53 protein-coding genes, 3 pseudogenes and 1 CRISPR repeat array (2 of these 57 only partly in view) are annotated in these 55,453 nt (G+C 66.0%); of the genes and pseudogenes, 35 read left to right on the plus strand and 21 right to left on the minus strand.

All coding sequences use genetic code 11. The features are described from left to right. Positions 1-6, plus strand: the final stretch of a protein-coding gene (locus ACTTAG_RS11600; protein WP_444462474.1) for a tryptophanase. It extends 1,359 nt beyond the left edge of the window; the window shows 6 of its 1,365 coding nt (coding positions 1,360-1,365); its start codon lies off the left edge, out of view; its stop codon occupies positions 4-6. Between the two features lie 288 nt (positions 7-294). Here the strand turns inward: ACTTAG_RS11600 and ACTTAG_RS11605 are convergent, their stop codons facing one another. Together ACTTAG_RS11605 and ACTTAG_RS11610 are read right to left on the minus strand one after the other, a co-directional pair. After that, positions 295-897: a superoxide dismutase gene (locus tag ACTTAG_RS11605; protein WP_444462475.1), complete on the minus strand. Its 603-nt coding sequence runs from the start codon at positions 895-897 to the stop codon at positions 295-297. Between the two features lie 111 nt (positions 898-1,008). Continuing rightward, positions 1,009-1,185 (minus strand): hypothetical protein, encoded by a 177-nt coding sequence (locus tag ACTTAG_RS11610; protein WP_444462476.1) that lies wholly within the window; start codon positions 1,183-1,185, stop codon positions 1,009-1,011. Between ACTTAG_RS11610 and ACTTAG_RS11615 the strand changes: the two genes are divergently transcribed. After that, a complete protein-coding gene (locus tag ACTTAG_RS11615) occupies positions 1,184-3,034 on the plus strand; it encodes a calcium-binding protein (protein ID WP_444462477.1) in 1,851 nt (616 codons plus the stop codon). The two genes, ACTTAG_RS11610 and ACTTAG_RS11615, sit on opposite strands and share 2 nt — an antisense overlap. A 50-nt stretch (positions 3,035-3,084) precedes the next feature. On the opposite strand, the gene ACTTAG_RS11620 is transcribed toward ACTTAG_RS11615, so the two are convergent. The 5 genes from ACTTAG_RS11620 to ACTTAG_RS11640 all read right to left on the minus strand — a co-directional run bounded on the left by ACTTAG_RS11620 (position 3,085) and on the right by ACTTAG_RS11640 (position 8,532). Then, positions 3,085-3,639: a sarcosine oxidase subunit gamma gene (locus tag ACTTAG_RS11620; RefSeq protein WP_444462478.1), complete on the minus strand. Its 555-nt coding sequence runs from the start codon at positions 3,637-3,639 to the stop codon at positions 3,085-3,087. Further along, a complete protein-coding gene (locus ACTTAG_RS11625) occupies positions 3,632-6,586 on the minus strand; it encodes a sarcosine oxidase subunit alpha family protein (protein ID WP_444462479.1) in 2,955 nt (984 codons plus the stop codon). The genes ACTTAG_RS11620 and ACTTAG_RS11625 overlap by 8 nt, the downstream gene beginning before the upstream one ends. Continuing rightward, complete coding sequence (locus tag ACTTAG_RS11630) at positions 6,583-6,906, minus strand: sarcosine oxidase subunit delta (protein WP_444462480.1); 324 nt, start codon at positions 6,904-6,906, stop codon at positions 6,583-6,585. The genes ACTTAG_RS11625 and ACTTAG_RS11630 overlap by 4 nt, the downstream gene beginning before the upstream one ends. An 88-nt stretch (positions 6,907-6,994) precedes the next feature. Next, positions 6,995-7,288 carry a hypothetical protein gene (locus tag ACTTAG_RS11635; RefSeq protein ID WP_444462481.1) on the minus strand — a complete coding sequence of 98 codons (294 nt, stop codon included), beginning with the start codon at positions 7,286-7,288 and terminating at the stop codon, positions 6,995-6,997. After that, positions 7,288-8,532 (minus strand): sarcosine oxidase subunit beta family protein, encoded by a 1,245-nt coding sequence (locus ACTTAG_RS11640; RefSeq protein ID WP_444462482.1) that lies wholly within the window; start codon positions 8,530-8,532, stop codon positions 7,288-7,290. Before ACTTAG_RS11640 ends, ACTTAG_RS11635 begins: the two co-directional genes overlap by 1 nt. 238 nt (positions 8,533-8,770) lie before the next feature. Between ACTTAG_RS11640 and ccmI the strand changes: the two genes are divergently transcribed. The 4 genes from ccmI (at position 8,771) to ACTTAG_RS11660 (ending at position 12,019) form a co-directional block, all read left to right on the plus strand. Further along, positions 8,771-10,042 carry a c-type cytochrome biogenesis protein CcmI gene (ccmI, locus tag ACTTAG_RS11645; protein WP_444462483.1) on the plus strand — a complete coding sequence of 424 codons (1,272 nt, stop codon included), beginning with the start codon at positions 8,771-8,773 and terminating at the stop codon, positions 10,040-10,042. Beyond that, a complete protein-coding gene (ruvX, locus tag ACTTAG_RS11650) occupies positions 10,039-10,518 on the plus strand; it encodes a Holliday junction resolvase RuvX (protein ID WP_444462484.1) in 480 nt (159 codons plus the stop codon). Before ccmI ends, ruvX begins: the two co-directional genes overlap by 4 nt. Beyond that, a complete protein-coding gene (locus tag ACTTAG_RS11655; RefSeq protein ID WP_444462485.1) occupies positions 10,511-10,762 on the plus strand; it encodes a DUF1289 domain-containing protein in 252 nt (83 codons plus the stop codon). Before ruvX ends, ACTTAG_RS11655 begins: the two co-directional genes overlap by 8 nt. A gap of 261 nt (positions 10,763-11,023) precedes the next feature. Next, on the plus strand, positions 11,024-12,019 hold the full coding sequence (locus tag ACTTAG_RS11660) for a Hint domain-containing protein (RefSeq protein ID WP_444462486.1): 996 nt from the start codon (positions 11,024-11,026) through the stop codon (positions 12,017-12,019). Between the two features lies 1 nt (position 12,020). Here the strand turns inward: ACTTAG_RS11660 and ACTTAG_RS11665 are convergent, their stop codons facing one another. Then, positions 12,021-12,239 (minus strand): hypothetical protein, encoded by a 219-nt coding sequence (locus ACTTAG_RS11665; protein WP_444462487.1) that lies wholly within the window; start codon positions 12,237-12,239, stop codon positions 12,021-12,023. Positions 12,240-12,444: 205 nt separating this feature from the next. Here ACTTAG_RS11665 and ACTTAG_RS11670 point away from each other — a divergent pair, with 205 nt between their 5' ends. Continuing rightward, positions 12,445-14,040, plus strand: a complete 1,596-nt coding sequence (locus ACTTAG_RS11670; RefSeq protein ID WP_444462488.1) for a peptide chain release factor 3 — start codon at positions 12,445-12,447, stop codon at positions 14,038-14,040. A gap of 58 nt (positions 14,041-14,098) precedes the next feature. On the opposite strand, the gene ACTTAG_RS11675 is transcribed toward ACTTAG_RS11670, so the two are convergent. Genes ACTTAG_RS11675 through ACTTAG_RS11695 form a run of 5 tightly spaced genes read right to left on the minus strand, consistent with a single transcriptional unit; the run spans position 14,099 to position 19,939 of the window. Beyond that, positions 14,099-14,899 carry a heme ABC transporter ATP-binding protein gene (locus ACTTAG_RS11675; protein WP_444462489.1) on the minus strand — a complete coding sequence of 267 codons (801 nt, stop codon included), beginning with the start codon at positions 14,897-14,899 and terminating at the stop codon, positions 14,099-14,101. A gap of 3 nt (positions 14,900-14,902) precedes the next feature. Beyond that, positions 14,903-15,976 (minus strand): FecCD family ABC transporter permease, encoded by a 1,074-nt coding sequence (locus tag ACTTAG_RS11680; RefSeq protein ID WP_444462490.1) that lies wholly within the window; start codon positions 15,974-15,976, stop codon positions 14,903-14,905. 1 nt (position 15,977) lies between these two features. Further along, a complete protein-coding gene (locus ACTTAG_RS11685) occupies positions 15,978-16,841 on the minus strand; it encodes a heme/hemin ABC transporter substrate-binding protein (RefSeq protein WP_444462491.1) in 864 nt (287 codons plus the stop codon). Then, complete coding sequence (locus ACTTAG_RS11690; RefSeq protein ID WP_444462492.1) at positions 16,838-17,902, minus strand: hemin-degrading factor; 1,065 nt, start codon at positions 17,900-17,902, stop codon at positions 16,838-16,840. The genes ACTTAG_RS11685 and ACTTAG_RS11690 overlap by 4 nt, the downstream gene beginning before the upstream one ends. A 33-nt stretch (positions 17,903-17,935) precedes the next feature. Next, positions 17,936-19,939 (minus strand): TonB-dependent receptor domain-containing protein, encoded by a 2,004-nt coding sequence (locus tag ACTTAG_RS11695; protein WP_444462493.1) that lies wholly within the window; start codon positions 19,937-19,939, stop codon positions 17,936-17,938. A gap of 154 nt (positions 19,940-20,093) precedes the next feature. Between ACTTAG_RS11695 and ACTTAG_RS11700 the strand changes: the two genes are divergently transcribed. The 3 genes from ACTTAG_RS11700 (at position 20,094) to hutX (ending at position 22,554) form a co-directional block, all read left to right on the plus strand. Beyond that, on the plus strand, positions 20,094-20,417 hold the full coding sequence (locus tag ACTTAG_RS11700) for an antibiotic biosynthesis monooxygenase family protein (RefSeq protein ID WP_444462494.1): 324 nt from the start codon (positions 20,094-20,096) through the stop codon (positions 20,415-20,417). Positions 20,418-20,653: 236 nt separating this feature from the next. Beyond that, the gene (gene hutW / locus ACTTAG_RS11705) at positions 20,654-22,045 is read left to right on the plus strand and encodes a heme anaerobic degradation radical SAM methyltransferase ChuW/HutW (protein WP_444462495.1); all 1,392 of its coding nucleotides are present in this window, start codon (positions 20,654-20,656) and stop codon (positions 22,043-22,045) included. 11 nt (positions 22,046-22,056) lie between these two features. Further along, entirely contained in the window at positions 22,057-22,554 is a 498-nt protein-coding gene (gene hutX, locus ACTTAG_RS11710) for a heme utilization cystosolic carrier protein HutX (protein ID WP_444462496.1), read from the plus strand. A gap of 40 nt (positions 22,555-22,594) precedes the next feature. Here hutX and ACTTAG_RS11715 read toward each other — a convergent pair whose 3' ends face one another. Both ACTTAG_RS11715 and ACTTAG_RS11720 read right to left on the minus strand, forming a co-directional pair. Continuing rightward, positions 22,595-23,050 (minus strand): helix-turn-helix transcriptional regulator, encoded by a 456-nt coding sequence (locus ACTTAG_RS11715; RefSeq protein ID WP_444462497.1) that lies wholly within the window; start codon positions 23,048-23,050, stop codon positions 22,595-22,597. Beyond that, a complete protein-coding gene (locus tag ACTTAG_RS11720; protein ID WP_444462498.1) occupies positions 23,029-23,301 on the minus strand; it encodes a hypothetical protein in 273 nt (90 codons plus the stop codon). Before ACTTAG_RS11720 ends, ACTTAG_RS11715 begins: the two co-directional genes overlap by 22 nt. A gap of 406 nt (positions 23,302-23,707) precedes the next feature. On the opposite strand from ACTTAG_RS11720, the gene ACTTAG_RS11725 reads away from it, so the two are divergent. Together ACTTAG_RS11725 and ACTTAG_RS11730 are read left to right on the plus strand one after the other, a co-directional pair. Continuing rightward, positions 23,708-25,819 carry a TonB-dependent siderophore receptor gene (locus tag ACTTAG_RS11725; RefSeq protein ID WP_444462499.1) on the plus strand — a complete coding sequence of 704 codons (2,112 nt, stop codon included), beginning with the start codon at positions 23,708-23,710 and terminating at the stop codon, positions 25,817-25,819. Further along, positions 25,819-26,703 (plus strand): alpha/beta hydrolase-fold protein, encoded by an 885-nt coding sequence (locus ACTTAG_RS11730; protein WP_444462500.1) that lies wholly within the window; start codon positions 25,819-25,821, stop codon positions 26,701-26,703. The genes ACTTAG_RS11725 and ACTTAG_RS11730 overlap by 1 nt, the downstream gene beginning before the upstream one ends. Here the strand turns inward: ACTTAG_RS11730 and ACTTAG_RS11735 are convergent. Then, positions 26,654-26,962, minus strand: coding sequence for a DUF2218 domain-containing protein (locus ACTTAG_RS11735; RefSeq protein WP_444462501.1), 309 nt, complete (start codon positions 26,960-26,962; stop codon positions 26,654-26,656). The two genes, ACTTAG_RS11730 and ACTTAG_RS11735, sit on opposite strands and share 50 nt — an antisense overlap. A 110-nt stretch (positions 26,963-27,072) precedes the next feature. Here ACTTAG_RS11735 and ACTTAG_RS11740 point away from each other — a divergent pair, with 110 nt between their 5' ends. From ACTTAG_RS11740 to ACTTAG_RS11820, 17 genes and pseudogenes are all read left to right on the plus strand, one after another. Continuing rightward, complete coding sequence (locus ACTTAG_RS11740) at positions 27,073-27,957, plus strand: siderophore ABC transporter substrate-binding protein (protein WP_444462502.1); 885 nt, start codon at positions 27,073-27,075, stop codon at positions 27,955-27,957. A 6-nt stretch (positions 27,958-27,963) separates the two neighbouring features. Further along, positions 27,964-28,902 (plus strand): ABC transporter permease, encoded by a 939-nt coding sequence (locus tag ACTTAG_RS11745; protein ID WP_444462503.1) that lies wholly within the window; start codon positions 27,964-27,966, stop codon positions 28,900-28,902. Next, positions 28,892-29,839: an iron chelate uptake ABC transporter family permease subunit gene (locus ACTTAG_RS11750; RefSeq protein WP_444462504.1), complete on the plus strand. Its 948-nt coding sequence runs from the start codon at positions 28,892-28,894 to the stop codon at positions 29,837-29,839. The genes ACTTAG_RS11745 and ACTTAG_RS11750 overlap by 11 nt, the downstream gene beginning before the upstream one ends. Continuing rightward, entirely contained in the window at positions 29,836-30,594 is a 759-nt protein-coding gene (locus tag ACTTAG_RS11755) for an iron ABC transporter ATP-binding protein (RefSeq protein ID WP_444462505.1), read from the plus strand. The genes ACTTAG_RS11750 and ACTTAG_RS11755 overlap by 4 nt, the downstream gene beginning before the upstream one ends. A gap of 117 nt (positions 30,595-30,711) precedes the next feature. Continuing rightward, complete coding sequence (gene cas3, locus ACTTAG_RS11760) at positions 30,712-32,952, plus strand: CRISPR-associated helicase Cas3' (protein WP_444462506.1); 2,241 nt, start codon at positions 30,712-30,714, stop codon at positions 32,950-32,952. A 92-nt stretch (positions 32,953-33,044) separates the two neighbouring features. Further along, positions 33,045-33,743: a type I-C CRISPR-associated protein Cas5c gene (gene cas5c, locus ACTTAG_RS11765; protein WP_444462507.1), complete on the plus strand. Its 699-nt coding sequence runs from the start codon at positions 33,045-33,047 to the stop codon at positions 33,741-33,743. Between the two features lie 2 nt (positions 33,744-33,745). Further along, positions 33,746-34,774: pseudogene (gene cas8c / locus ACTTAG_RS11770) on the plus strand (type I-C CRISPR-associated protein Cas8c/Csd1); the annotation flags it as partial. A gap of 67 nt (positions 34,775-34,841) precedes the next feature. Continuing rightward, a complete protein-coding gene (cas8c, locus tag ACTTAG_RS11775; protein ID WP_444462508.1) occupies positions 34,842-35,507 on the plus strand; it encodes a type I-C CRISPR-associated protein Cas8c/Csd1 in 666 nt (221 codons plus the stop codon). Beyond that, positions 35,504-36,469: a type I-C CRISPR-associated protein Cas7/Csd2 gene (gene cas7c / locus ACTTAG_RS11780; protein WP_444462509.1), complete on the plus strand. Its 966-nt coding sequence runs from the start codon at positions 35,504-35,506 to the stop codon at positions 36,467-36,469. The genes cas8c (ACTTAG_RS11775) and cas7c overlap by 4 nt, the downstream gene beginning before the upstream one ends. Then, complete coding sequence (gene cas4, locus ACTTAG_RS11785) at positions 36,469-37,119, plus strand: CRISPR-associated protein Cas4 (protein ID WP_444462510.1); 651 nt, start codon at positions 36,469-36,471, stop codon at positions 37,117-37,119. The genes cas7c and cas4 overlap by 1 nt, the downstream gene beginning before the upstream one ends. Further along, complete coding sequence (gene cas1c / locus ACTTAG_RS11790; RefSeq protein WP_444462511.1) at positions 37,116-38,150, plus strand: type I-C CRISPR-associated endonuclease Cas1c; 1,035 nt, start codon at positions 37,116-37,118, stop codon at positions 38,148-38,150. Before cas4 ends, cas1c begins: the two co-directional genes overlap by 4 nt. A gap of 1 nt (position 38,151) precedes the next feature. Beyond that, positions 38,152-38,442, plus strand: a complete 291-nt coding sequence (gene cas2 / locus ACTTAG_RS11795; protein ID WP_444462512.1) for a CRISPR-associated endonuclease Cas2 — start codon at positions 38,152-38,154, stop codon at positions 38,440-38,442. Between the two features lie 180 nt (positions 38,443-38,622). Next, a CRISPR array of direct repeats spans positions 38,623-40,519; the repeat unit is 32 nt; unit sequence GTCGCCCCCTTCGCGGGGGCGTGGGTCGAAAC. 21 nt (positions 40,520-40,540) lie between these two features. Next, a pseudogene (locus ACTTAG_RS11800) lies at positions 40,541-40,723 on the plus strand (integrase); the annotation flags it as partial. 90 nt (positions 40,724-40,813) lie between these two features. Then, positions 40,814-41,065: a type II toxin-antitoxin system RelE family toxin gene (locus ACTTAG_RS11805; RefSeq protein WP_108130263.1), complete on the plus strand. Its 252-nt coding sequence runs from the start codon at positions 40,814-40,816 to the stop codon at positions 41,063-41,065. 11 nt (positions 41,066-41,076) lie between these two features. After that, complete coding sequence (locus ACTTAG_RS11810; protein ID WP_444462513.1) at positions 41,077-41,421, plus strand: helix-turn-helix transcriptional regulator; 345 nt, start codon at positions 41,077-41,079, stop codon at positions 41,419-41,421. 240 nt (positions 41,422-41,661) lie between these two features. Further along, positions 41,662-43,078, plus strand: a pseudogene (locus ACTTAG_RS11815) (transposase). Positions 43,079-43,306: 228 nt separating this feature from the next. Continuing rightward, positions 43,307-44,905, plus strand: coding sequence for a phage minor head protein (locus ACTTAG_RS11820; RefSeq protein WP_444462514.1), 1,599 nt, complete (start codon positions 43,307-43,309; stop codon positions 44,903-44,905). Positions 44,906-44,936: 31 nt separating this feature from the next. Here the strand turns inward: ACTTAG_RS11820 and ACTTAG_RS11825 are convergent, their stop codons facing one another. From ACTTAG_RS11825 to ACTTAG_RS11845, 5 genes are all read right to left on the minus strand, one after another. Next, a complete protein-coding gene (locus tag ACTTAG_RS11825; protein ID WP_444462515.1) occupies positions 44,937-46,577 on the minus strand; it encodes a nucleotidyltransferase domain-containing protein in 1,641 nt (546 codons plus the stop codon). A gap of 446 nt (positions 46,578-47,023) precedes the next feature. Beyond that, positions 47,024-47,605, minus strand: coding sequence for a hypothetical protein (locus ACTTAG_RS11830; RefSeq protein WP_444462516.1), 582 nt, complete (start codon positions 47,603-47,605; stop codon positions 47,024-47,026). Between the two features lies 1 nt (position 47,606). Then, entirely contained in the window at positions 47,607-48,167 is a 561-nt protein-coding gene (locus ACTTAG_RS11835; protein WP_444462517.1) for a TniQ family protein, read from the minus strand. A 221-nt stretch (positions 48,168-48,388) separates the two neighbouring features. Continuing rightward, entirely contained in the window at positions 48,389-49,261 is an 873-nt protein-coding gene (locus ACTTAG_RS11840) for a hypothetical protein (protein WP_444462518.1), read from the minus strand. A gap of 65 nt (positions 49,262-49,326) precedes the next feature. Next, positions 49,327-50,544 (minus strand): hypothetical protein, encoded by a 1,218-nt coding sequence (locus tag ACTTAG_RS11845; protein WP_444462519.1) that lies wholly within the window; start codon positions 50,542-50,544, stop codon positions 49,327-49,329. A gap of 126 nt (positions 50,545-50,670) precedes the next feature. On the opposite strand from ACTTAG_RS11845, the gene miaB reads away from it, so the two are divergent. From miaB to ACTTAG_RS11875, 6 genes are all read left to right on the plus strand, one after another. Beyond that, positions 50,671-51,990 (plus strand): tRNA (N6-isopentenyl adenosine(37)-C2)-methylthiotransferase MiaB, encoded by a 1,320-nt coding sequence (miaB, locus tag ACTTAG_RS11850; RefSeq protein ID WP_444462520.1) that lies wholly within the window; start codon positions 50,671-50,673, stop codon positions 51,988-51,990. A 221-nt stretch (positions 51,991-52,211) separates the two neighbouring features. Beyond that, the gene (locus ACTTAG_RS11855) at positions 52,212-52,769 is read left to right on the plus strand and encodes an OmpA family protein (RefSeq protein WP_444462521.1); all 558 of its coding nucleotides are present in this window, start codon (positions 52,212-52,214) and stop codon (positions 52,767-52,769) included. An 11-nt stretch (positions 52,770-52,780) separates the two neighbouring features. Continuing rightward, positions 52,781-53,083, plus strand: a complete 303-nt coding sequence (locus ACTTAG_RS11860; RefSeq protein WP_444462522.1) for a hypothetical protein — start codon at positions 52,781-52,783, stop codon at positions 53,081-53,083. Between the two features lie 187 nt (positions 53,084-53,270). Continuing rightward, positions 53,271-54,290 (plus strand): PhoH family protein, encoded by a 1,020-nt coding sequence (locus ACTTAG_RS11865; protein ID WP_444462523.1) that lies wholly within the window; start codon positions 53,271-53,273, stop codon positions 54,288-54,290. Continuing rightward, positions 54,271-54,783: an rRNA maturation RNase YbeY gene (gene ybeY, locus ACTTAG_RS11870; protein ID WP_444462524.1), complete on the plus strand. Its 513-nt coding sequence runs from the start codon at positions 54,271-54,273 to the stop codon at positions 54,781-54,783. The genes ACTTAG_RS11865 and ybeY overlap by 20 nt, the downstream gene beginning before the upstream one ends. Before the next feature lie 29 nt (positions 54,784-54,812). Continuing rightward, a protein-coding gene (locus tag ACTTAG_RS11875) for a transporter associated domain-containing protein (protein WP_444462525.1) crosses the window boundary here: on the plus strand, positions 54,813-55,453 show its 5' portion. Its footprint extends 262 nt past the window's final position; the window shows 641 of its 903 coding nt (coding positions 1-641); its start codon is at positions 54,813-54,815; its stop codon lies beyond the right edge, outside the window.

Genomic DNA, 55,453 nt, shown 5'->3' on the forward strand with positions numbered 1-55,453 from the left:
CTCTGAGGGGCGACCGCATTGGCCGAGGCCATCGCCGAGGCCACGCGACGCAGATGCCCCGGGGCCGCCGGGGGCCCAAAGGCCCTCGGCCAGCGCCCGCCCCGCCCATGGCGGGCGCTTCTCGCCCGCCGGGGCTGGGCGCCGGCCTCTGATGCGCTTGCGGAAACGGTCCTGGCCGCACCGGGGTCGCAGCGGGCGGGAAAAGGCGATGCCTTTTCTGATCCGCCCGAAACCGCGGGTCGCAAAACAAAACCGGCCCCCGCAGGGGCCGGTTTCTTCATCCGTCAATCAGCCTCACAGACGCGAGGCGACGTTTTCCCAGTTCACCAGCTTGTCGAGGAAGTTCGTGAGGTAAACCGGGCGCTTGTTGCGGAAGTCGATGTAATAGCTGTGCTCCCAGACATCGCAGCCCAGAAGCGCGGTCTGCCCGAAGCACAGCGGATTGACGCCGTTTTCCGTCTTGGTGATCTTCAGAGCGCCGTCGGTGTCCTTCACCAGCCAGGCCCAGCCCGAGCCGAATTGCGCAGCCCCCGCGGCGGCGAAATCCTCCTTGAACTTCGCGACCGAACCGAAGCTTTCCACCAGCGCCTTTTCCAGATCGCCCGGCATCTTCTTGTCTTCGCCCGGTCCCATCATTTCCCAGAACTGCGCATGGTTCCAGTGCTGCGAGGCGTTGTTGAAGATCCCCGATTGCGCCACGGCGCCCGCGCAATAGGTGCCCTTGATGATCTCCTCGACCGATTTGCCTTCCCACTCGGTGCCCGCGATCAGCTTGTTGCCGTTGTCGACATAGGCCTTGTGGTGCAGGTCGTGGTGATATTCGAGCGTCTCCTTCGACATGCCAAGCGCGGCCAGGGCATCATGCGCATAGGGAAGGGCGGGAAGTTCGAAAGCCATTTGAGCGATCCTTTTTTCGGGTTCTGTTGCGACCAATTGAAGCACTGAAGGCGCCAAGGTCAAGGGTTGACGGGCAAATTTCCCGCACAGCCCCCCTGCCCGATCCGCACATCAGGGCTTCTTGGCCGCCTCCTTGCGCGCCTCGGCGGCGGCCTTCATCCGCGCGATCAGATCGTCCTTCGCCGCGCCCTTGCCAAAGGGGTTCTTCGCCGAACCCTTGGCATTGTGCTCGGAATGACGCGGGTTGTTCTTGTCGGGCCGCGCGCCCCCGGATTTCGAATAGTCCATGCTGGATCTCCCGCTTTGCCCCTTCATCGCGCAAAGCCAACCAAGTGACAACGTCCAAAAGCGGCGTCGCGCAGCATCGGCGCGTCCCCTTGTCATCGGTTGCATTTTAACGCTTATTCAAGGCAGTCGCCACGCATTTGACACAACCTTCGGCAGTATCAGCGCTGTTGCGTTTTTAAGGGAGCCTCTCATGGCAGGAAATATTACGGGCTTCGTTTTTCGGGATCGGAACCACAATCTGGTCCGGGATCCGGGCGAAGGCATCGCGGACGTCACGGTTCACGTCGGCACACACAGCACCACAACCAATGCCAGAGGCACCTTTTCGATCCCCAACGTCGCCTTTGCGATGCAGGACTTGATCATTGAATACGGCGACGTCCGTGTCGCAGCTCGGGTGCAGATTTCCGACGGCGATGCGGTGATTTCGCTGATTAACGACAGCCTTCTGCGCAGTTCTGCGACAACCGAGCTGGGCAGCGGCATTCAACGCGCGGAGTTGACCGGCTCGGCCGATGTCAATCTTTTCCCGCAGTCAGGTGGCCCAATCCTCTGGCACCGGCTGACCGGAAACGACGGCGACAATGCGATATGGGGCTACTACGGCAACGATACGTTGTTTGGCGGAGACGGCAATGACAGCCTGTATGGCGGATATGATAACGACCGTCTGTTCGGCGGGGCAGGCGATGACGTGCTTTACGGCGAAGGTGATAACGACACGCTCTCGGGCGGAGCTGGCGACGATCAGATTGATGGAGGCGGCGACGATGACCTGCTGAACGGAGAGGACGGCAACGACCTGCTCGATGGCGGTCTCGGCCTCAACACCTTGCACGGTGGAAACGGGAACGACACTCTCGAGGCCCACGGGGGAGGTGGCCGTCTTTTCGGCGATCACGGAGATGATCTGCTGCATGCGGACGCAGCCTATGTCGTGAACGGCGGCACTGGCCGTGACACTGCGGTGTATGAATTTAGTACCATCGACTACTACATTGATCTCCGACAGACCACCGAACAGTCCACGGGGGCTGGCCGCCAGATTTTGACTGGCATCGAAAACGTGAGCGTCGCTGGCGGCAACGACACGATTATCGGGAACAGCGCCGGAAATCTCCTAGTGGGAGGAAACGACCACAACAATCAGGGCTATTGGGGCGACTCTCTGGATGGGGGCGCAGGCAACGATACCCTCCGCGGTGAAGGGGGCTACGACATGCTCATCGGCGGCTCAGGCAATGATGTTATCGATGGCGGGGCGCACGAAGATAACCTGATCGGCGGGAGGGGCAACGACACGATTGACGGGGGAGCAGACACCGATCTGGCCCAGTTCATCGTCAATCGCGCCGTCTCGGTCAATCTCGCGGCGGGCACGGTGACCTCGGCCGTGCTCGGATCGGACACGATCAGGAATGTCGAGAATATCGAAACCGGATCGGGCGCGGACAGTCTGATCGGCGATGACGGCGGCAACCTGTTCCGCTCGGGCGGCGGCAACGACACGCTGAACGGCGGTGGCGGGAACGACACGCTCGTTGGCGGTGCCGGGCGTGACCTGTTGATCGGCGGTGCGGGAAACGATCAGTTCATCTTCGAGGCAGGTGGCGGCATCGATACGGTTCGGGATTTCACCCACCAAGGTTTCCTTAAGACCAACGACGTCCTTGTTTTCACGGCCGACCTTGCCAGCGGAGCGCAAGATGGCGACGACGTGATCCGGATGTACGCACACGCCACGGAGGACAACAAGTCTACAGAGTTTGTTTTTGACGACGGCACCACCGTGCTTCTGCAAAACATCGCTCTGGATACGCTCGACGCAGGGAGCGTGTTGGTCATCTGATCTTCAATCGAAGCGTGGCGGTCCGTCCCCGGACCGCCACGCCCTCTGTCTTAGAACAGCTCGCCGCCCTGCCGCGAGGAGACCTCGAGCAGCCCCATCACATAACCCGCGACCGAGCGGAAGCAGACAAGGCTCAGCTCCTCGGGGCCCGAGCGCCAGATCGCGGCGGCGACCTGCGCGGCGCGGGTGCGGCGCATCTCGCCGGGTTTGAGCGCGGCGAAATCGACCGGGCAGAGCTTCATCAGCACCTGATCGGCCTTCGCCCCCGCAATGGTGAAGCGCGCCCGCGCGTCCGAGACATTCGTCACCAGCGCATGTTCGGTGTGCAGCGAATGCGCGAGCCCCGCCGCAACGCCGGGCGCATCCTCATAGGAACAGAGCACCAACAGCTCGTCGGGGCTCATCCAGGCGGTGAAGCGGCCCTTCTCGCCCGCGACGATCTCGCGCGGCCCGGGCAGTTTCAGCCCCTGCCCGGCCAGCGCGATCCGCGTCGCCGTCAGCGACAGATCGGCGCGCAGCGTCACCATGCCCGACAGCCCCGCCTCGGTCACGGTGGCGAAACCGACATGGCTTTCGCCGTTCAGTGCAGAAACCGCTTCAGACATCGGCTTTCTCCCCTGCCTTGTCGTAGAACACCGGATCGACGATCCGCGCCTGAATGACCTTGCCCGCATCGGCCGGGAATTCGAGCACCTCGCCCATGCGCGCGGGGCCATGCTTGACCAGCCCCATGGCGATGCCCTTCTTCAGCATCGGCGAATAATAGGTCGAGGTCACGCGGCCCTGCACCTTGCGCTGGCCGTTCTCGTTCACGCCCTCGTCGATGGCATAGACGCCATCGGGCAGAACCGAACCGTCGAGCGTTTCAAGGCCAACGAGCGTCCAGCGGTCCGGGTCGGTCATGTGCTTGCGCTCCTGCGCGCGCTTGCCCAGATAATCCGCCTTCTTCTTGCTGATCGCCCAGCCAAGGCCCAGATCCTGCGGAATGACGGTGCCGTCGGTCTCGTCGCCGATCATGATGAAGCCCTTTTCGGCCCGCATCACATGCAAAGCTTCGGTGCCGTAAGGCATGACGCCGAATTCCGCGCCCGCCGCGTGCAGCGCCTCCCAGAACGCCAGCCCCATGTTCGCGGGGACCGCGATTTCATAGGACAACTCGCCCGAGAACGAGATCCGGAACACCCGCGCCGGGAAGCCGCCCAAAGTGCCTTCCTGATAGGTCATGAAGGGCAGCGCCTCTTTCGAGACATCCATCCCGCCCAGCTTTTCCAGCAATTTCCGCGCCTTCGGGCCGACAACCGCGACCTGTGCATATTGCTCGGTCAGGTTGGCGGTATAGACTTTCCAGTCCCACCATTCGCATTGCAGCCAGTCTTCCATGTGACCATGGATCCGGTCCGCGCCGCCCGAGGTGGTGTGGCACAGCCACGTATCCTCGGACAGACGCACGACGACGCCATCATCGATCAGGAAACCGTTGTCCGAGCACATCAGCCCGTAGCGGCACTTGCCCACCGGCAGCGTGGACATGAGGTTGGTATACATCATGTCAAGGAAGCGGCCCGCATCCGGCCCCTTGACCACGATCTTGCCCAGCGTCGAGGCATCAAGCAGCCCGACATTCGTCCGGGTGTTGACGATCTCGCGGTTGACCGACTCGCGGTGCTTTTCGCCCTTGCGCGGGTAAGTGTAGGGGCGGCGCCAGAGGCCCACCGGCTCCCAATGCGCGCCCTTGGCTTCGTGCCAGTCGTGCATCGGCGTCTTGCGCAGGGGCTGGAAGATCTCGCCCCGCGCCTCGCCCGCGATCGCGCCAAAGGAAATCGGCGTGTAGGGCGGGCGGAAGGTGGTGGTGCCGGTCTGCGGAATTTCCTGCCCCAACGCTTCCGACAGGATCGCCAGACCGTTGATGTTGCTCAGCTTGCCCTGATCGGTGGCCATGCCCAAGGTGGTGTAGCGCTTGGTATGTTCGACCGAGGCGTAACCTTCGCGCGCGGCCAGCTGCACGTCGGACACTTTCACATCGTTCTGATAGTCAAGGAAGGCCTTGAATTTCAACGCTTCCGAGGCCTTGGCGGGCATCACCCAGACCGGCATCAGCGGCGTTTCGGCTTCGACAGTGCCGACCATCCCGGCCTCGGCGCAGATCGCGTCCAGCGTCAGATGGCCGTTCGCGGCGCCGATGGCCACGGCAATCGGCTGGCCCTTGTCCCCGGTCGGCGGCTTCGTGGCATCGGGGCGGAACATCACCGCCGCCGCGTCCCAAAGCACCTTGCCGCCCGCATGGGAATAAAGATGCACGACCGGCGACCAGCCGCCCGACATCGCGACGCAATCGCAGTCGATCACCTCGACCGCGCCGCCCTCGCCCGCGTGGCTGGCGATCTCGACCGCCTTCACGGCTTTCGATCCCTTGACCTTGGCCACGGCCCGGCCCTCCAGCACCTTGACGCCACGCTCGCGCACCGCCGCGACAAGCGCGCCCATCGGCGCCGGGCGGGCGTCGACGACCGCCGCCACGTCAAGCCCCGCATCGAGCGCGCAAAGCGCGGTGCGATAGGCGTCGTCGTTGTTCGTCACGATGACCAAGCGTTTGCCCGGCGCCACGGCCCAGTTCACGATGTAATCGCGCACGGCAGAGGCGAGCATCACGCCCGGAACGTCATTGCCCGCAAAGGCCAGCGGCCGCTCGATCGCGCCGGTCGCGACCTGGGTGATCCCGGCGCGGGTGCGCCACAGACGATGGCGCGGGCGGCCGTCGCCCGGGGTGTGATCGGCGACGCGCTCATACAGGATCGCATAGCCATGGTCATGCAGCCCCGCCACCATCGTGCGGGTCATCAGGCGGACATTTTCCATCGCGCCAAGGGCTTGCAGGGCGTTCTTGATCCAGACCTCGGGGGTCTGGCCGTCGATCAGACCGCCATCGACGGGGGCGCGGCCGCCCCAATGCGCGGTCTGTTCGGCCAGGATCACCCGCTTGCCCTCGCGGCCCGCCTTCAGCGCCGCGGCAAGACCGGCGACGCCACCGCCCGCAACCAGCACGTCGCAATAGGCATAGGCCTGTTCGTAGCGATCCGGGTCGGGCTTTTTCGGCGCCTTGCCCAGACCCGCGGCGCGGCGGATGATCGGCTCGAAAATGCCGTGCCAGGCTTCAAGCGAATGCATGAAGGTCTTGTAGTAAAAGCCCGCGGGCATCAGCTTGTAGGCGAAATCGTTCACCGCGCCGATGTCGAAGCCAAGGCTTGGCCAGTGGTTTTGCGAGGTGGCCCAGGCGCCCTCGAACAGTTCCGTGGTGGTGGCGCGCTGGTCGGGCTCGTGGCGGTTGCCGCGGCCCAGATTGACCAGCACGTTCGGCTCCTCGGCGCCCGAGGCGACAAGGCCGCGCGGGCGGTGGTATTTGAACGAGCGCCCCAGCAGCGTGCGGCCGGAGCCCAAGAGCGCCGAGGCGAGCGTGTCACCGGCAAAGCCCTTGGCCTTGGCGCGGTTGAACTTGAACGAAAGCGGTTTCGAGCGGTCGATCAGACGGCCGCCCGACGACAGACGATGGCTCATTTCCAGCCCTCCCAGCCCGGTCGTTTCTGTTTGATTTTGGCGATCAGCTCGGCGGGCGGTTCGGAGGTCTGCGCCGGATAGGTGCCGAAAACCTCCCAGGTGGCGGTGCAGCGCGCGGCCAAAAACCACTTGCCGCAGCCATAGGCATGGCGCCAGCGCTCGAAATGCACGCCCTTGGGGTTTTTCCGAGCGAACATGTAGGTTTCGAAATCGGCATCCGAGGAGCCCGGGCCGAAGCGCTTCAGATGCGCCTCGCCGCCGGGGGCCAGTTCGGTTTCCTCGACGGTGACGCCGCAGCAGGGGCAGGTCAGTGTCAGCATGTCAGCAGGCCTTTGGCTGGGCAGGCGCCGGGGGCTTCGCGCCCCCGGACCCCCGCGGGATATTTGGACCAAGGTGAAAGGGGCGCGGTCAGCATGTGCAAACCCAGGTGTCGTCGCGCGACAGGGTGAGATCGAGCGCGTCGGAGGCGACGAAGGCGGCGACGACCTCGGACCAGGCGCGGCCGGTGGCCCCGGGCATGTCCGGGTAGTCGCAGGCGAGATAGTCGACCAGATGCGCCGGTTGGTCGGGTGTCAGGTTCGTCTTGTAATCCGGGTAATGGTCCTGCACCGCGCGCCAATCGGCGAAGGGGCGTTTCGAGAGCACCATGGCGCTGTCCAGAAAGACCAGCGTCAGTGCCGGGGAAGAGGCGGGCGCGGTCATCAATGCGCCACCCCCGCCGCCACGCTTTCGTCGATGAACTGGCCTTCCTTGAAGCGGTGCAGGCCGAATTCGGCGGCGAGCGGCGAGTAGCCCTTGGCCACCAGTTCCGCCATCGCAAAGCCCGAGCCCGGGATCGCCTTGAAGCCGCCGGTGCCCCAGCCGCAGTTGACGAAGATGCCCTCGACGGGCGTTTTCGACAGGATCGGCGAGCGGTCGCCCGTCATGTCGACGATGCCGCCCCATTGCCGCAGCATCTTCAGCCGCGAGATCACCGGGAAGGTCTCGATCAGGGCGCGGGTGGTTTCCTCGACATGGTGCCAGGAGCCGCGCTGCGAATAGTTGTTGAAGCCGTCGGTGCCACCGCCGATCACCAACTCGCCCTTGTCGGATTGCGACATGTAGCCGTGCACAAGGTTCGCCATCACCACGACGTCGATGGTGGGCTTGATCGGTTCGGACACCCAGGCCTGCAGCGCCATCGATTCGATCGGCAGACGGAAGCCCGCCATGCCCGCGAGCACGCTCGAATGACCGGCGACGACGATGGCCAGCTTGCCGCAGTCGATCGACCCGCGGGTGGTGTCGACGCCGACGACCTTGCCCTCGGCCGTGCGCACGCCGGTGACTTCGGTGTTCTGCAGCAGATCCATGCCCATGTCGGAACACGCCCGCGCATAGCCCCAGGCCACGGCGTCATGCCGCGCGGTGCCGCCCTTTTCCTGATAAAGCGCGCCCAGAACCGGATAACGCGGGCCCGCGATGTTCAGGATCGGGACGAGCTTCTTGACTTCCTTCGGCTCGATCCAGCGGGTTTCGACATTTTGCAGGTTGTTCGCGTAAACCGTGCGCTTGTAGCCGCGCATTTCATGTTCCGACTGCGCCAGCATCAAGAGCCCGCGGGGCGAGAACATGACGTTGTAGTTCAGATCCTGGCTCAGCCCTTCATAAAGCGAGCGCGCCTTTTCATAGATCGCGGCTGACGGGTCCTGCAGGTAATTCGAGCGGATGATCGTGGTGTTGCGCCCGGTGTTGCCCCCGCCGAGCCAGCCCTTTTCGATGATCGCCACATTCTTGATGCCATGCACCTTGCCCAGATAATAGGCCGTGGCCAACCCGTGGCCGCCCGCGCCGACGACAATCACATCGTAGCGTTTCTTCGGCTCGGGCGAGGCCCAGGCCTTTTCCCAACCGCTGTGGTAGCGCAGCGCCTCGCGCGCCACGGCGAAGATCGAATAGCGTCTCATCGGCCCTCTCTCGCTTCGGGTTGGGGGTGCCACAGGCTGCGCGCGCCCCGAGTCTGGCTGTTTCACCTTAGATGAACCGGGCCAAGCGCCGAAAGCCCCCCCCATGCGGCAATCGGCAGCAAAAAGCGACATCGTGCCCGACAGGCCCAACACGGAGCCGTGAAGGGCCGCCTTGCGCGGTTGTGTCTGTTCAAAAGGGGGGCAAAAGCCTTATGGGAGATGCAGGATAGGAGACCGCATGCTGTTCTGGATCATCTGCGCGACGCTTGTTGCCGCCATCGCCTTTGCCCTTGCCCTGACGCTGATCCGCCCGCGCGGCGCATCCCTGCCCGCCGCGGCGCAGGATCTGCAGGTTTACCGCGCCCAACTGGCCGAGGTGGAGCGCGACCTTGCCCGCGGCGTGCTGGGCGCCGAGGAGGCGGCGCGCACGCGGGTGGAAATCTCGCGCCGGCTGCTGGAGGCGGACCGGGCGGCGCAGGCGGAACCGGCCGCGGCCGAGGCGCCGCGCGGCGGCACGCTGGTGGCGGCAGCGCTGACGGTCGCGGCGCTTTCGGCAACCTTCGTGATCTATGACCGGCTCGGCGCGGCGGGGCTGCCCGATGCGCCGCTGGCCAAGCGCCTGGCCGAGGCCGACACGCTTTACAAGGCCCGCCCCGATCAGGCGGCGGCGGAACAGACGGCCGCGGCCGATCGCAAGGCGGTCGAAGCGGCGGCCACAGCCGCAGGCCGCCCGGTTCCCGCGCCCGATCCGAAATTTCTCGAATTGATGGAGCGGCTGCGCAAGGCGGTGGCCGAGCGGCCGAACGACCCGCAGGGGTTGGCGCTTCTGGCGGAAAACGAGATGGCTTTGGGCAATTCCCGCGCCGGATGGGAGGCGCAGCGGCGGCTGATCGCGCTCAAGGGCGATCAGGCCAGCGCCGCCGATCACACCCGGCTGGGCGAATATCTGACCATTGCCGCGGGCGGGCTGGTGACGGCCGAGGCCGAGGCGGCCTTTGCCCGGGCGCTGGAGCTTGACCCGCAAGACGGGCTGGCGCTCTTTTATATCGGCATGATGATGGGGCAGAACGACCGCCCCGACCGCGCCTTCCGGCTGTGGGATGCGGCGCTGCGGGTCTCGCCGCCAGACGCGCCCTGGGTGGGGGTGATCGCGCGCGACATCGAGGCGCTGGCCTTTCTGGCGGGCGAGCAGGAATACACGCCGCCGCTGCCCGTGCCCCCGGGCCCCACGGCCGAGCAGATGCAGGCGGCCGAGGACATGACCCCGGAAGACCGGCAGGCGATGATCCGCGGCATGGTGGACAATCTGAACGCGCGGCTGGCCAACGAGGGCGGCTCCTCCGAGGAGTGGGCGCGGCTGATTTCCGCGCTGCTGGTGCTGGGCGAAACCGAGCGCGCCGCGGCGATCACCGCCGAGGCGCGCACGAAATTCACCGGCCGCGCCGAGGATCTGGCGCGGATCGAGGCGGCCGCGGCGAAATCGCCCGACCAGCCCGGGGCCGCGCCATGATCTGCGCCGATATTCCCGCCTTTGCGGGCCTGCTGCCGCGGGTGGGGGCGCTCGCCGGGCTGGATCTGGGCACGAAGACGATCGGGGTCTCGGTCTCGGACACGTTGCGCGGCATCGCCACGCCCTTGCGCACGATCCGGCGCGAGAAATTCACCCTTGATGCGGCGGAGCTTCTGAAGATCGTCGCCGAGCGCCAGATCGTCGGGCTGGTGCTGGGGCTGCCGGTGAACATGGACGGGACCGAGGGGCCGCGGGCGCAATCGACACGGGCTTTCGCGCGCAACCTTGAAAAACTGACGCCGACGCCCATAACCTTCTGGGACGAGCGGCTTTCGACCGTGGCCGCCGAACGGGCCATGCTCGAGGCCGATCTGTCGCGCAAGCGCCGGGCCGAACTGGTCGATCACGTCGCGGCGGGGTTCATTCTGCAAGGCGCGCTCGACCGCCTTGCGCATCTGGGGCGCGGGCATGGCTGAGAACAGGCCGGAAAACACCGACGGGATCTGGAAACGGGCGGAAATCGACACGCCCTGCGTGAAGATCTGCCAGATCCACCCGACCGAGCGGCTTTGCATCGGCTGTCTGCGCACTCTGGATGAAATCGGCCGCTGGTCGCGGATGAACCCCGAAGAGCGCCGCGCGGTGATGGCCGATCTGCCCGCCCGCGCCCCGCGTCTGGCCCAGCGCCGCGGCGGGCGCGCGGCGCGACAGGCGGAATAAGGGGGGGGGGGCGCTGCCCCCCGTCCGCAAGCGGACTCCCCCCGGGATATTTGCACCAAGGTGAAAGCAGCACCCCGGGTTTCGTTTCACCTTGGCCGAAATATCCCGGGGGGTGAATGGCCGACAGGCCAGAGGGGGGCAGCGCCCCCCTGCCCCCCGTCCAGCCCCAGCGGCGCCTTGACGTGCGGGGGGCGCGGGCATTAACCGAATTTGCAACAGATGCTGCGATCCTCGCCCAACCCTTCGTGCCCCGGACCCGCCATGACCGCCCCGCGTTCCCTGCCGCCTCAGGTCGTCCATGTCTATGAGGCCGATCTGATCTGGGTGACCTCGGGCGCCAATCAGGGCGACGGGCTTGATCTGGCCGCGCTGTGCCAGCCCGGCGATGTCTATCAGCTGGAACGCGATGCCCGGCCCCTGCGGCTGCTGATCGCCGCCGATCCCGACACCGGGCAGCGCATCTGCGCGGGCTCCGAACTGGGCGCCGCGGGGGACCGAATCGCCCTGATGGCGCGGCATGTGTTCATCGCCCCCGATGGCGACACGGTCGACATGCTGTTGATCCGGCACGAGGAAACGCAGATCCTTTATGCCCTGCCGCTGTCGCCGATCGCGCCGCGGGTCGATTACACGCTGCTGGAAGCCACCGACGATCCGGGCGATGTGCGGCTTTCCGACCTTGTCTGCATCGCCTTCACCACCGGAACGCTGATCACCATGGCGGGGGGCGCGCAGCGCCCGATCGAGACGCTGGCGCCGGGCGACCGGGTGCTCACGCGCGACAGCGGACCGCAGCCGGTGCGGCTGGTGGCGCGGGCGACGCTGCGGGCGCTTGGCTCTTTCGCGCCGGTGGTGATTTCGGCGGGCACGCTTGGTAATGAAAGCGATCTCGTCGTCGCGCCGCATCACCGGGTGTTCCTCTATCGGCGCGGCGAAAAGCGGCTGGGCGACACCGCCGAAATCCTTGTTCAGGCCAAGCATCTGGTCGATGGCGAACATGTCTGGCGCCGCGAGGGCGGCTATGTCGATTATTTCGCGCTGGTCTTCGACCGCCACGAGATCGTCTATGCCGAAGGCGTGCCGGTCGAAAGCCTGCAGGTGTCCGAGGCGACGCTGAACCTGATGCCCGAGGAATTGTCCTCTGAAATCAAGGCCCGCCTGCCCGATCTGAGCCACACGCCGCATTTCGGCACCGAGGCCGGGCGCGAGATGCTCGACCGGGTCGGGCGCGCGGCGCTGTTTCGCAAGAAGGACTGAGCTAGCCCGCGGCGCGACCGCAGCTGCAGCGGTCTTCCGGGCGCGCATGCGGATCGGTGCAATCGGCACAATCCCAAGCCCCTTCGCCCTCGTGACGGCAGAGCTTCAAGTCCAGGTGTTTTTCACGGTCCCTGGCGGTGAACAGCGGCACCCCGCAATAGGGGCACAGAACCGTTTCGCGCACATTCAAGGACCCGGCAGCGGGATCGACCCTTGCCATGGCAGCCTCCTGTCCCGATCGGGGTCGGGCGCGTAAACGACCCCTGTCCGCCGAAAACAGGCCCCCCCACGAAACCCGCCCGGCGCTTCGCAGAGATTGGAACGATTCTACGCAACCCGCCATGATCCGGATCAATTTGCCGCAGCCCAGGCGCGAAAAATCCGTCCGTCTTGCCCGCCATCCCGCCTTGCGGTAAAGGCCGCGCATGAGCAACCGTGCCCCCCTCCCGCCCGAAATCGCCCGCCGCCGGACCTTTGCGATCATCTCGCACCCCGACGCCGGGAAAACGACGCTGACGGAAAAATTCCTGCTGTTCGGGGGCGCGATCCAGATGGCGGGGCAAGTCCGCGCCAAGGGCGAGGCGCGGCGCACGCGCTCGGACTTCATGAAGCTGGAACAGGAACGGGGCATCTCGGTTTCGGCCTCGGCGATGAGCTTCGATTTCCGTCAGTATCGCTTCAATCTGGTCGACACCCCCGGCCACTCGGACTTTTCCGAGGACACCTATCGCACGCTGACCGCGGTTGACGCCGCGATCATGGTGATCGACGGGGCGAAGGGGGTGGAAAGCCAGACCCGCAAGCTGTTCGAGGTCTGCCGGCTGCGCGATCTGCCGATCCTGACCTTTTGCAACAAGATGGACCGCGAAAGCCGCGACACCTTCGAGATCATCGACGAGATTCAGGAAAATCTGGCGATCGACGTGGCCCCGGCGTCCTGGCCGATCGGGATGGGGCGCGACTTCGTCGGCTGCTACGACATCCTGCACGACCGGCTTGAGTTGATGGACCGCGCCGACCGCAACCGCGTCGCCGAAAGCATCAAGATCGACGGGCTCGACGATCCGAAGCTGGCCGATCATGTGCCCGCCGATCTGCTGGCCAAGCTGCGCGAGGAAGTGGCGATGGCGCGCGAGCTGCTGCCCGCTTTTGATCGGCAAAGTTTCCTTGAGGGCCACATGACGCCGATCTGGTTCGGCTCGGCGATCAACTCGTTCGGTGTCAAGGAGTTGATGGACGGCATGGGCGAATATGGCCCCGAGCCGCAACCCCAGCGCGCCGCCGAGCGGCAGATTTCCTCGGACGAAACCCCGGTCACCGGCTTTGTCTTCAAGGTGCAGGCGAACATGGACCCGAAGCACCGCGACCGCGTGGCTTTCGTGCGTCTGGCGTCCGGGCATTTCGAGCGCGGCATGAAGCTTTTGCATGTGCGTTCGGGCAAGCCGATGGCGGTTTCGAACCCGGTTCTGTTTCTGGCCGCCGACCGCGAACTGGCCGAAGAGGCCTGGGCGGGCGACATCATCGGCATTCCGAACCACGGGCAATTGCGCATCGGCGACGCGCTGACCGAGGGGGAAAAGCTGCGCTTCACCGGCATTCCGTCCTTCGCGCCGGAACTGCTGCAGGCGGTGCGCTCGACCGATCCGATGAAGGGCAAGCATCTGGAAAAGGCGCTGATGCAATTCGCCGAGGAAGGCGCGGCCAAGGTCTTCAAGCCGATGATCGGCTCGGGCTTCATCGTCGGCGTCGTCGGCGCGCTGCAATTCGACGTTCTGGCCAGCCGGATCGAGATCGAATACGGCATTCCGGTGCGGTTTGAATCCTCGCAATTCACCTCGGCGCGCTGGGTGCAGGGGCCAAAGGATCTGGTCGAGAAGCTGGTCAATGTGAACAAGCAGCATATCGCGACGGATCATGATGGCGACATCGTCTTCCTGACCCGTCTGCAATGGGACATCGACCGGGTGGTGCGCGATTACGAAGGCGTGAAGCTGTCGGCGACGAAGGAAATGATGCAATAAGCGCAGGGGGTTGCCCCGCGCGGGGCGGGCGGTGTCGCCCCCCCTTTTGCGCCGCACCCTATTGCGCCGCGCCAAGGCCCTGCCCGAGCGAGGCCGCCTGCGGCAGCAGCCAGACGCCCTTGGCCGGCGCGGTGTTGATGCACAGCTGACAGCGATAGGCGCGCGACAGAAGCGGCGCGGTCATCACCTCGGCCGGTTTGCCCGCCGCCGAGACCCGGCCCGCCTCCATCAGCACCATCGCCTCGGCATGCATCGCGGTCAGGTTCAGATCATGCATCACCGCCACGACGCCGCCGCCCGCATCGGCAAAGCGGCGCAGCACCGCCATCACCTGCAGCTGATGGCCGATGTCGAGCGCCGCCACCGGTTCATCGACGAACAGCCAGGCCGGGCGGCCCTCGCGCAGCGGCGCCCAGACCTGCGCACGGACCCGGGCCAGATGCCCCCGCGCCTGTTCGCCCCCCGACAGGTCGTGAAAGAAACCGTCGATGCGGGGCAAAAGGTCGACCTCGGCCAGCGCCGCCTCGACCACGCCCGGATCGGCGGCGCTGGCCCCGGCCTGATGGCCCATCGCCACCACCTCGCGCAGGGTGAAGGGAAAACCGACCGCCGTGGCCTGCGGCAGCACCGCCCGGCGCTGCGCCAGCAGCCGCGGCGGCAGATCCGCCAGCCGCTCGCCCTCCAGACAGATCGCCCCCGCCCCGGCCAGATCGCCCGTCAGACGCCGCAAAAGCGTCGTCTTGCCAGAGCCGTTCGGCCCGACGATGGCGGTGATCTGCCCCGGGCGGGCCTCGAAATCGACGTCGTGCAGCACGGCGCGGCCACCCAGCGCGGCGCAGACATTGCGGGCCAAGAGCATGGCTCAGATCTCCAGAACGGCCCGGCGGGCCAGCAAAATCCACAGGAAAACCGGCGCGCCGATCAGCGCCATGATGATGCCGATGGGCAGCTCTGCCGGGGCGACGGCCAGCCGCGCCACGGTATCGGCGCCGATCAGCAGCGCCGCCCCGAACAAAGCCGAAAGCGGCAGCAACAGCCGATGTCCGGGGCCGACCGCCAGCCGCAGGATATGCGGCACGACGATGCCCAGAAAGCCGATCCCGCCCGAGACCGCCACCGCCGCCCCGGTCATCGCCGCCACGGCGAGGATCGTGCCGCGCTTGATCCGCTCGACCGGAACGCCCATGTGACGGGCCACCGCCTCGCCCAGCGCCATCGCATCGAGCCCGCGCGCCAGAAAAGGCGCGAGCGCGAGCCCCGCCAAAAGGATCGGCGCCGCGGCCGCCAGCTTCAGCCAGTTCGCCCCAGAGAGCGAGCCCAGCCCCCAGAAGGTCAGGTCGCGCAGCTGCGCATCATCGGCCAGATAAATCAGGATGCCGGTCACCGCACCCGCCAGCGCCCCCAGCACGATCCCGGCCAGCAGCATCGTCGCCATCGAGGTGTGGCCGCGCAGGCTGGCGATGCGGTAGAGCACCACCACCGCCACCCAGCCGCCCGCAAAGGCCAGGATCGGCACCAGATAGATCCCCGCCAGATCGCGCAGGGCGAGCGGCAAAAGCCCGCCCAGAACGATGGCGATCACCGCGCCAAGCCCCGCCCCCGCGCCAACGCCCACCAGCCCCGGATCGGCCAGCGGATTGCGAAAGAGCCCCTGCATCAGCGCGCCCGAGACCGCCAGCCCCGCCCCCACCAGCGCCCCCAGAAGCAGCCGGGGCAGCCGGATATCCAGCAAGATCGCCCATTCGGCCGGGCTCAGATCGCGGGCAAGCGGCGCCCAGGGCACCAGCCCCGAGGCGCCAAGGCTCAGGCTGGCTGCCGCCGCCACCAGCAAAAGCCCGACCAGCGCAAGCGCCACCCCGGCCCCCGGCAGCCGCGGCGCCTGCGGGGCCGGATCGGGACGTTTGAACGCGCTGCGGGCGCCAAGGACATCGGTCATCTTACGGCGCCCCGGAAACCGGTGCGGCGGGGTAAAGCGCGGCATGCAGCGCGGTGATCGCCTGCGGCGTGCGCGGACCAAAGCCCAGAAGGAACATCCCCTCCAGCCGCACCACCCGCCCGGCCCGCCCCGCGGGCGTCGCCGCCAGCGCGGGATGGGTCGTCACCTCGGCCGCGCCAGGACCGCCCGGCTCGGCCGCCGGATTGCGCGCCATCATCAAGATCACCTCGGGCGCGGCGGCCGCGATCGCCTCGTCGCCGAGCGCCTTGTAGCCCGCAAAGCCCGAGAGCGCGTTTTCGCCCCCCGCCAGCGCGATCATCGCCTGAGCCGAGGTGCCCGTCCCCGCCCCGGTCAGCCGCCCGCCCGTGTCGGACAGGATGAACAGCACCCGCGGCTTCGGCCCGGTCTGACGCGCCACGGTGGCCAGCGCCTCCGTCATCTCGGCCTCGATCCGCGCCGCCAGCGCCCTGCCCTTGTCCGCCACGCCCAGCGCCGCGGCGACGGCCCGCACCTTGGCCAGAACCGCCGCGGGGCTGTGCCCTTCGGGGATCGTCGCCATCGCCACCCCCGCGCCGCGCAGGGTTTCCAGCGTCTCGGGCGGGCCCGCGCCTTCGGTCAGCAAGATCAGATCGGGGCTGACCGACAGCACCCCCTCGGGCGAGAGCTGGCGCATGTAGCCCACATCGGGCAGCGCCTGCGCCTGCGGCGGAAAGGTCGTGGTGGTGTCGCGCCCGACCAGCCGCCCCTCCTCGCCGAGCGCAAAGACCACCTCGCTCACGCCGCCACCGATCGAGAGGACACGGTCTTGCGCCGCCAGCCCCGCGGGCAGCATCGCCAGCGCCAGCGCCCAAAAGAGCCGGATCATTGCGCCGCCTCCATCAGCTGCGCATCGGGCAGCTCGGCCACCAGCGCATTCCACTGCGCCACCGCCAGATCGCCCGCCCGCAAGACGCCGAAAACCTGCGCGATCAGCGCGCCGCGATCATCGAAGAACTCGACCGAATGCGCCGGGCCGCGGGCGGTGTTCTTCACCACCGCATAGATTTCCGCAATCGCATCCATGCGCAGATGCAGATCGAAGCCGTGATCGAACAGGGTGAGCCAGGGCCCGGCATCCCCCGCCTGCGCCACCGGCCCGGTGTGGATCTCGATGCAGCCGCGGTTGCCGACAAAGATCATCATCGGCACCTCGGCCTCGACCGCGCGATAGAGCAGCCGCTCCACCGATCCGGGCGCCAGACGGCGCACGAAAGGCGCCCCCGCCAGCCGATAGGCGCCCAGCCGGTTCATCTTCAGCTTCGCGCAAAGGCGCAGGAATTGATGTGTGTCTTCGAGCGCTTCCCAGCCCGCGCACAGCTCGGCCAGCTTCGCGGGATCGGCCTTTGCCACCTCGGGCGGGATGCGCGGCACAAGCGGCAGCACCGTGCCCTGATCGGCCAGCCGCAGATCGTCGACCAGCGCTTGCCAGCCCGTCGCATCGCTGTCGGGGCGCAGGTGGATCTTGTGCACAGCATCGCCCGCCGCATCAAAGATCTGCAGCGCGCGTTTCACCCCCTTTTCCGTCTCTTCCTCCAGCGCGAAGGCATGCACCCATTGCGCAGGGAAAAGCCGCAGGTCGATGGCCTCGTTCACCACCAGCGCCGCATGCGGGCCCGGGCGGTAGTCATCATAGATGCCGACCTTTTCGATCACGCAGGCGTCGTTGCGGGTCAGCGCCATCAGCGGCCCGAAGGCCTTCAGCCGCGGGATCAGCGCATCGGGATGGGCGGCGATGCGGGTGGCGCCAAAGCCCACCAGCGCGGCGCAGATCTCGGCTTCGGCGATGCCCAGATAGGCGGCCATGTCGCGCGCATGCCGACGCGGGTCTTGCGCCCGGACCTTGCGGATGTCTTCGGGGCTGAGGCTGCCCATGCTCATTCCTTCCATGATTAGATCGAAACCGCCGTTCGGAACCGCAACTCAGAACCGCAGAGAGGTGCCCAGATGCAGGGTCCGGCCCTGCCCGTTTTCAGAGGCATTGGCCGACAGCCAGGGCGCATAGACCTCGTCAAAGACGTTGGTGACCTTGGCGTAGATCACCGCATCCTCGGTCAGGTCATAGCTGGCGAAAAGATCGACCAGCTCGTAGCTGTCGTCCTTTTGATAGGGCGTGGACGTATAGGCGTCGGTGAAAAGCCCACCCGAAACATGGGTGTATTGCGCCCCGAGCGTCAGCCGATCCGCCATGAAATCACGCGAGAGCCGCACGGAGACGGTGTCATCGGGCAGATATTGCCCCGCGCCAAGGCCCGGGGTCTGGCTGGGCAGGTGGCTCGAATTATGCGTGTAGCTCACGCCCAGATCGAAGGCGCGGTGGGCATAATCCAGCTCGATCTCCACCCCCTCGGTCTCGGTCGTGCCCGGCACGTTGACGAAGGCCGCCCCGGTCTGGCCAAAGGCATTGGTGAAGGCCATGGAGGTGACGACGTAGTTTTCCACATCCATGTTGTAATAGTTCACCCGCCCGCTCAGCCGGTCGCCCTGCGCAAAAAGCCCCTCGCGGTCCAGGGTGAAGCCCAGCTCGACGCCCTCTTCCGTCTCGGCCTCCAGCCGCGGGTTGGCGATCATGCCGATGCCGCCGCCCGGATGGCTGCCGCCCAACATGGTTTCCTGCAGCGTCGGCGAGCGCATCGCCCGCGACAGCGTCACATAGGGCTGCAGCCAGTCCGTCGCCTGATAGGCCAGTGTCAGCTTCGGATCGAGCGAGCTATTGCTGATGTCGATCCTGCCTTGCGAGGCCTCTCCGTCCAGCCGGTAGGAATTGGCGCGCAGCCCCGCGGTGATCTCCCATTTGCCATTGACGAAGGCGTTTTCCGTGAAAGCCGACAGCCGACGCGCCTTGCCCGTGGTCGGGTTCACCCCGCCCTTGGTGCCGCCCAGCCGATCCTGCGCGGCCTCGATCCCGTTCACGCTGGTCAGCCGCCAGGCGCCAAGGCTCAGCTCGGACGTGTTCGTCACGTCAAGCCCGCTGGTCGTGGTCGACATGATGCGCCCCACCGACGAGGCAAAGGGAGAGCTGCCACGCAGCCACTCGGTCTCGGTCTTGGCGACATAGGCATTCACCCGCAGATCCACCAGCGCCGAGCCCGGCGCGTAATGATAGCCGATCTTCGCCACATCATTCGTCAGATGCTGGAAATAGCTCGTGGCAAAGAAATCCGTCTCGTAGCGCATCAGCGAAAAGGTCAGCCGCTGCGTCTCGGTCAGGTCATAGCCAAGCTTCAGCAGCGCCGAGGAAATGTCGGTCCCGGTATTGGCGACCTCGATGCCGTCGCCGTCCTCGTAGCTCGCGCCCGCATGACGGCTGATCGCGGCCAGCGCATCGAACCGCCCCGCCTTCATCGCCGCCGCGGCCATCCCCGAGCCGGTATCGCCGTTCGAGCCGTAGTCAAGCCGCACCAGCCCGCCCCGCGTCTGCCCGTCCTTCAGCACGTCCTCGACCTCGAGCGTGCGGAAATTCGCCGAACCGGCAATGCCCGACCCGCCCAGCCCGGTCACCGGACCGCGCGTGATGTCGATCCCGGCAAGCAGGTTTTCATCCACGAAAACATAGCCCTGCGCGGCATGCCCGGTCAGCCGGAAGGTCTGCGGCACGCCATCAAGCGACATCGCCACCCGGCCCGAGCCCTCGAAGCCGCGGATATTGACCGACACCCCCGGATTGCCCGGATCCTGTTGCGTGAAAACCGAGGTCTGGCGGCGCAAAAGCCCGTCCAGATCGGCGCCGCTCGTGGCGCCGCGCAGGTCTTCGCCGTCCAGATGGGTGGCGTTTTCCCCCGCCAGAATCGGGGTGCCATCCTCGGCATAGCCGATCACGATCTGACCCAGATAGGTGGTGGCCGCGGGCTCCTCTGCCGCAAGCGGCAGGCTGAGCGCGGTGGAGCAAAGCAGACAGGCGGCCAGATGCCGCGACGCGAAGCGCATGGTGTTCTCCCAGTCAAAGACAAACTCGGCTTTGCTGGCGATGCGCTGGCAGGTCGGTATCTGGCGGCAGAAGTCGATTAATTTACAAATCTTGTCAAGTATTGATTTGCCGCCTAGACTGGCCCCGTTCGACCCCGATCCGGAAAGGCCCCCGATGTTTCTTGCGATGAACCGCTTCACCGTCCCCCTGGAAAACGCCGCCGAGTTCGAGGCGCTGTGGCTGGGCCGCGATTCGCGGCTGCAGGAACTGCCCGGCTTCGTGGAATTCCACATGCTGCGCGGCCCCGAGGCCGAGGATGGCACCCGGCTTTACGCCTCGCATACGGTCTGGGAAAGCGAGACCGATTTTCACGTCTGGACCCGGTCGGAGCAGTTCCGCGCCGCCCATGCCCGCGCGGGCGAGGGGCGCAAGCTGCATGCGGGCGCGCCGCGGTTCGAGGGCTTCACCTCGATCCAGTGCAAGACCCGCGCGGGCTGAGGCGCCCTCTTGTCGCAGTCGGGCGGCGGGGGCGACCTCGCCTCTTGACAAAATCACTCAGAAATATTTTCTCTGCCGCAAGCCCGATCCCGGGCCCCCTGCCCAGCATGTCGCCAGGTGTTTCCCAGGTGTTGACCCCGGTGAATTGACCTCGGTGAAAGGCCCGACATGCCCGCAGTTCCCTCTCTGCCCGTTTCCCCGCTGCCCGTTTCCCGTCTTGCCGCAAGGGGCCGCGCATGACCGCGGCGCTCGTGCATCCCGCCGCCCTGCAGGGGCCGCCGCCGCTGGAAAGCTTCTTTGCCCGGCTGGGCGAGGATCCGCTCTCCTGCGCCTTTCCGCGCAAGGGCGGCGCGCATCCGGGCGGGCCGATGGCGCCGGTGTCCGCGGCGCAGCTGGCCGCCGAATGGGACCGGCTGATGGCCACCCCGCGCAGCCGCCGCGCCGTGGCCTATGTCCATATCCCGTTTTGCGAAAACCACTGCCTGTTTTGCGGCTTTTACCAGAACCCCTGGCGGGCCGATCTGGGCACGGCCTATGTCGATGCGCTGATCGCGCAGCTGGCGGGTTTTGCCCGGCTCCCGGCGCAGGACGGCCCGCCGCTGCAGGCGGTCTATCTGGGCGGCGGCACGCCCACGGCGCTTGCCGCCCCCGATATCGCCCGGCTGGTGCGCGCCATCCGCCGCCATCTGCCGCTCGCGCCCGATTGCGAAATCACCCTTGAAGGCCGCATCCATTCCTTTGGCACGGAGAAGGCCCGCGCGGCCTTTGACGCCGGGGTGACGCGGATTTCGCTTGGCGTGCAAAGCTTCTCGGACGCGATCCGCCGCCCCTTGGGCCGCAAGGCCAGCCGCGCCGAAATCCTGCAAGCGCTGCAAGAGCTTGTGGCGCTCGATCAGGGCGCGGTGATCGTTGATCTGATGTTCGGCCTGCCCGGCCAAAGCCCCGAGGATGTCGCCGCCGATGTGCGGATCTGCGCCGATCTGGGGCTTGACGGGCTTGACCTTTACGCGCTGAACCTGATCCCCGGCACGCCGCTTCTGACCGCGATCGAGAAGGGCAAGAAACAGGTGGCCGCCCCCGACCGGCTGGGCCATTTCTTCGCCGCGGGCGAGGCGGCGGCCGAGGAAATGGGCTGGGTGCCGATCTCCACCTCGCATTGGCAGGGCAGCCTGCGCGAACGCTCGGTCTATAATCTGGCGGTGAAGAGCGGGGCGGATTGTCTGGCCTTCGGCGCGGGCGCGGGCGGCTTTCTGGACGATCTGAGCTTTCGGCTGACCCCCGATCTGGCGCGCTATTCCGGGCAGGCGGCGGCGGGCACCGGGCTTGTCGCGGGGATGATGCGGCAATCGGCCAGTGCCCCCGTCGCCCAGGCGATCAAGGCGGGGATGGAGCGCGGCCTGCTCGATCTTGCCCGCGCCGAAACCGCGTTGAAGACCCTGATCCCCAGCCCCGCCCAAAGCCTGACCGATCATTTCGCGCCGCTTCTGGCGCAATGGCAGGCGGCCGGGCTCTGGGCGCCGCAGCACCGCTTTTACCGGCTGAGCCGCGCCGGGCGGTTCTGGCAGGTGCCGATGACCACCCGCCTTCTGGGCTGGCTCGCCCAACACCCCGACCTTTCCCGAAGCTGACGGAGACGAAGATGACCCAGACGATTGCCGAAGCCCTGGCCGCCACCCCCCATGCGGCGCTGGAAGACATTGCCCGGGCGGCCAATGCCACGCCGCTTGCGGTGCTGGCCGCGCTGCCCGCGGGCGAGGTGACCGCCCTGCCCGGCGCGCGGATGGTCGAGGTTCTGGACGCGATGGCGGGCTGGGGCGAGATCACCCTTGTCGTCAACACCGGCCCGGTGATCCTAGAGGCGAAAGCGCCGCTGCAGGGCGGCACGGTGGCGCAGGGGATGTATAATTTCAAGGGCAAGCCGATCGGCGGCCACCTGAAAATCGACGCCTGCACTTGTGTCGCCTTCGTGCGGCGCCAGCTTTTCGGCAGCGAAACCCGCTCGGTGCAGTTTTACGACACCGAGGGCAGCTGCATGTTCAAGGTCTATCTGGGCCGCGACGCCAGCCGCCAGATGATCCCGGCGCAGATCGCGGCCTTTGACGCGCTGGAACGGCGCCTGTGCGAAGCCGTCGCCTGACCAAGCCGCGGGCCGGGCTCAATCAGCCGGGCTGGGCGGCTCAGCCCGCCCCGCCCGGCTGATCAACCGCGACAGCCCGGGGCGGACCCGACGGGATCACCGCCGAGGGCGAGAGGCCCCGATGGCGCTTGAAGGCGGTGGAGAAACTCTCGACCGAGACGATTCCCGCCACATGCGCCGCCTCGGCGACGCTGGCCCCCGCGCGCAGCGCCGCCTCGGCGCGCTCCATCCGCAGCGCCCGGATGCGCTCTTTGGCCGAGGTGCCATGGGCGCGCCGAAACAGCCGCTGCAGCGAGGACAGGCTCAGCCCCGCCTCCTGCGCGATCTGCGCCAGATCGGGCACGGGGCCGGGCCGCAGCGCCCGTTCCTCCAGCCGCCGCAGCCGGTCGCTTTCGGCCGGACGCAGCGGGCTTGCCGCGCGCGACAGACGCTCGATCAGCCCGGCGACGAGGCCAAACACCATCGCCTCGCGCGTCACCATGGCAGAGGGCGGCAAGCCCCCCCCGCCCCGGCCTCGTCCAGCGCCAGAAGCTGCTCGGCCATGGCGATTTCGGCGGCGCTGGCGGGCCAGTCCTGCTGGCAGAAATCGGATGCGCCCAGAACCATCTCGGCGCCGATCCCGCGTTCGGCCAACCAGTCCCAGCCGATGTCGATGCTGACCTTGCGCAGATGCGCCCCCGCCCGCGCCCGGCGCAGGAAGGGCGCATCCCGGCGCAGCGCGTAAAAAGGCCAGCCGCACCGGCGCATCGCCCACCCGCCCCAGCCGCAGCCGATGCGGGCCGATATAGGCCTCGGCGGTGCCGGCCAGGATCACATGCACCACAACCCCCGGCGCGCGCAGGATGCGGGTTTCGAAATCGGTCGCGGCGGCGGCATCAAGCGTGTGCAGCCGCAGCCCCGAGGGCAGAGCCCCCGCCACCCGCACGCCGCAGAGCGCCACCCGCTCGGGGCGAATCGTGGCGCCGAAATCCTCGCCGGACAGATGCGCCCCCGCGGCGATGTCTTGCAACAGGATCGGTCGGTTCATCGCGGCCCCAGTCTGACGGTTTTCGCAAGCAGGTTGACAGTTTTCGCAAGCCCGGGCCGTGGCGGGGCCCGGGTGGTCCGCGCAATATACTACTAAAATTATCAGATATAAAGAACGAGGAACCGAATGCCGAAACTGACGATCCGCATGGCGCTGGCGCTGAGCAGCGCGCTTGGGATGCCGGGGCTTGCCGCCACCACCGCCCGGGCCGAAGACACGACCACGCTCGAGGCGATCACGGTCGAGGGGGCAAGCTACGAAACCGAGGGCTCGAACAGCTACAGAAGCGGGCTGATCTCGGTGGGCGAAAAGGCCGCGATGACCCCGCGCGAAGTGCCGCAATCGACCTCGGTGGTGACGCGCAAGCAGATCGAGGACGGCGGCTACACCGCGCTGGAAACGGCGGTGGAAAACATCCCCGGGCTTCTGGTGCTGTCCAATGACGTCGGCCGCTCGTCGCTGTTTTCGCGCGGCTTCGAGTTCGATTATCTGTATTACGACGGCCTGCCCGCCCCGGTCAGCTCGATCTATGGCACCCAGCCCGACCTGTCGATCGTCGATCACATCGAGGTGCTCAAGGGCCCCTCGGGGCTCTTCATCGGCACGGGTTCGCCCGCGGGGTCGGTGAACATGCGGCTCAAGCAGGCCAGCCGGACCGAGCCGGGCGGCTATGTCACCACCGCGCTCACCTCGGCGGGGCAAAAGCGGATCGAGCTGGATTACGGCGGCGCGCTGAACGCCGCGGGCAGCCTGCGCGGGCGGGTGGTGGCCGCCCATGCGCAGGGCGACGGCTTCATCGACAAGCAGGAAAACGGCGTCGATCAGCTTTATGGCGCGCTGGCCTGGGACATCACGCCCACCACCACCGCGACCTTTTCGATTTCGAACATGCGTCGCGACATTGCCCCCTACAACGGCCTGCCCAGCCATGCCGATGGCAGCCTGCTCTGGCTCGACCCCGCCACCACCACGGCGGCCGACTGGAACCGGTTCGACAATGACGTGACCGATGGCGTCGCGGCGATCGAGCACCGTTTCGACACTGGCGCCCGGGTCAAGACCAGCCTGCGCCGGTCGCATCAGACGGGCGATTTCCTGTATGCCTATACCGGATCACCGGCGGCGGCCGACAATACCGTGTCGCAGCTGTCCTGGATCGCGCGGGATTTCACCCATGACACGCTGGCCTTCGACGCCCATGCCGAACTGCCCTTCGCGCTGGGCGGCTGGGAGGGGCTGGCGATCCTCGGGCTTGATGCCCAGCGCGCCGAAACCACGCTGCGCGCGGCCTCGGGCGCCTTCACCGGCAGCTGGGATCTGGACAGCTGGGACACCTCGGCTCTGGCTGCGCCGGCGGTGGTCTATGGCAATGCCGCCACCACCGAAACCGACCAGAAAGGCGCCTATGCGCAGCTGCGGCTGAAGCCGCTCTCGGCGCTGACGCTTCTGGGCGGCGCGCGGCTGAGCTGGGTCGATGTCGATGCGGTCTCGGCCAGCGGCGCGACTTCGCATGTGGGCGAGGATGCGCATCTGACGCCCTTTGTCGGGGTGACCTGGGACATCCGCCCCGATACCACGCTTTACGCGAGCTACACCGAGATCTTCCAGACCCAGACCGCGCTCGATGCCTCGGGCAAGGTGCTCGATCCGCTGAAGGGGCAGCAGATCGAGATCGGCGCCAAGGCGGATCTGGCCACGGGGCTGGCCGTTTCGGCGGCGCTCTTCCAGCTGGATCAGGTGAACCGCGCCCAGTCGGTGCCGGGCACGACCTATTCGGTGGCCGCGGGCGAGGTGCGGGTCCGCGGCTTCGAGATCGAGGCGGCCGGCGAGATCGGCGACAATCTGCATCTGGCGGCGGGCTACACCTGGTCGGACTCGGAATATCGCAACGGGACCACGGCGGGGAACGTCTTTTCCACCTATACGCCGCGCCACCTGCTGAAGCTGTCGGCGGAATATGACGTGACCGAGGGGCGCCTTGCGGGCTGGTCCTTTGGCGGGCAATGGCGGGCGATGTCGGACTTTTATTCCGTCTCGGGGGCAAGCACGATCCGGGCGCCGGGCTATGGCGTCGTCGATCTGACCGCCAAACGCGCGCTGGATGACACCACCGATCTGCGGCTGACGATCTCGAACGCCTTCGACAAGGACTATTATTCCCGCGTCGGCGGCACCAGCGTGTTCAACTTCCGCGGCGAGCCGCGCAGCGTCTCGCTGGCGCTGACGCGGCGGTTCTGATGCGGCGGGTGCTGGCGCTGATGCTGGCCCTGCCGCTTCTGGGCGGGACCGGCGCGCAAGCCGAGATCCCTGCTGTGCCGCAGGATCTGGGACCGGCGCTGGTGCTCGATCGCACCGCCCGGTTCACGGTCTCCGGGCCGCAAGGGCCGCTTGCGGTGGTGGTGGGCTGGCCCGAGGCGCCGCCCCCGCCCGAGGGTTACGGCATCCTTTATGCCCTTGATGCGGGCTGGAGTTTCGCCACCCTGCGCGAGGCGCTGGTGCTGCAGGGATCGGCGCAGGCGGCGGGGCCGGTGCGGCCCACGGTGGTGGTGGGCATCGGCTGGCCCGGGCCGGGGCTGATCGACCTTGCCCGGCGCGGCCCCGATCTGATCGAGGCGCCCGGGGCCGATGCCACGCTGGCTTTGCTGACCGACACGATCCTGCCGCGGGTCGAGGCCGTCCTGCCCGTCGATCCGGCGCATCGGATGGTTCTGGGCCATTCCTATGGCGGCGCCTTTGCGCTGCGGGCGGGGGTTCGCCCGGCCCGATCTTTTCAGCCATGTCGCGGCGGGCAGCCCCTCGCTCTGGACCGATCCGGGGGCCTATGCGCCGCCGCCCGGGCCGCGCCCGGCGGTTCTGCTGACGATCGGCGCGCTGGAGCGCCCCGCTGCGGCCCGGGCCGCCGGGGTCGCCCCCCGAGCGGGTCGCGCGGCTCGCCGAACGCGACATGGCGGGCCGGGCCGAGCGGCTGGCGCAGGATCTGGGCACCCGGCTGCAAGAGGTGCCCGGTCAGGGTCACGGCGGCTCTGTCCCCGGTTTTCTGGCCGCCGCGGTCGGTTTTCTGTGGCGCTGATCTCAGCCGGTCTCGCCCGGCCCCGCCTCGATCTGCCAATGCAGGCCGGTAAACCCCTCGCGATGGGCAAAGGTCACCAGATGGCTGTCGACCACAAACCGCGACTGGATCATCGCCTTGGCATCCTCGGCGGTGATCCGCACCAGAAGCGCCCCGTCCTCGGCCCGCAGCGTCACCGGGCCCGAGGGCAGCGCCGCCCGACCCTGCGCCGCGTCCCAATCTGCCGGAACCTTGTGGGCGAAATGCTTGCACAGCTGCGCGATGTATTTCGCGGCATGCGGGGTGACGAAACGGGCGGTGGTGACAAACATGCGTATATCCTTAGTTTTTTTGTAGGCTACCCGCTGGTCAATCCCCGGACAAGGGGATATCCGATCCGGCGCGAAGCCAGTTTCAGCCACGCCCAACCCGGAGAGACCCGATGAAACGCTTTGCACTTGCGGCGGCGCTGACGCTGGCCGCCCTTCCCGCCCTGGCCGATCCGGTGACGATCGCCACCGCCCGCGGCCCGGTCAGCCTGCCCGCGCGGCCCGCCTCGGTCGCGGTCTATGATGTCGCCGCCGCCGATACGCTGGCCGCGCTGGGGGTGCCCGCCGCGGGCCTGCCCGAGAAGCTTTACGTCCGTTATCTTGACCCGAAAGCCGCCGCGCCGATCGGCACGCTGTTCGAGCCGGACCTAGAAGCGCTGTCGGCCCTTGCCCCCGATCTGATCGTGGTGGGGGCGCGCTCGGCGGCGCAATTCGACGCGGTGGCACAGGTGGCGCCGACGCTCGACATGACGATTTCCGCAGATGTGGTCGGCGACGCCCGGGCGCGGCTGGCCGCCTATGGCGCGCTTTTCGGCAAGGAGGCGAAGGCGGCCGAACTGGCAGCGGCGCTTGATGCCCGCATCGCCGCGGTGCAGGCGGCGGCGCAGGGCAAGGGCGATGCGCTGATCGTGCTGACGAACGGGCCGAAAATTTCCGCCTATGGCCGCGGCTCGCGCTTTGGCTGGCTGCATGACACGGTCGGCCTGCCCGAGGCTTATCCCGCGCTGAAGCCCGAGGTGCATGGCGATGCGATCTCGTTTGAATTCATCGCCGAGGTCGATCCCGACTGGCTGATTGTCGTCGATCGCGGCGCCGCCACCGGGGCCGAGGGGCCCGCGGCGCTGGAAACGCTCGACAACCCGCTGGTGGCGGGGACCAAGGCCGCCAAGGCCGGGCAGGTGGTGACGCTGAACGCCGCCAATCTTTACATCGCGGGCGGCGGCTATCAGGCGCTGATGGAAAATCTGGCCGAACTTCTGGCCGCGCTGAAAGGCTGATCGCCGATGCCGCGCCCGCTGATCCTTGCGCTTGGCGCCCTTGGCCTGCTGGCCCTTGCCAGCCTTTGCATCGGCGCGGCCAGTCTGGACGGCCGGGTGGGGCTGTTGCTCTCGGTCTCGCGTCTGCCGCGCACGGCGGCGGCGATTCTGACCGGGGCGGCGCTGGCGGTGGCGGGGGTGGTGATGCAGCAGATCGTGCGCAACCGCTTTGTCGAGCCCGCCACGGCCGGCACGCCCGAGGCGGCGGCGGCGGGGCTTCTGGCGATCACGCTCCTCGCCCCGGCCGCGCCGATCTGGCTCAAGATGGGCGTGGCCGCGGTTTCGGCCCTTGTCGGCGCGGTGCTCTTCGCCGCGCTGATCCGCCGCCTGCCCCCGCGCGAGATCTATCTGGTGCCGCTTTCCGGTCTGATCCTCTCGGGCGTGCTGGGCGCGGGGGTGACCTTTGTCGGCTGGGAAACCGACCTTCTCCCCTATGTCTCGATCTGGCTGATGTCGGGGGAATTTTCCGGTGTCATTGCGGGGCGTTACGAGATGCTCTGGATCGCGGGCGCGGCGGTGGCGCTGGCCTGGTTTGCCGCCGACCGCTTCGCGATCCTCGGCCTTGGGCCCGAGGCCGCCACGGCGCTTGGCCTGAACCCCCGCGCCGTGCTGCGCCTTGGCCTTGCGGTGGTGGCGCTGGTCACGGCGATGGTGGTGGTGACGGTGGGCATGTTTCCCTTTGTCGGGCTGATCGTGCCCAATCTGGTGACGCGGGCGATGGGCGACAATCTGCGCGCCGCGCTGCCGGTGGTGGCTTTGGGCGGCGCGGGGCTGGTGCTGGGCTGCGATATCCTTGGGCGGGTGCTGATCCATCCCTATGAAATCCCGGCCGGAACCCTTCTGGGCGTGGTGGGGGCGCTGGCCTTCCTGTGGCTTTTGTGGCGAGGCGACCGCGATGGGGCTTAGGCTTTGGGCAACCCTTGCCGCGCTTTTGGCGCTGGTTACCGGGCTGTGGCTCTTTCAGGGGCTTTCGGGCAACACGGGCTTCGTGCTGGGACTGCGGGCGGGAAAACTCGCGGCGCTCGCCCTTGTGGCGGCCTCGGTGGCGATGGCGACGGTGCTGTTTCAGACCGTGGCGCAAAACCGGATCCTGACGCCCTCGATCATGGGGTTTGATGCGCTTTATCTGCTGGTGCAAAGCCTGTCGCTGGCCGTCCTTGGCATCTCGGGCTTTGCCGCCTTGCCTGCGGGGCCGAAATTCCTGATCGAAACCGCGCTGATGGCGGGGCTTGCCGCGGCGCTGTTCGGCACGCTTCTGGGCCGCGCGCGGGGGGCCGACATCGGCCGCACGATCCTGAGCGGGGTGATCCTCGGCATCCTCTTTCGCGCCGGATCGGTGCTGGTGATGCGGGTGCTTGACCCGAATGCCAATGCCGTCGTGCAATCGGTGAGTTTCGCCAATTTCTCCCGCCCCTCGGTCGAGACGCTGCTTTACGCCGCCGCCCTTGCCCTGCCCGCGATGGCGCTGGCGCTTTGGCTGGGGCCGCGGCTGGACGTGCTGGCTTTGGGGCGGGACCGGGCGCTGTCGCTTGGCCTGCCGCATCGGGCGATGGTGCTGGGCACCTTGGCGCTGGTCGCCGTGCTGACCGCGACGGCGACGGCGCTGGTCGGGCCGATCGCCTTCTTCGGGCTGATCGTCGCGGGGCTGGCGCACAGCTTTGCGCCCGGGGCGTCGCATCGGCGGCTTTTGCTTCTGGCGGCGGGGCTTGCGCTGATCGGGCTCATTGGCGGGCAATGGGCGTTCGAGCGGGTTCTGGGCCTGAAAGCCACGCTCAGCGTCGTGCTGGACTGCGGCGGCGGGCTCTTGTTCCTGATCCTTCTGATGCGGGGAAAAATCCGATGATCGAGGTTTTGGACCTGTCTTTCGCCGTGGGCGGGGTGCAGATTCTGGCGCCGACGACGCTGACCCTGCCCGCGGGGCAGATCACCGCGCTGATCGGGCCGAACGGGGCGGGAAAATCGACGCTCTCGCGGCTGATCGCGCGGATCGAGACGCCGCCGCCCGGCACGGTGCGGGTGAACGGGCTCGATGTCGCCGCGACCCCGGGCGGGCGGCTGGCGCGCGAGCTGGCCTTTCTGGGGCAACACACCGGGCTGGCCTCGCGGCTGCGGGTGCGCGAGTTGGTGGCCTTTGGGCGCTGGCCGCATTGCCATGGCCGTCCGGGGCCCGCCGATCAGGCCGCGATCACCCGGGCGCTGCGCGATTTCGATCTGGAACCGCTCGCCCATCGCTTTCTGGACACGCTTTCGGGCGGGCAGGCGCAAAGGGCGCATCTGGCGATGGCGGCGGCGCAGGAAACGCCCTGGCTGATCCTCGACGAGCCCCTGAACAACCTCGATCTGGCCCATGCCCGCGCGCTGATGGCGCATCTGGCGCGGCTGCGCGATGCGGGCGGATCGGTGCTGATCGTGCTGCATGATCTGAACTTTGCCGCCGCCTGGGCCGATCATGTGGTGGCGATGAAGGCGGGCGCGGTGGTGGCTGCGGGCCCACCCGCGCAGGTGCTGACCGGCCCGCACCTGTCCGCGCTTTACGAGACCGAGATCGCGGTTTCCACACAGGGCGGCCGCCCGCTGGTGCTGCATCACCTGCCGTAAAGGCGGTTACGCGCGCCCTGTCGGCGCGGGGTCTGCGGCACCGGGCGGCTTGAGACGAATCCCGGCCGGGTGTGAAATGGGCGCGGGACGCCATGGCCGCAGGGAGCAAGGACCGAGATGACCCATTATGCCCATTCGGGAACGCGCGACGACCGGTCCGACTGGCAAAGCCTGCCCGATCATCTGCAGGCGGTCGAAGGGCTGGCCCGCGCAAGGGGCGTGCCGCTGCGCCTTGGTGCGGCGGCGGCGCTGGCCGGGCGGCTGCACGATCTGGGCAAATACGATCCCGCCTTCGACCGGGTGTTGCGGGGCGCGCCGGGGCCGGTCGTCGATCACTCCACCGCGGGCGGGCGGGTGCTGCTTGACCCGGCCTCGGGCTGCCCGCAATTCGCGGCCGAGGCCTTGGCGCAGGCGATCCTCGGCCACCATGCGGGGCTGCCCGACACCGACACCGGCGCGGACAACAGCTGTCTGAGGCAGCGGATCGGCCGGCCGGGGGCGGTGCTCGACCCGGAGTGGACGACCCATCTGCCCGCCGATTTCGGCGCGGTCGCGGCAGAGCTGGCCGCCCGGGTGCGCCGGGACCGGAGCAAGGCCGGGTTCGACCTGTCGGTCGCGGTGCGGATGGTGTTTTCCTGTCTGGTCGATGCCGATTTCCGCGACACAGAGGCGTTTTATGACGCGCTCGAGGGGCGCGCGCGCGACCGCGACTGGCCCGGGCTGCAAGAGCTGCTGCCCGATCTGCAGGCGCGTTTCAACGCGCATATGGCCGGGTTCGACGCCACGACCGGGCTGAACCGGCTGCGCGCCGACATCCTTTGCCATGTTCGGGCCAAGGCCGCGATGCCCCCCGGCCTGTTCACCCTCTCCGTGCCGACCGGCGGGGGCAAGACCCTTGCCTCGCTGGGCTTTGCGCTCGATCACGCGGCCCGCCACGGGCACCGGCGGATCATCCATGCCATCCCCTACACCTCGATCATCGACCAGACCGTCAAGGTCTTCGGCGAGGTTCTGGGGCCGGAACGGGTGCTGGAACATCACGGCGCCCTTGAGACGGAGCAGCTGCGGCCCGGCAGCCGCGACAAGATCCGGCAGGCGATGGAGGATTGGGCCGCGCCGCTTGTCGTCACGACGAATGTGCAGCTTTTCGAAAGCCTGTTCGCCGCGCGCCCCGCCCGTGCGCGCAAGCTGCACAATATCGCCGGATCGGTGATCGTGCTGGACGAGGCGCAATGCCTGCCGCGCACTCTGCTGGCGCCGACGCTGGCGATGATCGACACGCTTTGCGCGCAATATGGCTGCACGGTGGTGCTGTGCACCGCGACGCAACCGGCCTTTGACAGCAGGCATTTGCGCGACGGCGGACTGGATCTGGCGGGGCGGGAACTGGCGCCCGATCCGGAGGCGCTGGCCGGGCAGCTGCGGCGGGCGCGGATCGTGCAGGGGGGCGCGATGGAGGATGGTGCGCTGATCGCGGCGCTGGCGCAACGGCCGCAGGGCTTTGTGATCGTCAACAGCCGCAAACATGCGCTGGCGCTGTATCAGGCCGCCGGGGCGGCCGGGCTGGAGGGGCTGATCCATCTGACGACGCGGCAATATCCCGCGCATCGGCGCAAGATCATCGAGAGCATCAAGACCCGTCTCAAGGACGGCGCGCCCTGTCGGCTGATCGCCACCAGCCTGATCGAGGCCGGGGTGGACCTTGATTTCCCCTGTGGCTGGCGGGCCGAGGCGGGGCTGGATTCGGTCATTCAGGCCGCGGGGCGGGTGAACCGCGAGGGGAAAAGGCCGGTCGAGACCTCGGTGCTGACGGTGTTTTCCGCGCCGGACAATGCCCCGCCGGGGGATGTGGCGCAGCTTGCCAAGGCGATGCGCGGGGTGGCGGAACAGTTCGACGACCTGCTGGCCCCCGCCGCCATCCGCGACTGGTTCGAAAAGGTCTACTGGCAGGCCGGGCCGAAGCGGCTTGACCCGCAGGGGCTGCGGGACAGGTTCACCTTTGACGGCCGCAGCACGAATTTCGCCTTTCGCAGCGTGGCCGAGGCCTACCGGATGATCGACAGCCCGATGGTGCCGGTGATCATCGCGCGCGAGCCGGAGGCGCAGGGCTGGGTCGGCAAGCTTTGGGACGACTGGGAAAAGTCCGGCACCCTGGCCCGCGCGTTGCAACCTTTCACGGTGCAGATCCCGCAAAAGGCGCGCGACACGCTGCGGGCAAATGGCAAGGGGGAGTTCAGGGCGCCTGACCTGCGCGGCGATGCGTTTTTCGTGCTGACCGACCCCGCGCTTTACCGCGAGGATTTCGGCCTGTGGTGGGAACAGGCCGAGTATCTGAGCGCCGATCAGAGCTTTGTTTGAGGCGGCAGATCCTGACGCGGCCTCGCCCGCATGATCTTCCGCTTTGCGCGACTCAACCCAAGGGGTAAGCTGGTGGAAATTTGAGGTGATCCATGTCTTATGGTATTCGGCTGCATGTCCGGGGTCACAACGGGCTTTTCACCCGCCCCGAATTGAAGGTGGAGCGCGTCAGCTATGACGTGATGACCCCCTCGGCCGCGCGCGGCATTCTTGAGGCGATCCACTGGAAGCCCGCCATCCGCTGGGTCATCGACCGCATCCATGTGCTTGAACCGATCCGCTTCCAGTCGATCCGCCGCAACGAGGTGGGGCACAAGGCGCCCACCGGGACGATCCGGCAGGCGATGAACCGGGGCGATCTGGGCGGGGTTCAGCTTCTGGTCGATGAAGACCGCCAGCAACGCGCCTCGACCGTGCTCGTCGCGCCCGCCTATGTGATCGAGGCGCATTTCACCCTGACCGACAAGGCCGGCGCCGAGGACAACGAGGGCAAGCATCTGGATATCTTCAACCGCCGCGCCGAACGCGGGCAGTGTTTTCACCAGCCCTGCCTTGGCACCCGCGAATTTGCCGCGCAGGTCGCGCTGATCGCCCCCGGGGCCCCCCTGCCCCCGCGCAACCCCGCGGCGGAAACGGCGGATCTGGGCTTTGGCACCCCGCGCGATCTGGGGCTGATGCTGTGGGATATCGACCATGCCGCGCCCGGCCGCCCCTCGATGTTCTTTCGCGCAAGGCTGGTCGAGGGCGTGATGGAAGTGCCCGCCCCCGGCTCGGCGGAGGTGCTGCGATGAGCATGCTGGCCTCGCTTGTGCGCGCCTATGACCGGCTGCCCGATGCGCCGCCCTATGGCTATTCGACCGAGAAGATCGGCTTTTGCGTGGTCTTGACCCCGGAGGGCGCCGTGGCCGAGGTGATCGACCTGCGCGATACGGACAAGAAGCGCAGCCCGCGCATGCTGGCGGTTCCGGCTTGCCCGAAACGCTCGGGCCAGACGCCGCGGCCGAATTTCCTGTGGGACAATGTCAATTACGCGCTTGGGGCCGGGACATTGTCCGACCCGTCGGATCAGAGGTTCGCAGCCTTTCGTGACAAGCATCTGGACTATCTGGAGCCCTCGGACGATCCCGAGGTGAGAAGCTTCTGCGCCTTCCTGCGCAGCTGGTCGCCCGAAGCCCTGTCGCGACATTTCGATCCGGAGAAGTTGCCGACCGAAGGGATCGTCTTTGCCTGCGCCGACAGCTACCGCGATCATTTCCTGCATGATGCCAAGGCCTTGCGGGCGATCTGGGAGACCGAAAGGGCCCGTTGGACCGCCGTCGAAGGCAAGGCCGCGGCAGAGGCCGTCTGCCTTGTCTCGGGGGCAAGGTCCGCGATCGCGCGCACCCATCCGCCGATCAAGGGGGTCTGGGGGGCGCAGGTCGCGGGGGCGGCGATCGTGACCTTCAACGCGGATGCCTATGAATCCTACGGCCATGAACAGGGCGACAACGCCCCGGTGTCGGAGGCCGCGGCCTTCGCCTATACTACCGCGCTGAACCGCTTTCTGGAAAAGGACAGCGGGCACCGCCTGCAGATCGGCGATGCCTCGACGGTGTTCTGGGCCGATGCCGCCGAGGCCGAGACCGCCGCCCTGGCCGAGACCTTCTTTGGCGGATTTTTCGATCCGGGCGCCGCGGAACGGATCGCCACCGACCGCATCGGCGCGCAGCTCGACCGCATCCGGCGCGGCGAGCCGCTTTCCGAAGTCGCGCCGCAGCTTGATCAGGGGGTGCGCTTCTGCGTTCTGGGCCTTGCCCCCAATGCGGCGCGGCTGTCGGTGCGGTTCTGGTGGGAAAACAGCTTCGGCACGCTGACCCGGCATTATCAGCATTTCGTCGAAGACATGCGCCTTGAGCCCCCCCCCGCACGAGGGCTGGCCGCCGCTCTGGCGCTATCTGGTCGAACTGGCCGTGCAGGGCAAACGCGAAAACGTGCCGCCGCTGATCGCCGGGGACTGGATGCGCGCGATCCTGACCGGCACCCCCTACCCGCTGACGCTGCTTTCGGCCACGCTGATGCGCATCCGCGCCGATGGCGAGATCAATGCGCTGCGTGCGGCGCTGCTCAAATCCGTCCTGATCCGCAATTTCCACGCAAAGGAGGCCCCGGTGGCACTTGATCCCGCATCCAAAGACACGGGCTATGTCTTGGGTCGCCTGTTTGCGGCCTATGAAAACATCCAGAAAGCCGCGCTTGGCAGGGGCGTGAACGCGACGATCCGCGACAAGTTCTATGGCTCGGCCTGCGCCACCCCGGCGCGCGTCTTCGGGTCGCTTGCGGCCAATGCGTTCAACCACCTGGCCAAGATCCGCAAGGAAAAACCCGCCTTCGCGCATTACCTTCAGGACGAGCTGCAGCAGATCACCAATTTGCTGGAGATCGGCGCCGATCCTTTCCCGTCCTCCCTGTCGCAGGAATCGCAGGCGAAATTCGCGCTGGGATATTACCACCAGGCCAGCTTCCGCAAACCTGCCGATCCCGGGCAAGAGCCCCATTCCGAGGAGCATTCCCAATGACCATCCTGTCGCGCCGCCACGATTTCGTGCTGATCTTCGATGTCACGAACGGCAACCCGAACGGCGACCCGGACGCGGGCAACCTGCCGCGGCTTGATCCCGAAACGAGCCACGGGCTGGTGACCGATGTCAGCCTCAAACGCAAGCTGCGCAACTATGTCGAGCTGGCCCGCAGCGGCGAAGCGGGCCACCACATCTATGTGCAGGAAGGCGCGATCCTGAACGAGAAGCACCGCGAAGCCTATGTCGCCAAACGCGCCGAGGACCCCAAGGCGCTGAAAGAGGCGCAGGAGGCGAAGAAGCTCAACCCCAGGGGCGACGACGAAGCCCGGGCGCTGCGCGACTGGATGTGCGCGAATTTCTTCGACGTGCGGACCTTTGGCGCGGTGATGTCCACCGGCATCAACTGCGGTCAGGTCAAGGGGCCGGTGCAGATGACCTTCGCCCGCTCGGTCGAGCCGATCCTGCCGGTGGAAATCTCGATCACCCGGATGGCCGCGACGAACGAGGCGGAACAGACCAAACGCGCCGAGGGCGAGGATGCTGACGCCCGCACCGACAACCGCACCATGGGGCGCAAGCATATCGTGCCCTATGGGCTTTACGTCGCGCATGGCTTCATCTCGGCCAAGTTCGCCGAGCGCACCGGCTTTTCCGAGGCCGATCTCGATCTGCTTTTCGAGGCGCTGGCGAACATGTTCGAACATGACCGTTCCGCCGCGCGCGGGGAAATGACGACGCGCAAGCTGATCGTCTTTGCGCATGAAAACGCGCTTGGGAATGCGCCGGCGCATGTGCTGTTCGACCGCGTCCGGATCGGCCGCAACGTGGATGGCGCGTTCCGGGATCTGGATGACCGCGGCCTTGGCAATCTGGCTCCGGCGCGGAAATTCGCCGATTACCGCATCGAGATCGACCGCGACGGCCTGCCCGCGGGCGTCGAGATCCGCGAGCTGCTCTGATGGCCGCGCTGCCCGCCGAGGTGGAGACGATCCCCCTCTCGGCGGTGCAGCATGCGGTTTACTGCCTGCGGCAGGCGGCGCTGATCCATCTCGAACGGCTTTGGGAAGAGAATATCTTTACCGCGCAAGGGGATGTACTGCATGCGCTGGCCGACAAGGGTGGCAGCCGTGGGGGCCGGAACGGGCGGCGGGTGCTGTCTTTGCCGCTGGGCTCGGCGCGGCTGAACCTTTCGGGGGTGGCCGATCTGGTCGAATTCCGCCCCCTGCCCGGCGGCGGCGAGCGCCCCTTTCCGGTCGAATACAAGCGCGGCAAGCCGAAACTGCACCGCGCCGACGAGGCGCAGCTTTGCGCCCAGGCGCTGTGTCTGGAGGAGATGACCGGCCAGCCGGTGCCCGAGGGCGCGCTTTACTATGCCCAGACGAAGCGGCGTGTCACCGTGCCCTTCGATGCCGAACTGCGCGCCCTGACCGAAGCCACCGTGGCCGAGCTTGCCGCCGTCTTCGCCAGCGGTGTCACCCCGCCGCCGACCCCGCAGCGCAGCCGCTGCCGGGCCTGTTCGCTTCTCGACCTCTGCCGCCCCGACACCGTCGCCCGGCCGGTCAAACGCTGGCGCGACCAGACCCTGGCCCGGCTGTTGGAGGCGCGATGAAGAAGCTGCTGAACACCGTCTATGTCACCACCGAAGGGGCGGCGCTGCGGCTGGAGGGCGAGACCCTCGTGGCCGAGATCGAGGGCGCCGACAAGACCCGGGTGCCGTTGCACATGCTCGCCTCGGTCGTGGTGTTCGGGCCGGTGCTGCTGACGCCCGCGCTGATCGCCGCCTGTGCGGAACGCGGCATCACCCTCGTGCTGCTGGGCCGCAACGGCCGGTTTCAGGCCCGCGTCGAGGGCCCGGTTTCGGGCAATGTGCTGCTGCGTCGCGAACAATACCGCCGCGCCGATACGCCCGAGGAGATCGTCCGGTCCTTCGTTCTGGGCAAGGTGTCGAACCAGCGCGCGGTGCTGCGCCGGGCCCTGCGCGACTATGGCGCGGAGATGGAACCGCCTGCGCGCGCGACACTTGAGGCCAGCTGCGAGCGCATGGCGCAGATCCTGCGCCGGGTGCAATTGGCCGACAGCACGGTCGAGGAAATGCGCGGCTCCGAGGGCGAGGCGGCCAATCTTTACTTCGCCGTCTTCGATCATCTGATCCGCGCGCCCGATGCCGAATTGCGCTGGACGCTCCGGTCCCGCCGCCCGCCGCTTGATCCGATGAATGCGCTTTTGTCGTTTCTTTACACGCTTTTGACGCATGACTGCCGCTCGGCCTGCGAGGCGGTGGGGCTGGATCCGGCGGTGGGCTTCCTGCACCGCGACCGCCCCGGCCGCCCCAGCCTTGCCCTTGATCTGATGGAGGAATTGCGCGCCCCCCTGGCCGACCGGCTGGCGCTGTCGCTGGTCAACCGCCGCCAGCTGCGGGCGGGCGATTTCCGGCAGATGGAGGGCGGCGCGGTGCTGTTGACCGATGAGGCGCGCCGCACCGTGCTGACCGCCTGGCAAGAGCGCAAGCGCGAGGAGCGGCTGCATCCGTTCTTGCAGGAAAAGGCCCCCTTCGGTCTGGTGCCCTTCCTGCAGGCGCAAATGCTGGCGCGCCATCTGCGCGGCGATATCGACGCCTATCCGCCCTGGTTCTGGAGTTGAGATGCTGGTTCTGGTCACCTACGACGTGAACACGCTTGAAGAGGGCGGCAAGAAGCGCCTGCGTCGGGTGGCCAAGGCCTGCGAGGATTTCGGCCAGCGGGTGCAATTTTCGGTCTTCGAGATCGAGGTCGATCCGGGCCAATGGGTGAAACTGAAGGCCCGGCTGGAGGCGATCATCCGGCCGGAGTTCGACAGTTTGAGATTCTATTACCTCGGCGCGAACTGGGAACGCAAAGTCGAGCATGTGGGTGCCAAGCCTGCGCTGGATCTGAACGGTCCGCTGGTTCTGTAAGGCTGCGAACCGCAAGCGTGCATCGATTTCCGGGCCGGTTCGCAGCCTTGCGGTTCTTTGAAATCGTGAAGAAAGACGCGCGTGGCAGCGTCCGAGCGGAGAAGCGGTGCGTCATTCTGACATCGGGTTCGCAATGGCTTCCGGATTAGACCAGTCGGCGAAAGGGGTTACATAAGGGCCGTCGCCCCCTTCGCGGGGGCGTGGGTCGAAACGCGGCCTCTCGCAGCTCCTCGGCGATCTTCGACCGGTCGCCCCCTTCGCGGGGGCGTGGGTCGAAACCGCTCGACCCCGGCCCGCTGATCGTGTCGATGATGGTCGCCCCCTTCGCGGGGGCGTGGGTCGAAACTTGAAAAAGGTTTAAATGATTTTATTGATTACGGTCGCCCCCTTCGCGGGGGCGTGGGTCGAAACCGCTGGACCGATGCGGACCTGAACGGTGCCGGGAAGTCGCCCCCTTCGCGGGGGCGTGGGTCGAAACGTATCCGTCGATCACCGCGCTTGCGATGGCCGCGTCGCCCCCTTCGCGGGGGCGTGGGTCGAAACAGCCCGAACAAGCGTGGGGCCTGACGGTGCGCGTCGCCCCCTTCGCGGGGGCGTGGGTCGAAACGGGCAAGACCCAGATCTGTCCATCGGCGGGCTGTCTTGTCGCCCCCTTCGCGGGGGCGTGGGTCGAAACGGGACGCCGAGGCGGCCTTGAACGCTGAGCTGGGTCGCCCCCTTCGCGGGGGCGTGGGTCGAAACCATACGCTCGATGATCCGCGCGGCCGCGTTGTAGGTCGCCCCCTTCGCGGGGGCGTGGGTCGAAACTGGCGGGTTCGAAAGCCCCGCCGCGAATGCCGAGGGTCGCCCCCTTCGCGGGGGCGTGGGTCGAAACAGCGCGCTCGGGAGCAATCCGGTCTATACCGCCCGCGGTCGCCCCCTTCGCGGGGGCGTGGGTCGAAACAAGGACGTGCGGTTGCCGCTGCAGGTGCGGGTGACGTCGCCCCCTTCGCGGGGGCGTGGGTCGAAACCGCCAATTGGCGGCAGGTATTACGCACCATGAGGGGTCGCCCCCTTCGCGGGGGCGTGGGTCGAAACGGCCGGTCTGGGGATTTTGACCCAGCATCAGATGGTCGCCCCCTTCGCGGGGGCGTGGGTCGAAACCGGCGCCTGTCTGGCCCTGAGGCGCTGCAGCTCTAGTCGCCCCCTTCGCGGGGGCGTGGGTCGAAACATGCAGGTGCAGCTTACCGGCACCGCCCATATGGGGGTCGCCCCCTTCGCGGGGGCGTGGGTCGAAACAGTCCACGATGATCCGTTGTCAGTCGAGTATTCTGTCGCCCCCTTCGCGGGGGCGTGGGTCGAAACCCGCGAGGGTCAGCCAGCCCTTTTCGCAGTCCCGCGTCGCCCCCTTCGCGGGGGCGTGGGTCGAAACTGCCACCGTCTCGCGGAAGAAACGGGGCGGCAGGTGTCGCCCCCTTCGCGGGGGCGTGGGTCGAAACGGCGCCGATCAACTACGCCTCGGAGCGCGGGCAAGTCGCCCCCTTCGCGGGGGCGTGGGTCGAAACGGTCTGCCCTACATCGCGGAAGGGCTGCAGCAGGTCGCCCCCTTCGCGGGGGCGTGGGTCGAAACAGGACTATCTGAAAACGGGTGGCGCGAACCTTGAGTCGCCCCCTTCGCGGGGGCGTGGGTCGAAACCAAGCGATGCTGCAAAAGTGGTGAAAACCGCGCTTGAGTCGCCCCCTTCGCGGGGGCGTGGGTCGAAACAGGTGAAAGGTTTTGTCGGAATCATGGACACATAGTCGCCCCCTTCGCGGGGGCGTGGGTCGAAACCTCCGGCGCCGGGCGTGGCGCTATGTGGTCAGATTGTCGCCCCCTTCGCGGGGGCGTGGGTCGAAACAGCAGTGAAAGCACCCCTGCCCCCTCTGAAAGGAGGTCGCCCCCTTCGCGGGGGCGTGGGTCGAAACCAGCGGTCAAAAGCGACCTTTCGCAGGTCATACCGGTCGCCCCCTTCGCGGGGGCGTGGGTCGAAACACCCGCCGCGCTGTCGGCAATTGGCGTTGGCGCAGTCGCCCCCTTCGCGGGGGCGTGGGTCGAAACGACAGCCGCGGGCCCTTCGGCGAGCCCAGTGCCTATGGCACGCATTCGATGCGGCGCACGAAGGTTGCGCAGATCTACAAGAAGACAGGAAATCTGCGCGCCGTGCAGCTGCTCTTGGGCCACACCAAGATGGACAGCAGGGTTCGGTATCTGGGCGTCGATCTGGAAGATGCGCTGACGCTGTCGGAGGGGATTGATCTATGACCTTTGCCTGGCCGGCGCTTGCCGGCCAAGCTTGTCGCGCAGGGCGACATTTAGCTTGACTTCCGCCGAAATGTCGCCTAGAGCTACATCATGAAGCAGATCAGCTACACCAAAGCAGCGATCAAGGCATTGCGGCGGATGCCCTCGAATACCGCTGCGCTGATCCGCGCCAAGATCGAAGCCTATGCGCAGGACCCAAGCGCGCAGGCCAATAACGTGAAGCCCTTGAAGGGCCGGGAGGGTATCCGGCTGAGGGTCGGGGATTGGCGGGTGATCATGGATGATCAAGGCAATGTTCTGGCCGTTCTCGATATCGGGCCGCGGGGCGGCGTCTACGACTGAAAGGGTTTGACATGAACGAGATGGTGACGATCCCGCGCGAAGAATATGACCGCCTGCGGGCTGCCGCGGAGGATCTGGCCGACCTGCAAAGCTATGACCGCGCCAAGGCTCGGCTCGCGGCGGGAGAGGACGAATTGATCCCGGCAGAGTATGCGAACCGCCTTCTGAATGGCGAAAGCGCCCTGCGCGTCTACCGCGATCTGCGCGGCCTGACCCAGGCTGCACTGGCCGAAAAATCGGGCGTGAAGCGGGTCACCGTGGCCGAGATCGAGACCGGCCGAAAGCAGGGCTCGGTCGCAACATTGCGCACCTTGGCCGATGCGCTTGGCGTGAGTCTGGATGATCTGACGGAGTAACGTCGGCCCTCTGCTGCCGATCGAAACGGGCTTCATGCGGCGGTGCGGTTGCCCCGAAGCGGCCGTTTATGGTGTGGTGCAGAAAAATCCCGAGCCGGCTATCGGGTTGTGTCTCGGAATTGGTGGAAATTTGAAGGCGGCGTAATCTCCGGGTGAACTGCAACCACCCAGCCGGCGGCGCCAACCGCCAGGGAGAGTGAGGGCCTGACTGCCAGCGGTCCGAAGGAAGGCCCGAACGCCATGACCGAGATTACCGGGAACCCCGCGCTTTCGCTACTGTCTGACGCTGCGGGCTACGACCCGATCGAGGATCGCCTGCGCGCGAGCGTCCGGGCCATGATCGAGACGATGTTCGAAGAGGAGTTGGCCGATTTTCTCGGCCGCATGCGCTATGGCCGATCCGAAGGTGCCGCGAAAGGCTATCGTCACGGGCACCGCGACCGCCAGCTGACCGGAACTTTCGGCACCGAAACCTTGCGGGTGCCGCGCGCGCGGATCGAGGCCGAAGACGGCAAGGTCACGGAATGGCGGTCGAAGGCGTTGCCGCGCTACCGTCGACTGACGAACTGAGCCGGAACAGGAAAGGCCCCAGTGGGGCGTTTCCCCGGCGAAGGCAGAAGCTCTGATCGCGGCGGTCTACCTTGCGGGCACCAACACCCGTCGGGTGAAGCGGGCGCTGGTCAGCCTGTTCGAGGGCGCCGTGAGCAAGGACGTGGTCAGCCGCACCCGGGCCGAAAGGTGAAGGTGGATTGGGAGGCGTGGTCGGCGCGCAGCCTGGCCGATGAGGACATCGTGCGGTTGATCCTTGATGGCACTGTGGTTCGGACGCGCCTGGACAAGAAGGCGACGAATATCTCGGTGCTGGCGGCCCTCGGGGTGCGCCGCGATGGGCAAAAGGTGCTGCTCGCAATTCAGAGTGAAGCGGTTCAGAAAACGCCCCAGTGGGGCGTTTTCCCGCTGAACGGGCGGCGAAAGCCCGTCTTCGACCTCGCAACGCCCCACCGGGGCCTTGCGTCCGGCTTTGCCGGACCGGCCTCGACCCTGGGGCCAGTTCCTCGCCGATCTCGATGCACGGGGCCTGAAGCGGCCCGAATTCGTCATCGTCGATGGCGCACCGGGGCTTGAAGTATGAGGAGGGTCAGAAAACGGTCCGGTGGACCGTTTTCCCGACGATTGGCTCGTGGCGCTGTGGGGTGAGGAACTCGCCATCCAGCGTTGCACGGTCCACAAACATCGCAACCTGCTGGCCCATGCCCCCAAGCACCTCCACGACGAGTTGACCGAGGACTATCGCGACATGGTCTACGCCGACAGCGCCGCCGAGATCGAAGCGCGCCGCAAGGCGTTCGTGCGGAAATGGCGGCTCAAATGCCGGGCGGTGGCCGAGAGCCTCGAAGAAGCGGGCGAACGCCTGTTCACCTTCACCCGGCTTGACCCGTCGCAATGGAAATCGGCACGCACAACCAACGCGATCGAACGCTTGAACGAGGAATTCCGCCGCCGCATCAAGACCCAGACCGTGCTGCCCTGCGCGCAAACCGTGCCGATGCTGCTCTGGGCCATGCTCGCGGCGGGACAGATCCAGATGCGCAAGGTCGACGGTTGGGAAACCCTGTCACAGCCCCTCGAGCCGATGCCCCTTGACCTCGCGGCTTGAGAAAGCGAACCTTGAAACGCTCGGAGAACGCGCGCAGGCAATTTCCACCACCTTCGAGACATGACCGGCTATCGCTGGGGGCAGGTCAGTGTCAATAAACTAGGGGCACCTCACTCCGCCAAGCACGACCGAACGCCACCCAAATCCAACCTTCTCTGGGACCGAACGGTTCGTTAACTCTTCCAGGCCCAAAGTGAGGTAGGTTCCCCGACATCTGCAGGGGGAACCATGAGTTCATTTGTCAGCTTCAACCAGTTCGTACGACACGGCGGCCACGCGACCATTGTCCTCGGCCTTCGTGCGATTGAACCTGCGATGGAGCTAAAGCAGGCGCGACTGGACAGTACCGTCACGGATGCATTTGAACAGCGGCTGCGCGAGCTTGCGGCAGAGAATTGGTCCGCCTTGACGGGAGCGTTCGCGCGTGCAGGCATCGTCGCTGATCCGACTGTCGAAGACGTAGAGACCGAGATTTCCCGCGAGCGGGCTGACTTTTCGGAACAGGCTTCAGCGATCATGGCAACCACTGACCCGAGCGTTGCTGACGCCGATGTTTCGACACTTTCCGATTGGCTCGCGCGTCGATTTCTGACCCAGATCAACGAATGGCGCCAGCGACGGTTGGGCGTGACCCATTTTGTCTGGCGGACGCAGGACGATGAGAAGGTCCGCGCGGCGCACGCCGAACGCGATGACAGGGTCTATTCCTGGCAAGACGAATTCCCCGATGGTCCGCCCGGTCACGGCTACAACTGCCGATGCGTCGCCGAACCGGCGATCGTCGACGGAACGATCCTGCTCACAGATTTCCCGACATCTCCAGACCTCAGCGAGAGGATAGCCCAGGCGCAAGCCGACGGGCTCACCGACGCAGCGGCAGATGCAGCAGCAGGCGGTGCGATTTCGGTCTACAATCTGTTCCGCTTTTCGTGGCTTGGTTACCGGCGCCTGTTCGGTGTGATCACGCCTGAGGAGGAGGCCGAGCGCCTCGCCATGCGCGAAAGCCTGGCCAGCGCCATTCGAGCGCTCGCCGATCTCGACGCCGAGACCGTCCGCCAACTGAGCGAAGCCTTCGTCGACTATTTCGACGCCAGACACGCGGACCTGCGTCTGCTCGACCTCGAATTCCGTCTCGGGCTCGCCTCGGAAGACGCATTGCTCAAGGCCTATCGCGACGTCGCCTATCTGGACGCAGCGACAACGCTCGGGGGCGTGGCCCTTACGACGACGCTCGCACGGCTTGGGGTAGGGGTAGCACGGTTCTCACCGCGGGCAGCAATCGTCGGCTTGCGCTCGGCTGCCCTGCGCATCGACGGCATGATCGCCATGCGGAGCGCCACGGTCGACAGCTTCGTCGCGCGCAGATTTGCCGAGTTGGCAACGCAGGGGCACGGCCCGCAGCGTCACGAAGGCGCGGTCACTCGACAGATGCTGATCGACCGCGTGTCGCTCGGCATAGATCCGATGACCGGGACTTCGAGAGACGGCGTGACCGGGAGACCGCACCGCGCGCCACCGATTGCCAGCCGTATCACGTCGCCTGAGGCATTTGTTGCCGCCGAGCGCTTCGTGCGGCGAACGCCCGAATATCGCGCGGCTCGAGACGCTGCGCAATTCGAACCGGCATATCAGCGCGGCAGCTTCCTCGTCGTTCTTCCTTTGGAGGACGCGCTTGGCCCGGACTACCTGCGCCTCGTAGAGGGAGTCAGGACTGCCGGCGGAGGCGCCATCAGCGCGGATTTCGATCGTGGCAACCTGCTGGCTGTATTCCGCCATGTGCCGGGCAGTGAACCTGCGCTCGTCACCATGTACCCGATCACGAGGTAGAAAATGGTCAGCCTAGACAGTTGGAAAAGGACTATGTTCCTGCTTTGTGGGCCGGAGACCTACGATCCCGACGCCTTGAAGGCGGGTCTCGAGATTGACCCTGATGACTCGCGCCGATTCCGGGAACGCTTCGAGGCGGTCTTGCGGTACAGGCCGTTGACTGCCGACGAATACGAAAAGGATATCGGGTTCCATTTTGACAATGACGAAGAGATGTACGGCTACCTTCGGGCGATGTTCGACTTTCTTTTCCAACGCGGACCATTTCCGGAATGACTTTTTTGGCGGCATTGGCCGGGATTGGCGGCGAGCCTGTGCTGGTCACGATGTATCCGATGGAAGCGCGACAATGAAATCTCTCGACCTGCGGACCCAGGCTTGGCTGGATGACATGTTCCTTTATTGCGGGGCGAACGTGTATGGCCCGGACAAATTGAAAGAAGAACTCGGGTGGTCGAGCGAATGGTCTGAGCGCCTGCGTAGGAATTTCGATTATGTCTTGGAAAACCGGTCTCTGACCGCTGACGATTACGCGCGCAGAACGGACATCGAATTCGAAAACGACGAAGCGCTGTTTGCGTACGTCGAGGCGCTGCGTGATTTTCTTTTTTTGAACGGACCTTATCCCGAATTCGAAGGCTGAGCCAGGCTGGAGAACGTTCGACGGCAGGCCCACCCCCTCCAACCACGCGAAAAACGCGCCAGCTCGCTCCGGATGCTCCTCCCACTTGTCCGCGAAATTCTCGAGCGCGTCCGTTGGGTTCTTGATGACGTATTTCGTGCCGTCGTGCTCGATAGCCTCTTCCATCCGGCTCAGGATCGATAGCAGAGCATACCCAATCGTTTCTTCGCCCTGGTAGGCGTGTGCGGCAAGCGAGGAGATAATGATCGAAATTGGTTTGTCGGTGGGATCGTCCGCGAACATGGTGTCACGGTGCCGCTTCAAAATCATGATGGCGGACTGCAGCGGCGTGCGAACGCGGTATGTCGGGATGTCTTCGACACTAGCGGTTATACCCTCAGCACGCATCTCTTCCAAGATTTGCTCTCGCCTCCGAAGGAAGACATCGCCCATTCGCGATTTGAACCACTCCGCATAGCCACGCGGATTGGAGCGCGGCCAATCGTCCGTGATGACGTCATACTCCGCTTCCTCATTGTCCGTGATGGCGATGGCCGTGTCGGCGTAGGTTGCATCGAGACTACGGGCCTCGAGCAGCAGGCGCTGGTCCTCTGCGTTCGGAATGCAAGGCACAATGTCCATATGAAACTGCGCGCCATCAGCGTATTCAAGGCGCCAGCACCGTCGGCCTTCATGCACAGGTTTCTTGATGCCCTTGCTGTCACGGTAGAACTTGATCTCCTCACCCAGCATTTGCTTCAGATCGTGCTGCGACAGGTCCGACTTGCTCAGACCCGTGAGCGAGCAGGCGCAGTCCACATCATACTCTTCATCGTCAGACATTGGCCTGATGACGGTGCCGAGCCGAAAGGAACCCTGTACAAAGATTTCGGGATTATGATCCCTGACACTGGACGCGTCTCGATGCAGCCAATCGCCGAGTGATTTATAGCTCTTTTCAGCCTGTTCGTAGCGCGCGGACGGAATCTCGAGCGCCTTTGCTAGAGCTTCAAGATATGCTTCAGCCTGCTTTGTGATCGTGACGGCCATGCTTAACTACCCCCCTTGGTTCTCCAACCATATGAGTTGCTGGTAGGCAGATTGCAACGCGCTGAGCGTCCGTTGCTTTTTATCCAATAGTGTTTCATCGTACCCACCGAGAACGACCGCTTGCTCATCGGCCTGCCAGGTCTATCGCGCCCGCAGCGAACATCTGCTTCCCGCCCTCTGCGATGGCTCCAAACGGCGGTTCGGGACCGAAAATGGTGACGGTGAGAGCGATCTGTCGGCTTATCTGTCCGGAAATAACCCCGGCATCCCGTCGCTTGCCAGACGGGCCGGGAAGCTCAGGCGCAAAGGGGCGTGCTGCGTTTCGGCATTCAGCGCTCCCACGGCAACCAGCTCCGCCGTGACCTTCCGGGGCTTCAGTGAAACGGCCCTTCTTCATCGGAAACTCCTCGTCCATCTTACTGAGAAAATTCTACTTTCACATCCCCTTAGCCACGGGGAGGACTCCCCACCGGAGCCAGGCGCACCGAGACAGATCTAGTCGCACCCGGACCGAAAAAATACGCCGAGTAGGGTGGCAATTCCTTGATGCGCCCGGCAATCCTTTGCTGGTCTTGGCTGGAGGCAGCAATTCGGGCCAGCGCTTTGGCGTCGGCATCGGTTGTGCGGAGTATCAGATAGCTTCCGACTGCCTCGAACAATGCTGGATCAAAATCACGTACCCCTTGCGAGGCCAACGCAAACGCGAGTCCGTACTTCCTGCACTCCTTTGCGAAACGTGGGATCAGCTTCAACTTCGCTGCCCTGTGCGCCTCATCGAAAATGATCGCATGGGTCAAGCGTTGCTGGACACCACGTCGAAACATGTCCTTGTAAAGACTGTAGAGCACGAACGAAGAGAAAGCGTTTTGAAGCATTTCGTTGGTGCTCTGATGAATTCGGATCAATGTCGGGCGATGCACGTCCAAGAGGCCCGGTGCGGATGTTGCGCCGCCAAAAAAACCGTAGTCGTTAAGCTCTTGTAGTCGCGAAATCAAGGTCTGGTTCGGCTTCGGACGCGACTTCAGCAAATCAAAGAAGACCTGAAACTCTGGGGCAGGGCGTGTCCAGGGCGCCGGTTATCACCTGCGGCATGAAGAGGCCGATCCGCGTTGCGAAATCGTGGCGCTTGGTCCGGTCGCTGTCGGTCCAGACCTCGACAAGAGCGCGGTTGTGGCGGGGGCAGGCTCGGAGGAAGGGAACCTGCCAATTCGAGCGAAAGGCCATGCCGATCTGATGCGGCAGGCCAGAACCTCGGGCATCTTCACGCAGGCAATCGGGGCAGATCCGCGTGGCGGGGCTGCGCACGGCATGGCGTGGAAAGACATTGCCGTTGCGCTCGAAGCTGCGGGTGCTCACGCGCGAAAAACTGGCAGATCGGAGGGGGCGAGGATCCGTGTCCGCGATCTGCGCAAGCCCCTCGATCGCGTGGGGCGCGCCGTCGATCAGATCGGACAGGTCGATCCCGATCAGGACGGCAAAGCTCTCTAGGTTGGCGCCATTCCGCATGGCGAGGCGCGACAGATATGAGGCCGGCGCTTCGCCGGGCGCGGGGTCGAACCTGAGTGTGAGGCGGGGAAGCGCTGAGGGCATGATCCGGCTGGCAATTCTGGCTTCCTTGCTTTGCCCTGAAACCGCCGGGTCCTCAATCCCTGAGGATTAGGGGGGCAATCTTGCCAAAACCGCTTCAAAACCGGGGGATGCCGCTCGAGGAAGCCCCGAATCGCACTTGCGGAAGCTGCAAGTGTCAATTTTGCGGCGTTTCGTTGTCATTGCGGCAAGTTTGAGTGGCACACCACAACCTCCCCTGCCCGTCAGAACCACTGCCCCGGTTCCATCAGGCCCAGATCCAGCAGCTGGCGGCTTGACCACTCGAAGGGCACCGAATTGTGCCACCGGAACGTCGGGATGTCATAGGTCGAGCCCGGATTGCGCTTGAGCGCTTTGGCCACCCGGAACGAGACCACCGCCGCCGTCAGGTTGTGGTGCCACGGGCAGGCATAGGTGTTGCGCTCCTCGTCCGAAAGCGTGTGATCGGCCCGCAGCTCCAGCCCCGGTGCGGTGCGAAACAGCGCGATCCGGTCGATCTTGCGCCGCGCCGCGGGGATGTGTTCGTCAAAGCGCCAGCGCAGCCCGCCAAAGAAATCCAGCTGCCGTTCGCGCGGGTGGTTGTGGTTCGCGGGATCGGGGCGGCCCAGCGCATAATAGCCGCTGCGGTCCAGCATCGCCTCGGCCAGATTGACCCCGTCGGGGTTCTTTTCCAGATCGGCCGCGTAAAGATCGACCACATAGGTCAGCATGCCGAACCGGCGTTCCTCGGTGTGGAAGGCCAGCAACTCGCGCACCGAGCGGGTCTCGCAGAAGGGAAAGAACAGATATTCGGCGTTGAACCCGTAATAGAACCAGGTTCCCGCGGGCGCGGCGGCAATCAGCGGATTGAGCGCGTCCAGAAAGGCCCCGGGGCCATGCGCGACCCAGGGAATGCGGTGAACAAGTGGCGCAAGATCCCCCGGCAGCACCAGCGCCGGAGGGGCGCAAAGGATCAGCGTGCGAAAGCCGAGCTTCAGATGGTGGCGGATCGTGCTGTCGACCTCCACCAGATCCTCGATCAAGAGCACCGCCACCGGCCCCCCGGCCAGAACCTCTGTCGCCACGCTCAGGAAGGCGGTCTGGGACGCGTATTCCATGCCTGTCTGCCCCTTTTTGCGCAGATTTGCGGAAGGTGCGGGGGAATGCAAGCGCGGCCTTGCCGTCAGGTCGTGAAGGGAAGCTCCATCGTGCCGCCACAGCCCTTGTAAATGCGCCGATCCCGGATCTTGCCCCGGTAGCCGATGATGCCGAAAATCAGCACCTCGACCAGCCATTGTGCAAGAAGCCAGGCTTCGTGCATCTGCAGCCCCTGCGGCTGGTAGGCCGCGTCCTGATGCACAAGCTTGTTGCGGATGAACGAGATCAGGTCGAAGGCATCCTTGTTGTTTTGTGATCGGGAGAGTCCTCTCAGTTCCGGGCTTTGTTCGAGCAGGTCACAGTCGACGCGCAGGAAGGTTGCCGCCGCGCGCATCTTGTCGCTGAACTTGATCCCCTTTTCGGCCATCAGGCTTTTCGACCACCCGGCGCGATGTTCCAGAATGTAGTTCACCAGCGCCTCAAGCGCGGTGTGGGCCGCGATGATCGCCATTTCGATCGAGGCCGATCGCAGAACATTCGACGCACGATAATATTCTATCCCCTGACGCAGTGCGCGTCTGGTGAGGTCGTCAGCATGAGCACTGCTGAAGGCCAGGAAAATCGTTGGCAAGTCCTGCTGCAGGCACCGATCAAGCCAGTTCGGTTCGATCTTGCCAGAGTCGTTCGGCGTGAAGCCCAACAAGCTGAACGCGACGGCGCCGGTGGCGTCATGCGCGATCAGATTGCCAACCCCGCAATGGCTCCCTTTGACGAAGGTCAGGAAAACGTGAAGGCACCCCATGTCTGAAACCACATCGTCTGAGCCTGTCTCAAGCGTGGAGGAAATCAGGCAGGGTTTTCCCACAACCCCGGATGGGACGATCTTGAAGGTTACATTCTCGGGCGTGACAAGACGGATAGTGCGGGAGAGGAACTCGGGCGGTGACAGCAGGACAGAGGAAAAGCCCGCAGAGATAGCCGCCTGTCCAAGGTGGATCGGTATTCGCTTTGCCCGGGCTTCCACTGTGCTTGGTTCGCCATGGAAAGGGAAGGTGCAGCGTTTCAAAAACAGCTTGGTGATGTATCCGCCGCACTCGAAACTGAAGTCGGTGTTGCCGTCGACATTGAAAGCCTCCCCCCACTCGACGAACGCCCCCAGATGAAAGACCGGGATCCAGTCCGCGTCATAGCTGACCGGAATGCGCGCGGGCCCCACGTCGCGGTCGCGGATGCGCAGGTTATCCACCGAAATTTCGAAACGGGGCGGCGTGTCGGCTTTCAATAACTCTTCCGGGGTCAGCATCGGACCTCCACGCAAGGGGGACGGCAATGACCGCCATCCTGTCGCGCGAAATCCCGCCCCGCAAGCCCGCAAAACTTGCGGCATCGGCCCGTTTGCGGTATCGGGCGCCAACCCCGGGAGGCCCCCATGACCGACGCGCCGAAAAAGCTGCATATCAAGACCTATGGCTGTCAGATGAACGTCTATGACAGCGAGCGCATGGCCGAGGCGATGGGCGTGCAGGGCTATACCCTGACCGACGATCCGGCCGAGGCCGACATGGTGCTGCTCAACACCTGCCACATCCGCGAAAAGGCTGCCGAAAAGGTCTATTCCGATCTGGGCCGGCTGCGCCCCTTCAAGGAGGCGAAGCCGGGCCTGACCATCGGCGTCGCGGGCTGCGTCGCGCAGGCCGAGGGCGAAGAGATCATGCGCCGCATGCCGCTTGTCGATCTGGTCGTGGGCAGCCAGAACTACCACCGCCTGCCCGAGATGGTGGCGGCCGTCGCGCGGGGCGAGCGCCCCGTGGACACCGAATTCCCGGCCGAGGACAAGTTCGACAAGCTGCCCGAACGCCCGGTGCAAGCGCGCCCCACCGCCTTTCTGACCGTGCAGGAGGGCTGCGACAAGTTCTGCGCCTTTTGCGTCGTGCCCTATACGCGCGGCGCCGAAATCTCGCGCCCCGTTGCGCGCATCCTGACGGAAGCCGAAAAGCTGGTCGCCAAGGGGGTGAAGGAAATCACGCTGCTGGGCCAGAACGTGAATGGCTATCACGGCGCGGGGCCCGACGGGGTCTGGGGCCTTGGCCGTCTGGTGCGGGAACTGGCGCGGGTCGACGGGCTCGACCGCATCCGTTACACCACGAGCCACCCCAACGACATGGCCGAGGATCTGATCGCGGCGCATGGCGCGGAACCGAAGCTGATGCCCTATCTGCATCTGCCGGTGCAATCGGGGTCGGACCCGGTCCTGAAGGCGATGAACCGCAAACACACCGCCGAAGACTACCTGCGGCTGATCGAGCGTATCCGCGCGGCGCGGCCCGATATCCTGATCTCGTCGGATTTCATCGTGGGCTTTCCGGGCGAGACCGAGGCCGACCATCAGGCCAGTCTGGATCTGATCCGCGCCGTGGGCTTTGGCGCGGCGTTTTCGTTCAAATATTCGCCGCGTCCGGGCACGCCTGCGGCCGGGCGCGACCCGGTCGCGGCCGAGATCGCCGATGCACGGCTGCAGGAATTGCAGGCGCTGATCACCGCGCAGCAAAAGGCCGCGCAGGAGGCGATGGTGGGGCGCACGGTCGGCGTGCTGTTTGAAAAGCCGGGTCGGCTGCCGGGGCAATGGGTGGGCAAGTCCGATCACCTGCATGCGGTGCATGTGAGCGCCGAAGGCATCGGCCCGGGCACGCTTGCGCAGGTGAGAATCACCGCCTCGGCGCCGAACTCGCTGGCGGGCGCACTTCTCTGACCCGCTGGGGCAGCGCGGAAAACCCTTCGCCTTGTCGCGGGACTTTCGGCCTTTGCCCCGAAATTGTCCCAATTCGTGCAAATTGCGCCCCGGTTTGTTCCCGGTTGCGTCACAATAACGGGGTGAAAGCCCTTTCCTTGTCTCAAGGTTTTGTTACTGTGGGCCAAATTCGTTAACGCTCTGGCCCGGCCGGGGCGGGTCCATTCGAGGAGGCTTGGGGGATGACAAGATTGACCCGAGGATTGAAACCGGCGGCGGCGGTCTTTGCCGCGGCAGCCTTGGCGCTGGCGGCCTCGGTCGGCCCGGTCGCGGCGCAGCAGAAGTCCGAGACCTATCTCCCGGCGATCTGGATCGACCCCGACGGCTGCGAACATTGGGCGATGGATGACGGCACCGAAGGCTACATGGACGCGCGCAAGACCCGCGACGGCCGCCCGGTCTGCCACCGCAATGTCTGCGGCGTGCTGCAGACCGACACGCTTTTCGCCACCGACAGCACCAAGCTGACCGCCTCGGGGCGCAGCGCGCTGCAGCAGTTCTTCCAATCCGCGCAGGCGCGCAGCTTCATCATCACCGGCCACACCGACAGCCGCGCCTCGGATGAATATAACATGCGCCTGTCGAAAGGCCGCGCCGAGGCCGTGGCGGGCGTGGCGCAACAGGTCGGCGCCCCGGTGCTGGCGGTGAACTGGTATGGCGAGCGGATGCCGAAGGCGACGAATGCCACCGCCGCGGGCATGGCGCAAAACCGCCGCGTCGAAGTGATCTGCGTGAAGTGAGGGGCACCACCATGAACGGCACGAAACTCCTGCTTCTTGGCGTCGCGGCGCTGGCGCTGGCGGCCTGCGACAACAGCTATGGTCCCGACAAGTCGATCGACCGCGGCATCAATTCCCACCCCCTGAGCACGCTCAAGGCCGGGGTCTGGGTCGATCCCGAGGGCTGCGATCACTGGATCATCGACGACGGCGTCGAAGGGTATCTGACCGCCCGCGTCGATGATTACGGCAAGCCGATCTGCTCGGGTGCCGCCCCGCCCAATACCGCCGTCGGCCCGTTCAAGGAAGGCTCGCCGATTCCCGATTACCTCTGATCGGGAAATCAGCATCTGCCCAAAATTCGGGCAATTTGGCCGTGCGGCGCCCCGCACGGCCGCTTTCATGTCGGGCAGATGAATTTTTTGCCCCGGCGCGGATTTCGGGCAAACCAGCGCTTGCGTGAAACAGGGGTGGGGTGCACCATATCTTTGACACGCCCCACCTCAACCCAGGGAGACGTTATTGGGCTTCAGCGCGATCACCCCCCCGCCCCGCACGCAGGACGCTTACGAGACGCTTCTTGAATATCCCGACAACCGGTTGCTGATCGACCTGTGCGGCGAATTCGACCGCAACCTGGCGCAGATCGAGCACAAGCTGTCGGTGCATATCCTGCGCCGCGGCAATCAGCTGGCGGTGGTCGGCACGCCCGAGGCGCAGGGGCTGGCCGGGGGGGTGCTGAACGCTCTTTACGCCCGGCTGGAGGCGGGCAAGCCCATCGACGCGGGCGAGATCGACGCGGCGATCCGGATGTCGGATCTGGGCCATGACGGGGTCTCGGTCGATGAACAGCTGGAGATGTTCGCGGCCGGAAAATACGAGATCCGCACCCGCAAGAAACAGGTCGAGCCGCGCACGGATGCGCAAAAGGCCTATGTGCGGGCGCTCTTTGAAAACGAAATGGCCTTCGGCATCGGTCCGGCGGGCACCGGGAAAACCTATCTCGCGGTGGCCGTGGGCGTGACGATGCTGATCGGCGGGCTGGTGGACAAGATCATCCTCAGCCGTCCCGCGGTCGAGGCGGGCGAGCGTCTGGGCTTTCTGCCGGGCGACATGAAGGACAAGGTCGATCCCTACATGCAGCCGCTTTACGACGCGCTGAACGACTTTCTGCCCGCCAAGCAGATGGCCAAGCTGATGGAGGAAAAACGCATCGAAATCGCGCCCTTGGCCTTCATGCGGGGGCGGACGCTGTCGAATGCCTTTGTGGTGCTGGACGAGGCGCAGAATGCCACGACGATGCAGATGAAGATGTTTTTGACGCGTCTGGGTCAGGGCTCGCGCATGGTGATCACCGGGGATCGCACGCAGATCGACCTGCCGCGCGGCACGGCTTCGGGGCTTGCCGATGCCGAACGCATCCTGGCCGGCGTGAAGGGGATTTCCTTCAACTATTTCACCGCCGAGGATGTCGTGCGTCACCCGCTTGTGGCGCGGATCATTGGCGCTTATGAACGGGCGGATGAAGGAACCGCTGGTTGAATGTCTGATCGAGGAAGCGGCCTGGCAGGGGATTGACCTTGCCGGGCTGTCGGAACGCGTGGCCCGCGCCGTGCTGCTGGATCAGGAACTGGACCCGGACGCCTGGGAAATCAGCCTGATCGGTTGCGATGATGCCCGCATCGCGGAGCTGAACGCCGAATTTCGCGGCAAGCCCACGCCCACCAACGTCCTGTCCTGGCCCGCGCAGGATCTGGCGGCCGAGGAAGACGGCGACGAGCCCTGGTTCCCCGAGCCCTTCGTGCCGGGGGAACGTGATGGGCTTGGCGATATCGCGATCGCCTTTCAGACCTGCGCGCGCGAGGCGGAAGAAGCGGGCAAATCCGTTCACGATCATGTCACGCATCTTGTGATACATGGCGTTTTGCATCTTCTGGGCTATGACCACATCCGCGACGCTGACGCGCAGTTGATGGAAAGCATCGAAGTGCGTATCTTGGCCGCTCTGGGGATCGCAAATCCCTACGAGATCTAGCCCCGCGGGGGCGCATTTGGAAAGGACAGATGGGACAAGTCGCAGACGGAAGCAATTCCGCCGCCGCCGCGCCCGCTTCGGACCCCGAAGCCGGCGAGAGTAGCAACGACCCTCAGCCGAGGGGCTTTTTCGGGCGCATATTGGGCGCCCTTGGCGCCAGCCCGGGCGAGACACCCCCCGACGAGGCGCAGTCCGCCGCCACCGTGACGCCTGCGGGCCTGCCGGGCCTTGGCAACCTGCGCAAGATGCGGGTCGGCGACGTCGCCGTGCCCAAGGCCGAAATCATCGCCGTGCCGGTCACCACCACCCGCGAGGAACTGGTCGAAGTCTTCCGCACCCAGGGCTATTCGCGCCTGCCGGTGTTCAAGGACACTTTGGACAGTCCGATGGGGCTGGTGCTGCTCAAGGATCTGGCGCTGGCGCATGGTTTTGGCGGTGCCGCGGGCCGGTTTTCCTTGCGCAAGCTGTTGCGGCCGCTGCTTTATGTGCCGCCGTCGATGCCCATCGGCGTGCTGTTGCAAAAGATGCAGGTGCAGCGCATCCATATGGCTTTGGTCATCGACGAATATGGCGGGGTCGATGGGCTTGTGACGCTGGAAGACCTGATCGAACAGGTGATCGGCGAGATCGAGGACGAGCACGACGAGGAAGAAGACGGCCTTTGGAAGCT

This window comes from Rhodobacter capsulatus (assembly GCF_052363185.1).
GTDB classification, from domain to species: Bacteria; Pseudomonadota; Alphaproteobacteria; order Rhodobacterales; family Rhodobacteraceae; genus Rhodobacter; species Rhodobacter capsulatus_E.

Coding starts and splice junctions, on each gene's coding strand:
- cas4 (WP_444462510.1), top strand. CDS start 36,469: ATGGCCGCGCTGCCCGCCGAGGTGGAGACGATCCCCCTCTCGGCGGTG.
- cas2 (WP_444462512.1), top strand. CDS start 38,152: ATGCTGGTTCTGGTCACCTACGACGTGAACACGCTTGAAGAGGGCGGC.
- ACTTAG_RS11720 (WP_444462498.1), bottom strand. CDS start 23,301: ATGCGCCGGTGCGGCTGGCCTTTTTACGCGCTGCGCCGGGATGCGCCC.
- ACTTAG_RS11750 (WP_444462504.1), top strand. CDS start 28,892: ATGGGGCTTAGGCTTTGGGCAACCCTTGCCGCGCTTTTGGCGCTGGTT.
- ruvX (WP_444462484.1), top strand. CDS start 10,039: ATGATCTGCGCCGATATTCCCGCCTTTGCGGGCCTGCTGCCGCGGGTG.
- ACTTAG_RS11845 (WP_444462519.1), bottom strand. CDS start 50,544: ATGCTGACCCCGGAAGAGTTATTGAAAGCCGACACGCCGCCCCGTTTC.
- ybeY (WP_444462524.1), top strand. CDS start 54,271: ATGAAGGAACCGCTGGTTGAATGTCTGATCGAGGAAGCGGCCTGGCAG.
- ACTTAG_RS11675 (WP_444462489.1), bottom strand. CDS start 14,899: ATGCTCTTGGCCCGCAATGTCTGCGCCGCGCTGGGTGGCCGCGCCGTG.
- ACTTAG_RS11695 (WP_444462493.1), bottom strand. CDS start 19,939: ATGCGCTTCGCGTCGCGGCATCTGGCCGCCTGTCTGCTTTGCTCCACC.
- ACTTAG_RS11665 (WP_444462487.1), bottom strand. CDS start 12,239: ATGGCAAGGGTCGATCCCGCTGCCGGGTCCTTGAATGTGCGCGAAACG.
- ACTTAG_RS11825 (WP_444462515.1), bottom strand. CDS start 46,577: ATGGCCGTCACGATCACAAAGCAGGCTGAAGCATATCTTGAAGCTCTA.
- ACTTAG_RS11730 (WP_444462500.1), top strand. CDS start 25,819: ATGCGGCGGGTGCTGGCGCTGATGCTGGCCCTGCCGCTTCTGGGCGGG.
- ACTTAG_RS11820 (WP_444462514.1), top strand. CDS start 43,307: ATGAGTTCATTTGTCAGCTTCAACCAGTTCGTACGACACGGCGGCCAC.
- ACTTAG_RS11605 (WP_444462475.1), bottom strand. CDS start 897: ATGGCTTTCGAACTTCCCGCCCTTCCCTATGCGCATGATGCCCTGGCC.
- ACTTAG_RS11860 (WP_444462522.1), top strand. CDS start 52,781: ATGAACGGCACGAAACTCCTGCTTCTTGGCGTCGCGGCGCTGGCGCTG.
- ACTTAG_RS11660 (WP_444462486.1), top strand. CDS start 11,024: ATGACCGCCCCGCGTTCCCTGCCGCCTCAGGTCGTCCATGTCTATGAG.
- ACTTAG_RS11680 (WP_444462490.1), bottom strand. CDS start 15,976: ATGACCGATGTCCTTGGCGCCCGCAGCGCGTTCAAACGTCCCGATCCG.
- ACTTAG_RS11635 (WP_444462481.1), bottom strand. CDS start 7,288: ATGACCGCGCCCGCCTCTTCCCCGGCACTGACGCTGGTCTTTCTGGAC.
- ACTTAG_RS11740 (WP_444462502.1), top strand. CDS start 27,073: ATGAAACGCTTTGCACTTGCGGCGGCGCTGACGCTGGCCGCCCTTCCC.
- ACTTAG_RS11615 (WP_444462477.1), top strand. CDS start 1,184: ATGCTGGATCTCCCGCTTTGCCCCTTCATCGCGCAAAGCCAACCAAGT.
- miaB (WP_444462520.1), top strand. CDS start 50,671: ATGACCGACGCGCCGAAAAAGCTGCATATCAAGACCTATGGCTGTCAG.
- ACTTAG_RS11690 (WP_444462492.1), bottom strand. CDS start 17,902: ATGGAAGGAATGAGCATGGGCAGCCTCAGCCCCGAAGACATCCGCAAG.
- cas1c (WP_444462511.1), top strand. CDS start 37,116: ATGAAGAAGCTGCTGAACACCGTCTATGTCACCACCGAAGGGGCGGCG.
- ACTTAG_RS11685 (WP_444462491.1), bottom strand. CDS start 16,841: ATGATCCGGCTCTTTTGGGCGCTGGCGCTGGCGATGCTGCCCGCGGGG.
- ACTTAG_RS11640 (WP_444462482.1), bottom strand. CDS start 8,532: ATGAGACGCTATTCGATCTTCGCCGTGGCGCGCGAGGCGCTGCGCTAC.
- ACTTAG_RS11655 (WP_444462485.1), top strand. CDS start 10,511: ATGGCTGAGAACAGGCCGGAAAACACCGACGGGATCTGGAAACGGGCG.
- cas5c (WP_444462507.1), top strand. CDS start 33,045: ATGTCTTATGGTATTCGGCTGCATGTCCGGGGTCACAACGGGCTTTTC.
- ACTTAG_RS11855 (WP_444462521.1), top strand. CDS start 52,212: ATGACAAGATTGACCCGAGGATTGAAACCGGCGGCGGCGGTCTTTGCC.
- ccmI (WP_444462483.1), top strand. CDS start 8,771: ATGCTGTTCTGGATCATCTGCGCGACGCTTGTTGCCGCCATCGCCTTT.
- ACTTAG_RS11755 (WP_444462505.1), top strand. CDS start 29,836: ATGATCGAGGTTTTGGACCTGTCTTTCGCCGTGGGCGGGGTGCAGATT.
- ACTTAG_RS11610 (WP_444462476.1), bottom strand. CDS start 1,185: ATGGACTATTCGAAATCCGGGGGCGCGCGGCCCGACAAGAACAACCCG.
- hutX (WP_444462496.1), top strand. CDS start 22,057: ATGACCCAGACGATTGCCGAAGCCCTGGCCGCCACCCCCCATGCGGCG.
- cas7c (WP_444462509.1), top strand. CDS start 35,504: ATGACCATCCTGTCGCGCCGCCACGATTTCGTGCTGATCTTCGATGTC.
- ACTTAG_RS11735 (WP_444462501.1), bottom strand. CDS start 26,962: ATGTTTGTCACCACCGCCCGTTTCGTCACCCCGCATGCCGCGAAATAC.
- ACTTAG_RS11810 (WP_444462513.1), top strand. CDS start 41,077: ATGAACGAGATGGTGACGATCCCGCGCGAAGAATATGACCGCCTGCGG.
- ACTTAG_RS11725 (WP_444462499.1), top strand. CDS start 23,708: ATGCCGAAACTGACGATCCGCATGGCGCTGGCGCTGAGCAGCGCGCTT.
- ACTTAG_RS11805 (WP_108130263.1), top strand. CDS start 40,814: ATGAAGCAGATCAGCTACACCAAAGCAGCGATCAAGGCATTGCGGCGG.
- cas3 (WP_444462506.1), top strand. CDS start 30,712: ATGACCCATTATGCCCATTCGGGAACGCGCGACGACCGGTCCGACTGG.
- ACTTAG_RS11835 (WP_444462517.1), bottom strand. CDS start 48,167: ATGCCCTCAGCGCTTCCCCGCCTCACACTCAGGTTCGACCCCGCGCCC.
- ACTTAG_RS11700 (WP_444462494.1), top strand. CDS start 20,094: ATGTTTCTTGCGATGAACCGCTTCACCGTCCCCCTGGAAAACGCCGCC.
- ACTTAG_RS11745 (WP_444462503.1), top strand. CDS start 27,964: ATGCCGCGCCCGCTGATCCTTGCGCTTGGCGCCCTTGGCCTGCTGGCC.
- hutW (WP_444462495.1), top strand. CDS start 20,654: ATGACCGCGGCGCTCGTGCATCCCGCCGCCCTGCAGGGGCCGCCGCCG.
- ACTTAG_RS11625 (WP_444462479.1), bottom strand. CDS start 6,586: ATGAGCCATCGTCTGTCGTCGGGCGGCCGTCTGATCGACCGCTCGAAA.
- ACTTAG_RS11670 (WP_444462488.1), top strand. CDS start 12,445: ATGAGCAACCGTGCCCCCCTCCCGCCCGAAATCGCCCGCCGCCGGACC.
- ACTTAG_RS11620 (WP_444462478.1), bottom strand. CDS start 3,639: ATGTCTGAAGCGGTTTCTGCACTGAACGGCGAAAGCCATGTCGGTTTC.
- ACTTAG_RS11630 (WP_444462480.1), bottom strand. CDS start 6,906: ATGCTGACACTGACCTGCCCCTGCTGCGGCGTCACCGTCGAGGAAACC.
- ACTTAG_RS11840 (WP_444462518.1), bottom strand. CDS start 49,261: ATGGAATACGCGTCCCAGACCGCCTTCCTGAGCGTGGCGACAGAGGTT.